Below are 55,194 nucleotides of genomic sequence, written 5' to 3'. Positions count from 1 at the left end.
TTATCCAGCGCAGTCAAAACATGGGCTTGTTTGGCCTTGTTGACTAAAGCGACTAAGTTTGGGAATTCTAAAGTCACTGAGCCTGCTGCTTCCAACCAAATCAGTTTCGCTTGCTTTGAGGGTTGGAAGCTATCAATATCTATTGCATTGTAAATTTTCACGTTAATACCATAACGTGTTTCTAGATTGCGCAAATGTTCCATATTTGGACCGTAGATGTTGTCTGCAACCCAAACCTCATCTCCATGGGCTAAAAAGCAAGCGTTCACGAGGTTAATGGCAGACAAGCCACTCGGTGCAAGTAAACAAAAACTTCCACCTTCAATCTGCGCGATGTTGTCCCCTAAAGTAAAGGTGGTAGGCGTGCCATGCGTACCATAACTATAGTCATAAGCATCACTCCAGTGGCGATTAAACAGTGTATCAGTGTTCTGAAAAATAATGGTCGATGCACGAAACAGGGGAGGTTGAATAGTAAAAATAGACTGAGGGGCTTTTCGTGGTGCATGAATCAGTGCAGTTTGTGGATTATTTTTCAAAGTTTTGCTCTAGGTTGTATCAAAATTAGCTTTAGCTTAAGAGAAACAGACCCATTAGGCTATATAAATGCCCAAATGTATAAAAAGGGTTGTGCTTTTAAAAGTTGGCTTCATTTTTGCTAAACCTCTAGCAGAGCAATAACAATAGGTTCGAGCGGATGAAGTCGCATTTAAAAGTACATTATTTTCAGCATATTGCTGGTGAAGGATTTGGTAGTTGTTATCAATTTTTAAAACGGCACAATGCTAAAATTAGTGCAACGGAATTTTTTGCTTTACCTATCGATCGTTCACTGGAAATAGAAGCATTGCCTCAAGTGGAGGATGTGGATTTACTCATCATTATGGGAGGGGTAATGAGCGTAAATGATGAAGTCAATTTCCCTTGGTTAAAAATAGAAAAACGCTGGTTACGAAGATATTTGTCTATGGGGAAGCCTGCGATAGGGCTATGTTTAGGTGGGCAGTTGATTGCCAATGCTCTAGGTGCTGCTGTGAGTCGAAGTGACAAACAGGAGTTGGGTTGGACGGGGGTGCGTAAAGTGAATCATGTGCCTGCTGAGTGTTTTGAATTGCCAGCAGAATTTAATGTGATGCAATGGCATAATGAAACTTTTGAAATTCCAAAAGGTGCGATTCATTTGGCAGAAAATGAGGTTTGCAGAAACCAGATGTACCAAATTGGTAAAAATGTGTTGGGATTTCAGTTTCACCCTGAAATCACCCCAGAGACATTAAATCTGTTTTTAGAAAATGATGAAGAACTGGATAATTTTTCCGGTCAGCATGTGCAAACCCAACAGCAACTTAAAAAGACAGAAAAAAATAACTTTATTGATGGAAATCAAATATTAAACCAAGCAATAGAGTACGTTTTGGAAAAAACAGGGTGCTGATCTATTTTTAAACAATGTTACAAATTTAGGATTTGAAAAAGATGGGGAAAAGTTGAAAAGAGATTTGCTTAAGCGTTAAACAATCGCTATAATGAGCGACCCTTTAATAAAAGGGGTTAACTGCGAATAAAGCAGTTAATATCGTGACAGTCGTGGCATCGATCATGACCTTAGTGATTTTCACTGCCTTTGACACTTACCACTAGGTGAGATGCGTCAGAGGTGATTCTTTATATATTTGGCTTGGAGTTTACTGGTATGTCTAACCAGAGAATCCGTATCCGTTTGAAGTCTTTTGATCATCGTTTGATTGATCAATCTGCTCAAGAGATCGTAGAAACAGCAAAACGTACTGGCGCACAAGTTTGTGGTCCAATTCCGATGCCTACACGCATCGAGCGTTTTAATGTTCTAACTTCTCCGCACGTTAATAAAGACGCGCGTGATCAGTATGAAATCCGCACTTACAAGCGCTTGATTGATATCGTTCAACCAACAGACAAAACTGTTGATGCATTGATGAAATTGGATCTTGCAGCTGGTGTTGATGTTCAGATCGCATTGGGTTAAGGCTTTCGGGTTAATTAACACTCTAGGTTAATTAAGCCGCTTTTTTAGAGGTTTATGCACATGACTATTGGTTTAGTCGGTCGCAAGTGCGGTATGACACGTGTCTTTACAGACGCTGGTGTTTCTGTGCCTGTTACGGTGATTGAGGTTGATCCTAACCGCATCACTCAAATCAAAACGCTTGAAACTGATGGTTATCAAGCGATTCAAATCACTACTGGTGAGCGTCGCGAATCTCGCGTAACTAACCCTCAGAAAGGACATTTCGCTAAAGCGGGTGTTGCTGCTGGTCGTTTAGTTCAAGAATTCCGCGCTACAGAAGCTGATCTTGAAGGTCGTGAAGTTGGTTCTTCTCTTACCGTTGAATTGTTCACAGTGGGTCAAATTGTTGACGTAACTGGTCAGTCTAAAGGTAAGGGTTTCCAAGGTGGTGTTAAGCGTTGGAATTTCCGTACGCAAGATGCTACACACGGTAACTCACTTTCTCACCGCTCTTTAGGTTCTACTGGTCAAAACCAGACACCTGGTCGCGTGTTCAAAGGCAAGAAAATGGCCGGCCATATGGGCGCTGAACGCGTAACTACACAGGGTCTTGAAATCGTTGCTATCGACGTTGAACGTTCAGTTCTTGTTGTTAAAGGCGCGGTTCCTGGTGCTACCGGTGGTGACGTAACTGTACGTCCTACAATCAAGGCCTGAGGGGAAATATTATGAATTTAAATACTGTTTCCGGCTCTGCTGTTGAGTTGTCTGAAGTTGCTTTCGGGCGTGAGTTTAACGAAGCTCTTGTACACCAAGTTGTTACAGCTTATTTAGCTGGCGGTCGTCAAGGTTCTAAAGCTCAAAAGTCTCGTGGCGATGTATCTGGCGGTGGTAAAAAACCATTCCGTCAAAAAGGTACTGGTCGTGCGCGTGCTGGTTCTATCCGTAGCCCAATTTGGGTTGGTGGTGGTAAAACTTTTGCTGCTCGTCCACAAGATTGGTCTCAAAAAGTTAACCGTAAAATGTACCGCGGTGCTATGCAATGCATCTTAGCTGAACTTGTTCGTCAAGATCGCCTAATCTTAGTTGAAGAGTTTGCTGTTACTGCTCCGAAAACTAAAGAATTGCTTGCTAAGCTTAACGACTTAAATGCAGTTCGCGCATTAATCGTTACGGATTCTGTAGATGAAAATCTATATCTTGCTGCACGTAATATTCCGCATGTAGATGTGGTTGATGCTGCTGCAATTGATCCTGTTAGCTTGATTGCGTTCGACAAAGTTGTTATGTCTGTAGCTGCTGCTAAGAAAATTGAGGTAGAACTCGGATGAACAACGAACGTATCTATCAAGTCCTGCAAGGACCTGTATTCTCAGAAAAAGCTCAAGCTTTAGGTGAGGCTGCTGGTGTTCAAGTTTTTAAAGTTGCACTTGGTGCAAACAAGCTTGAAATCAAAAAAGCAGTTGAGCAACTCTTTGGTGTGGAAGTTGTTAAAGTTAACACGACTATCACTAAAGGTAAGACTAAACGCTTTGGTAAAACATTAGGACGTCGTTCTGATGTTAAAAAAGCATACGTCACCCTGAAAGCTGGCCAAGATGTTGAGATGGCTGACTTGGGCGATACCGCTGAAAGCGCAGCGGAATAAGGACGAAATTTATGCCTATTCAAAAATGTAAGCCAACGTCTCCAGGACGTCGCTTTGTAGAGAAAGTCGTTCACGACCATCTTCATAAAGGCGCACCGTACTCTCCGTTGGTTGAAGCTAAAAAACGTACTGGCGGCCGTAATAATAACGGTCACATTACAACTCGTCACGTTGGTGGTGGTCATAAACAAAACTACCGTCTTGTTGACTTTAAACGTAATAAAGATGGCATTCCAGCTACTGTAGAGCGTATTGAATACGATCCTAACCGTACTGCACACATTGCTTTGGTTTTGTATGCTGATGGTGAACGTCGTTATATCATTGCTGCTAAGGGCTTACGTGCTGGTGATAAAGTACAATCTGGTAACGATGCTCCAATTCGTCCAGGTAACTGCTTACCACTTCGCAATATGCCAATCGGTTCTACGCTTCACAACCTTGAACTTAAAATCGGTAAAGGCGCGCAATTAGCTCGTTCAGCTGGTACTTCAGTTCAATTGTTGGGTCGTGATGGTTCTTACGCTATCGTTCGTCTACGTTCAGGCGAGATGCGTAAAATCCACGTTGAATGTCGTGCTGTGTTAGGTGAAGTATCTAACGCGGAAAGCAACCTTCGCTCGTTGGGTAAAGCTGGTGCTTCGCGCTGGCGTGGTATTCGTCCTACCGTTCGTGGTATGGCGATGAACCCAGTTGACCATCCACATGGTGGTGGTGAAGGGCGTAATAAAGGTATTCAACCTGTAAGCCCATGGGGTCAAAAAGCTAAAGGGTACAAAACACGTACCAATAAGCGTACGACTAAGATGATTATTCGCGACCGTCGCGTCAAGTAAAGGAATCTGACTAATGCCTCGTTCTCTGAAAAAAGGTCCATTCGTCGATGCGCACTTGTTCGCTAAGGTTGAAGCGGCTATCGCGGCTAATAACCGTAAGCCGATCAAAACTTGGTCGCGTCGTTCGATGATTCTCCCAGATTTTGTTGGTTTAACAATTTCTGTTCATAATGGTCGTAACCATGTTCCGGTAATTGTATCTGAACATATGGTTGGTCATAAACTCGGTGAATTCGCGCCAACTCGTACCTATCGTGGTCACGGTGTTGACAAGAAATCTAAACGTTAAGGTGCTATGATGGAAGTTACTGCTAAATTACGCGGTGCCGCTATCTCGGCACAAAAAGCTCGTTTGGTTGCAGACCTGATTCGTGGCAAATCTATTGCCCACGCTTTGAACATTTTAACCTTCAGCAATAAAAAAGCTGCAGTGTTAGTGAAAAAAGCTTTGGAATCTGCGATTGCAAATGCTGAACATAATAACAGTTTAGATGTAGACGACCTTAAAGTTGCTACGATTTACGTTGATGAAGGTGTGAGCCTTAAACGTATTATGCCACGTGCTAAAGGCCGTGCAGATCGTATCACTAAGCGTACTTGTCACATCACCGTTAAGGTAGGGGTTTGATATGGGTCAGAAGGTTCATCCAATCGGTATCCGCCTAGGTGTTGTGAAACGTCATAACGCTAACTGGTATGCGAGTCCGAAACAATACGCTGAATATTTGCTTAAAGATCTTCAAGTTCGTGAGTTTTTGAACAAAAAACTTAAAAACGCGATGATCAGCAAAATTCTTATCGAACGTCCTACAGGTGCTGCTAAAATTACAATTAGCACTGCTCGTCCTGGTATCGTTATCGGTAAAAAAGGCGAAGACATTGAGAAACTACAACGCGAATTAACATCTATTATGGGTGTTCCTGCGCAAGTAAGTATCAACGAAATCGATCGCCCAGATTTAGATGCTCGTTTAGTTGCTGAAGCAATTGCTTCTCAATTAGAGAAACGTGTAATGTTCCGTCGTGCTATGAAGCGTGCGGTACAGAACTCGATGCGTTCTGGTGCTAAAGGTATTAAAGTTGAAGTTTCTGGTCGTCTTGGCGGTGCAGAGATTGCTCGTACTGAGTGGTATCGTGAAGGTCGTGTACCTTTACATACACTTCGTGCAGATATCGACTACTCTGCTGTGCGTGCTGAAACAACTTACGGTACGATTGGCGTTAAAGTTTGGATTTTCCGTGGTGAGATCTTAGGTGGCATGAAACAAGTCATGAACCCTGCTCCTGCTGAAGAACGTCCAGCTAAACGCGGTCGCGGTCGTGGTGAAGGTCAAGAGCGTCGTGGTCGTCGCAATGATCGTTCTGCTGAAAAAGGAGAATAATCCATGTTGCAACCTAAACGTACTAAATTCCGTAAAGTGCAGAAAGGCCGTAACACTGGTCTAGCACATCGCGGTAGCACTGTATCTTTTGGTACTATTGCACTTAAATCTATCGAGCGTGGTCAAATGACTGCTCGTCAAATTGAAGCTGCGCGTCGTACAATTAGTCGTCGTGTAAAACGTGGTGGTAAGATCTTTATCCGTGTTTTTCCAGACAAACCAATTACTGAAAAACCATTAGAAGTTCGTATGGGTAAAGGTAAGGGTTCTGTGGAATACTGGGTTTGTCAAATCAAACCAGGTAAGATCTTGTACGAAATGGATGGTGTAAGCGAAGAATTGGCGCGTGAAGCATTTGCGCTTGCTGCTGCGAAACTTCCGTTTAAAACCACTATCGTGACTCGGACGGTAATGTAATGAAAACTATAGATCTACGTGAAAAATCGGTAGAAGAGTTGACAGCTTTGCTTGATGAGCAACAGCTTAACCAATTCCGTCTTCGTATGGCTAAAGCAACTGGTCAATTGGGTAAATCGCATGAAGTTGCGCTTACTCGTAAAACTATTGCTCGTATTAAGACACTCCTTACCGAAAAACAGGGGAACGGACAATGAGTGAACAAACAGTTCGCACGTTAACCGGTAAAGTCGTAAGCGACAAAATGGACAAGTCTATTGTTGTGCTTATTGAACGCCGCGTTCAACACCCGTTGTATGGCAAATCAATCCGCCGTTCAACTAAATTACACGCTCATGATGAGAACAATGTTGCTAAAACTGGCGACGTAGTGACCATTAAAGAAAGCCGCCCAATTTCTAAAACTAAAGCTTGGACTTTAGTGGAAGTTATTGAAGCTGCTGCTGAGTAATTAGACGTTCTTGTTGCATCATCGGTTAATTTCGAGTACTCTTTGAGCCTTTCGAAATTGTAACCGGTGATGCTCGGTTTTGGAGTAGGGCAATGATTCAAACCGAAAGTATGCTCGACGTAGCAGACAACAGTGGTGCTCGCCGCGTACAATGTATTAAAGTACTTGGTGGTTCACACCGTCGTTATGCTTCTGTTGGCGACATTATTAAAGTTACTGTAAAAGAAGCTATTCCTCGTGGCCGTGTTAAAAAAGGCGACGTAATGAATGCTGTAGTTGTTCGTACAAAATTCGGCATCCGTCGTCCAGACGGTTCAGTGATTCGTTTCGACGATAACGCTGCTGTTATTTTGAATAACAACAAAGCGCCGATTGCAACTCGTATTTTCGGACCAGTGACTCGTGAACTTCGTACTGAACAGTTCATGAAAATTATTTCATTGGCTCCTGAAGTTCTATAAGAGGCACTCATGGCTAAGATTAAGAAAGGCGATCAAATTATTGTGATCGCAGGTAAAGAAAAAGGCAAACAGGGAACTGTTCTGTCTGTTTCAAATGACCGTGTTAAGGTTGAAGGCCTTAACTTGGTGAAGAAGCATCAGAAGCCGAACCGTGCAACGGGTGCTGAAGGCGCTATCGTTACACAGGAAGCTACGCTTCATATCTCTAACGTGGCAATTTTTAATGCTACAACCCAAAAGGCTGACCGTGTTGGTTACCAAGTTGCTGAAGGCGTGAAAACTCGCATCTTCAAGTCAACTGGTGAATCAGTGGCGGTAGCGAAGTAATAGGTTGATATAGGCCATGGCCAGACTTAAAACACGTTACAATGACGAACTTAAAGCTCAGTTACTTGAAACTTTAGGCGTTAAAAATGTGATGGAAATTCCACGCATTACAAAAATTACCATCAACATGGGTGTTGGTGCTGCATCAGCTGACAAGAAATTGTTAGATGGCGCTCTTTCAGATATGCAAGCAATTGCTGGTCAAAAACCAGTTCTTACTCTAGCTCGCAAATCTATCGCTGGTTTTAAAATCCGTGATGGTTGGCCGATTGGTTGTAAAGTTACTTTACGCGGCGAACGTATGTACGAATTCTTAGACCGTTTGATCTCTATCGCGATTCCTCGTATCCGTGACTTCCGTGGTTTTTCTGCGAAATCATTTGATGGGCGTGGTAACTATTCAATGGGTTTAAAGGAACAGATCATGTTCCCTGAAATCGACTTTGATAAGATTGATCGTATTCGTGGTATGGATATTACTGTGACTACGACTGCTCGCACTGATGACGAAGGCCGTGCGCTATTGCGTGCATTCGGCTTCCCGTTCAAATAAGAGGTCGATATGGCTAAGAAAGGTATGATTAATCGCGAATTGAAACGCGAAGCTACTGTTGCTAAATACGCTGCAAAACGTGCTGAATTAAAAGCAACGATTGCAAACGTGAATGCTACAGATGAAGAACGTTTCGAAGCGATGATGAAATTTCAAGCATTACCACGTAATGCGTCTCCAGTACGTCTTCGTAACCGTTGTGGTTTAACTGGTCGTCCTCATGGTTACTTCCGTAAGTTCGGCTTAAGCCGTAACAAATTACGTGAAACAGTAATGCAGGGTGATGTACCGGGCGTTGTTAAGGCAAGCTGGTAAGGAGCGACTAGATGAGTATGCAAGATACCGTTGCCGACATGTTAACCCGTGTTCGTAACGCACAAATGGCGAAGAAACAAACTGTTTCTATGCCTAACTCTAAGTTGAAGGTTGCTATTGCAAATGTTCTTCAACAAGAGGGTTATATCTCTGAAGTAGCGGTTGCTGAAAATGATGGCAAACCTACTTTAACGATTACGTTGAAATATTTTGAAGGCAAACCAGTTATCGAAACTGTGAAACGCGTAAGCCGTCCAGGTCTACGTCAGTATCGCGGTAAAGATGCACTTCCGAGCGTTAAGCAAGGTTTAGGTATTGCAATTGTTTCTACAAGCAAAGGCATCATGACTGATCGCGCAGCACGTTCTGCTGGTATCGGTGGTGAAGTTATTGCTTTTGTTTCTTAATAGGTGATTCCTCATGTCTCGTGTGGCTAAAGCCCCAGTAACTGTACCTAATGGTGTTACAGTTACTCAGAACGGCCGGCAGGTCGAAGTGAAAGGTACAAAGGGTACTTTGTCTTTCACCCTGCATGCGCTGGTCGAGTTAAAACAGGAAGAAGGTACACTTCAGATTGCTCCAGTTAAAGAGTCGAAAGACGCTTGGATGCAAGCTGGTACTGCTCGCGCTGTTCTTAACAACCTTGTAAAAGGTGTTAGTGAAGGCTTCGAACGTAAGTTACAACTAATCGGTGTTGGTTATAAAGCTGCGGTTAAAGGTGATGTTGTTCACCTTAACCTTGGTTATTCACACCCTATCGATTATAAACTTCCTGAAGGTGTAACTGCTGAAACTCCAACTGCTACTGAAATCATTTTGAAATCAGCAAGCAAACATATGTTGGGTCAAGTAGCTGCAGATATCCGTTCATATCGTGAGCCTGAACCTTATAAAGGTAAAGGTGTTCGTTATTCGGATGAAGTTGTTCTTCGTAAAGAAGCTAAGAAGAAATAAGGCGCGAGGTTCTTATGAACGAAAAGAAACAATCCCGTTTGCGTCGTGCGAAAAGCACACGCTTGCACATTCGTGCATTGGGTGCGACTCGCTTGTGTGTAAACCGCACTCCGCGTCACATCTATGCGCAAGTTATTTCAGCCGATGGTGGCAAAGTTTTAGCGCAAGCTTCAACTTTAGATGCTACTTTACGTGCTGGTACAACTGGTAACGTTGAAGCCGCTACTAAAGTAGGTGCTTTAATCGCAGAACGTGCTAAAGCAGCTGGTGTTACTAAAGTTGCATTTGACCGTTCTGGTTTTAAATATCATGGTCGTATCAAAGCCTTGGCTGATGCTGCTCGTGAAAACGGCTTGGAGTTCTAATCATGGCTAAAGTTGAACAAAACGAAGGTCTTGTTGAAAAGCTGGTTGCCGTTGATCGTGTAGCCAAAGTTGTTAAGGGTGGTCGTATCTTCTCTTTCACAGCATTGACTGTGGTAGGTGATGGTAACGGTCGTGTAGGATTTGGTCGTGGTAAAGCACGTGAAGTTCCAGCTGCTATTTCTAAAGCACTTGAAGCTGCACGTCGTAACATGATTACTGTTGATCTTGTTAACGGTACTGTTCAACACCCTATTAATGCTCGTCACGGTGCAAGCCGCGTTTACATGCAACCTGCTTCTGAAGGTACTGGTGTAATTGCTGGTGGTGCTATGCGTGCAGTTTTAGAAGCTGTTGGCGTACATAACGTATTGACAAAATGCTATGGTTCTACGAATGCTGCTAACGTAGTAAACGCAACTTTTAAAGGTTTGCGTGATATGACTTCTCCTGAGAAAGTCGCTGCGAAACGTGGTTTATCTGTAGCACAAATTCAAGGGTAATCAATCATGAAAACGATTAAAGTTACCCAGACTAAATCTGCTTCGCATCGTTTGAAAAATCACAAACTTTGCCTACAAGGTCTAGGTCTGCGTCGTATTGGTCATACAGTAGAAGTTCAAGATACACCTTCTAACCGCGGTATGATTAATAAAGTCTACTATATGGTTAGTGTAGAGGGATAAGCTATGACTCTGCGTTTAAATGAGCTTGCACCAGCTGAAGGTGCAAAACGCAACAATATTCGTGTTGGCCGTGGTATCGGTTCTGGTATCGGTAAAACTGCTGGTCGTGGTCATAAAGGCCAAGGCGCACGTAAAAGTGGTGGTACACGCGCTGGTTTCGAAGGTGGTCAAACTGCGATCTATCGTCGTTTACCTAAGTTCGGTTTTACAAGCCAACTCGCTTTAAAAACTGCTGAAGTACGTTTATCTGAGCTTGCTAAAGTTGAAGGTGATGTTGTTTCACTTGAAACTTTAAAAGCAGCGAATGTTGTACGTAAAGATATGACTCGTGCTCGTATCGTACTTTCTGGTGATATTACTCGTGCATTCACTATTCAAGGTGTTGCATTGACTAAAGGCGCTAAAGCTGCTGTTGAAGCTGCTGGCGGCAAAGTCGAGGAGTAATCGCTAGTGTCTATGTCTCCTAGTTCTTCAGGTCATGTGAACATGATGAAAGGTCAACCGTTTCATGTGAAATATCGTGAAATTATTCGCCGAATGATGTTTCTTATCGGTGCATTAATGGTCTTTCGACTAGGAGCACATATTCCAGTACCAGGCATTAATAGTGCTGCACTTGAAAATCTGTTTAATGCAAATCAAGGTACGATCCTTGGTTTGTTTAACATGTTTTCAGGTGGTGCATTAGAGCGGATGTCAATTCTTGCTTTAGGGATCATGCCATACATTTCTGCCTCAATTATTGTGCAGTTAATGTCTACGGTTGTTCCTTCGCTGGAAGCTTTAAAGAAAGAAGGCGAACAAGGTAAGCGTAAGATTAATCAATACACACGACAAGGAACACTGTTTCTTGCACTTGTGCAGTCGGTAGGGATGTGTGCTGGTCTTATTAGTCAAGGTATTACTTTGACAGAGGGTCTAGCTTTTTATATCCCTGCAGTTACTTCACTGGTTGCAGGTACCATGTTCTTGATGTGGTTAGGTGAGCAAATTACTGAACGCGGAGTAGGGAATGGTATATCCATGATCATCTTTGCAGGTATTGTTGCTGGATTGCCAAATTTAATTATGCAATCTTTCTCATCGGTAGATAATGGTCAAACAAGTCTCATTGGCTTGGTTATTTTTGGTCTGTTATCTATAGGTGTTTTAGCAGCTATTGTGTTTATTGAAAAAGCACAACGTCGTATACCAGTCAATTATGCTCAAAAACAACAGGGTCGTCGTGTATTTACTGCACAGCAGACACATTTGCCATTAAAAATTAATATGGCGGGTGTGATCCCAGCAATTTTTGCAAGTTCATTGCTTTTGTTCCCTGCGAGCTTAGGGCAATGGGTGGGGAGTGCTGATCCTAGTGCAAATATTATCAAACGTAGCCTACAAGATTTGGCACTCGTATTGTCGCCTGGACAGCCGTTGTATTTGGTGCTCTTTGGTGCGTTAATTATCTTTTTCTGTTACTTCTATACTGCGCTAGTTTTTAGCCCAAAAGAAGTTTCAGAGAACTTGAAACGCAGCGGAGCTTATGTGCCTGGTATTCGTCCAGGTGAGCAAACTGCTCGTTACTTAGATCATATTCTCAATCGTTTGACCTTTATTGGCGCGATTTATATCACAGTGATTTGTTTAATGCCGATGGTATTACAGAGCTCATTTGGTATCCCATTCTCTTTGGGTGGTACCTCTTTGCTCATCGTTGTGGTGGTCGTGATGGACTTTATGGCTCAGCTTCAAGCACATCTCACCTCGCACCAGTATGATAATCAAACGTTAATGAGAAAAACGACTGCTCATCCTAAGGGATAAGCGCACTTGAGGTTTCATCATGAAAGTACAAGCTTCTGTAAAAAAAATTTGTGGTAGCTGTAAAGTTATCCGTCGTAATGGGGTTATCCGCGTGATTTGTAGCGCTGAACCTCGTCATAAGCAGCGTCAAGGTTAATCTAATCAAGACCTGTTGATTTCTGTAGGTGAATTAGGTTAATATCCGCCCCTCAAGGTTTTTGTCGGGCGGTTGATTATCTCTACTGCCTTTTTGGAGAAAGTGAATGGCTCGTATTGCCGGTGTAAACATTCCGGATAACAAGCATGCTGTTATCTCCCTCACGTATATCTTTGGTATCGGTCGCCATACTGCTAAGAATATCTTAGCTGCTGTTGGTATCGCTACGACTACTAAGATCCGTGAATTGGATGATGCTCAACTTGATGCGATTCGTGCAGAAATTACCAAGGTTCCGACCGAAGGTGATTTACGTCGCGAAATTTCCATGAACATTAAACGTTTAATGGATTTAGGCTGCTACCGCGGTCTTCGTCATCGTCGCAGCTTGCCTGTCCGTGGACAACGCACCAAAACTAACGCACGTACCCGTAAAGGTCCGCGCAAACCTATTAAGAAATAAGATTTCTGGAAGCTAAAAGATGGCTAAAGATACTCGCGCACGCAAGAAGGTCACTCGTACCGTCTCTGAAGGTGTTGCACACATTCACGCTTCTTTTAATAACACCATTGTTACTATTACCGATCGTCAAGGTAATGCACTGGCTTGGGCTACCTCTGGTGGACAAGGCTTCCGTGGATCACGTAAATCAACTCCGTTTGCTGCTCAGGTAGCTGCTGAAGTTGCTGGTAAAGCAGCTTTAGACTACGGTTTGAAAAACTTGGACGTCCTTGTAAAAGGTCCTGGTCCTGGTCGTGAATCTGCGGTTCGTGCTTTAGGTGCAGTGGGTTATAAAATTAACAGCATTACCGATGTGACGCCAATCCCGCACAACGGTTGCCGTCCACCTAAAAAACGTCGCGTCTAAGGAGAAACATTCATGGCTCGTTATATTGGTCCAAAATGCAAACTCTCTCGCCGCGAAGGGACAGACCTGCAACTTAAATCAGGCGTTAAACCGTTTGACGTTAAGACTAAAAAACATGCGAAAGCTCCTGGCCAACATGGCGGAGCTCGTGGTAGTAAACAATCTGAGTACTCACTACAATTACGTGAAAAACAAAAAGTACGTCGTATGTACGGTGTGTTAGAGCGTCAATTTAGTAACTACTATAAAGAAGCTGCTCGTGTTAAAGGCGCAACAGGTGAAAACTTGTTGAAATTGCTTGAAAGCCGTCTTGATAACGTAGTTTATCGCATGGGTTTTGGTTCTACACGTGCAGAAGCTCGTCAGCTTGTATCTCACCGCAGCATTACTTTGAATGGTCGTCGTGTTAACATTGCGTCTATCCAAGTTAAAGCGGGTGATGTAATTGCGGTTCACGAAGGTGCTAAACAACAATTGCGTATTAAAGGCGCAATTGAATTGGCTACTCAACGTGGCATGCCTTCTTGGATGGAAATTGACCATTCTAAATTGGAAGGCACGTTTAAAGCTGCACCGGATCGTTCTGATTTACCTGCTGAAATCAACGAAAGCTTGATTGTAGAATTGTATTCTAAATAATCCTTGAGGTAGCAATAATGACGCGTACTGCAAATGAGTTTCTAACTCCGCAAGCGATCAAGGTCGAAGCGGCTAGCGGGACCTCGGCAAAAGTGATTCTAGAACCGTTAGAGCGTGGCTTTGGTCATACTCTGGGTAATGCTTTACGTCGTATCCTTCTTTCTTCTTTACCTGGCGCTGCTGTGGTTGAAGTTGAAATAGAAGGGGTCGAGCACGAGTACAGTACCTTAGAAGGCTTGCAGCAGGACATCGTCGAGCTCTTGCTGAACCTAAAAGGATTGTCGATTAAGCTGTTCGATCAAAACGAAGCATATTTAACATTAGAAAAACAAGGTCCTGGCGATGTAACTGCTGCTGATCTTCGTTTACCTCATAATGTTGAAGTGGTAAACCCTGAGCATTTGATTGGCACGTTAAGTGCTTCAGGCTCATTAAAAATGCGCCTGAAAGTTTCTCAAGGCCGTGGTTATGAGACATCTGACTCACGTTTCCCAGAAGGCGAAACTCGCCCAGTGGGTCGTTTACAGTTAGATGCTTCTTATAGCCCGATCAAACGTGTTTCTTACACCGTTGAAAATGCGCGTGTTGAACAACGTACTGACCTTGATAAATTGATCATTGATCTTGAAACCAATGGTACAGTTGATCCAGAAGAAGCGATCCGCAAAGCGGCAACAATCTTGCAACAACAAATTGCAATTTTTGTTGATCTTCAGAAAGATCAAGCTCCTGTTGCTCAAGAACCTCGCGAAGAAGTGGATCCAATCTTGCTTCGTCCAGTAGATGATCTAGAGCTTACTGTTCGTTCTGCTAACTGTTTGAAAGCAGAAAATATTTACTACATCGGTGACTTGGTTCAACGTACTGAAGTTGAGTTGTTAAAAACTCCTAACTTAGGTAAAAAATCGTTAACTGAAATCAAAGATGTTCTGGCTTCAAAAGGCTTACAACTCGGCATGCGTTTAGAGAACTGGCCACCAGCTAGTTTACGTATGGACGATCGTTTTGCCTATCGTAGCCGTTAATTAAGTAGGACTATCACCATGCGTCATCGTAATAGTGGTGTGAAATTAGGCCGTACAAGCAGTCATCGTAAAGCGATGTTCCAAAACATGGCTAACTCTTTGTTTGAGCACGAGTTGATTAAAACAACTGTGCCTAAAGCGAAAGAGTTACGTCGTGTAGCTGAGCCTTTAATCACTTTAGCTAAAAACGATACTGTTGCAAACCGTCGTTTGGCGTTTGCTCGTACTCGTTCAGCAGTAACTGTTGGTAAATTATTTACCGTTCTTGGCCCTCGTTACAAAGAACGTAACGGCGGTTATCTACGTGTTCTTAAAGCGGGCTTCCGTGCAGGTGATGCTGCGCCGATGGCTTACGTTGAGCTAGTAGATCGCGAAGTTAAATAATTTCGCCAGAAGAACTTCAGTTGTTCGAAAAAAGACCAGTGTTTAACTGGTCTTTTTTTATGCCTGATTGTTAGACAATTTATCATTTTGTCCTGAACTGATATGTTTTCTGTCCGAATTGTTTAAACTTGACATTGAGTATTGTCAAATTTATGGTTTAATAAAATAAAGTTTAAATAAGGCTATAAAAAGAACATGGAAAAGCATATTGATATTTTGATTGTTGGTGCTGGTATTTCAGGTATTGGGCTTGCTGCTCATCTTTCGAAGCATTGCCCACAACGTCAATTTGATATTATTGAACGTCGCGAAAGTTTTGGTGGTACTTGGGATTTCTTTAAATACCCGGGCATTCGTTCTGATTCGGATATGTCGACTTTTGGTTTTAATTTTAAACCTTGGCAAAAAGCCAATGTACTTGCTGATGGTGCTTCAATTAAAGGTTATCTTTCAGAAGTATTGGATGAATATAAACTAAAAGATAAAATCCATTTTCAACACCGTGTACTTGCGGCAAATTATGATTCAACGCAAAAAAAATGGATTGTTGAAATTGAAGATTTAAATCAGAAAAAACACACTTGGATTGCAAATTTTGTCTTAGGTTGTACTGGATATTATAATTATGATCAGGGTTTTCAACCCAACTTTCCAAATCAAGAGGCTTTTAAAGGGCAATTGATTCATCCACAATTTTGGCCTGATCATTTAGAGTATGCTGGCAAAAAAGTGGTGATTATTGGTAGTGGTGCGACGGCGATTACTTTGGTTCCAGCCTTGGCGAAGGGTGGTGCAGAACATGTCACTATGCTGCAACGTTCACCGACCTATATTGCTTCAGTACCATCTATCGATTTTGTTTATGACAAGATGCGTAAGGTATTGCCTGAAGATCTGGCTTATAAACTCACGCGCGCACGCAATATTGGTATGCAACGTGGTATTTATGCACTTGCACAGAAACAACCTAAGTTATTACGTAAACTTCTGCTTAAATCAATTGAGATGCAGCTGAAGGGTAAGGTGGATATGAAACACTTTACACCATCTTATAATCCATGGGATCAACGTTTGTGTGTTGTACCTGATGGTGATTTATTCAAGATATTACGTTCAGGTAAGGCGAGTGTAGAAACAGATCAGATTGAGAAGTTTACCGAAAAGGGTATTCAACTTAAATCAGGTCAACATTTGGATGCAGATATTATTGTTTCTGCCACTGGCTTAGAAATTCAAATTTTGGGTGGAATTAAAGCAACGCTAGATGGTAAACCGATGGATACTTCTAAGCATATGTTGTATCAAGGGGTTATGGTGAGTGATGTGCCGAATATGGCGATGATTATTGGTTATATCAACGCCTCTTGGACGCTTAAAGTTGATATCGCTGCTGAATATATTTGTCGTCTGATCAATCATATGGATAAGAAAGGATACGATGAAGTCATTGCTCAAGGCGATGCGACAGAGTTAATGGAAGATACTGTGATGGGAAGCTTATCTTCAGGTTATATCGCACGTGCAGTGGACGTCATGCCAAAACAAGGTAAGCATGCACCTTGGAATGTAACCAATAATTATCTAGCAGATCGTAAAATACTCAAAAATGCGAGGTTTGATGATGGTGTGCTTAAATTTGAAAAACGTGCAGCGCAAGTTTCTCCTAAGCCTAAATTGGTCTCTTAATTAAAAGCGTAAATAAAAAAGGAGCTTAAGCTCCTTTTTTTATGACACATGTTTAAAGGGAGCGAGAAATTAACTCTTTCATAATTTCGTTGGTTCCTGCATAGATACGATTTGCACGGTTATCGATATAAGCACGGGCAATTGGATATTCCATCATATAGCCATAACCACCATGTAATTGCAGGCATTCATCGACCACTTTAGAAAACATCTCAGAAATTTTATATTTCGCAGCAGCAGCTGCATCAATGCCAAGTTTATTTTCTAACTGTAATTCCATACAGCGGTCTAAATAGGCACGACAAAAATCTATTTCGGTTCGTAATTCAGCCAGTTTAAAGCGAGTATTTTGAAAAGCACTAATGGGCTTACCAAAGGCTTTACGGTCTTTAGTATATTGCACAGTATGAGCAAATGCGGCTTCAGCCCCTGCTTGACAGATAATGGCCACTAACATACGTTCCCAAGCTAATTCTTTCATCAGCATCATAAAACCCATGCCTTCCATGCCGAGTAGATTTTCTTTAGGCACGCGGACATTGTCAAAGAATAGTTCACAGGTATCTTGTCCTTTCATGCCAATTTTATTCAGTGGTTTCCCTTTGCTGAAACCTGCTTGATTGGCGTCTACGATCAGTAAAGATAAATTGGCAGATCCTTTATCAGCACTACCAGTTTTACAGACTACAATGACCATATCGCATAAGTAGCCATTGGTAATAAAAATTTTAGAGCCATTAATGACGTATTCATCACCCTCTAACACGGCAGTTGTGCGGACTGCTTGCAGGTCTGAACCTGTACCAGGTTCAGTCATTGCTATCGCTGTTACGATTTCACCAGAGGCCATTTTCGGTAGCCAATACTTTTTTTGTTCTTCATTGCCAAAGTTATTTAAATAATTGGCGACAATATCTGAGTGTAGCGAAAAGCCTGTTGATGAATCCATCGCGTAAGCTTGTTCTTCAATCAAAATCATACTGTAAAGTCGGTCAACGCCTGAACCTCCATATGCTTCAGGCATGGTTGCACAGAGCAATCCCATGTCACCTGCTTTAATCCATAAATCACGATCAACATGTTGTTGTTGTTCATATTTTTCAATATTAGGAACCACTTCTTTTTCATAAAATTTGCGCACGGTTTCACGGAATGCTTCATGCTCTGCTGTGAATAAATGACGTGGTAACATATTGGTTATTGGTCGAATCGCACCTGATTGCATTTTTATTGTATCCATCTACACGGTTATTGTTATAGAGAAAATAGAAGATAGCTGTTCAGGTGGCAATGTGTTGAATGCTCAAATATTTGAATAAGATGATGAATTTGGTCAATTGGTGTAAATGGCTCGAAACATGCAGTACTGATAGGGTAAACTAGCAAAAATTTGTACAGCACTGGGGGAAGATTATGAGTGAAGAAATGAGCTTGGAAGAACGTAAAGTCATTTATCGTGCTCGTCGTGGTTTAAAAGAAATTGATGTCTATTTCGACCCATACGTCAAAAAATATTATTTACAGGCAGATGCAGCAGAAAAAGCAACTTTTGCTGAGTTAGTCGAACAAGAAGATCCTGATTTACTGGATTGGTTTATGGAAGTGTCGGAACCGCCACGTCCTGAAATGAAAGCGCTGATTGTGAAATTGAAACATTACGTTCATGGCTAATCGATCTTTTCAGCTGAGACGCAGCCGCTTAGCCTTTGTATTTCAGCTGATTATTTTTACCCTTATAATTGTGCTTTTGCAGCAACTTTTGCCAGCATGGCTATGGGTAATTTGTATTTTATTGGCTGTCATTGGCTATGCTTATGGTTTAAAAGCCCCAGAGCCGATTTGTTTTGAACATTTAGATGCACGAGAATGGTCGCTTGCAAGTGCAAGGTCTGAGTACGTTAAACGTGTTTCGGTGAGTCATATCATTGATCATCAGCTATATATTGTGGTTTATTTTCAGCATTTTCGAGCAAAACCGCTATTGATTTGGATGGATCAACTACCGCGACAACAGTGGAAAGCCTTAAAAAAATTGGCGAAATTGATTTAATTGTTAGACAATTTTAGCTTGATAAAAACACATTAAAATATTAATAATCAATCATATAAATATTAAAAATAATCTATGTTAGACAGTTTTGCTATAAAAATAGCCATTATTTCAATTGTTAGACAATTTTTCAGCTTAATTTTTAACACTAAATGTAGATTAAATAGACCAACAGCAAATGAGGAAATCATTATGGTGATTCCAACTTGGATGTTTCTAGTGATAGCGATTGTTTTGGCAATTTTTATTGGACGACTTGGAACAGTGCTGAAGGATCAGTTGACAAAACATGAAAGCCAATAGGCTTTTACCCCTTAATAAGTAGCATGTGTCGAACCGTCGCAATGCTACTTTTTTTTGCCCAAATTTTTTAATTTCATTGAATCGAGTCAATTTTTTGAGTTTCATTTCGTGGCAAAGTATCACATCTAATTAGAGTAAATGCTCTTTTATTCAGATTTCGCATCTGATATGTTTGTTATATGGACATAAACACAATTATAGAGGACAGGAAAATGTCGAAAGTCCAAAAAATATGCCAAGGTATGGCCGTTATTGCAGTCGCAAGTTCTTTATTATCAGGTTGTTCTCAAGTGGTTAAAACAGGGGCGAATGTCGCACTTGGTTTTAGTGAAAAGCATATTATACCGCCTATTTTAGCGATGGATGATGCGGATATGGCATGTAATTCAGGCAATGCTTTGACCCCAGCAATTATGTCAACCAAAGATATGGGGGCAGATCCAACACGTATTGCGGTACTTTTATATGCTTCATCTGGGATCTGTGCTGAAAATCAGGCACTTGAATCTGAGTTACGCTATTTACGTGCGTCAAAAGCAGGTCAAGTCACAGAGGCGCAAGATGCCCGTATAGAACAAAAACGCTGGGCTGCAATTGCTGCACAGCGTCAATATGCCGGTTATCGACTTTTTGAAAATCGTTGGGAAGCGAAATATAACAAAAAATTGGGTGAAGCATGCCCGAAAATGAAAAGTGATTTGGATCAAACTGTTTATTTGATGGGAATGGTGAGTGGTTTACAAGCCATGACCAATGATATTAATTCAGGTGGTGCAGTCAATGTTCCCAAAGATATTGCGGCAGTGGTTGAACGTGGTATGGCATGTTTAGACAATGCAAAATTTTGGGGTGCACCCAATGCCACGCGTGCTGTGATTTGGACTTTGTTGCCAGGTGCTGGTGATGGTAAACCTGATCCTTACCAAACCTTAAAAGAGTCAGTTCAACTGGGCGAACAAAAAGGGGTACGTTTATCACATGCTTTGTATGCTGTGGCTGCTCAAGCCAGTGGTGATGATGCCAAAATACGTGATGCATTAAAAATCTTTGCCGTTTCACGTTCAGAAGAAAAACCAGTCAACCCACAGTTTAAGCTAGTGGATAGCATGGCGAAAAATATGGTACAGGCTATTTCTGACCGTTATTGGACTGAACACACTGGCATTCGTACGGGGGATGAGGGTATGCAGCGTTTCTGGGATGAAAAAGACAATACTGCAGAATTAGATGAATTATTTAGCGAAAATGAGAGTGCTCAATCCTAAATTTGATCTAATAAAAATAGGGTATTAAATGGCTTGAATGAATCGTTTCAATTTCTGATTGAAGCATTTTTAAGTAGGGGGCATGTCAATGAAAGACCCATTTCTTATGCGGAAGATTGTTTTTATTGCAATTGTGGTGTCATTTTCGGCATGCCTTCAAGTTTTTTCAGATGCATTTATTTACTGGCAAGCAGACTTACTGCAACAGTTCTGGCGTTTGTGGACAGCGCATTGGGTTCATGTGGGGTGGATTCATTATCTGTTGAATATGCTGGCTTTTGCATGTTTACCTTTTATTTTTCCACAGGTGAAAGTTGGGCATTTTGTTGCTTTACTTCTGTTACTACCCCTTTTGATTAGTCTTAGTTTCTATTATTTCTTTCCGAATATTGAAGCTTATGCCGGCTTGTCTGGGGTTTTGCACGGTGCTTATGTCGCGGTTGCGAGCGTGCATTTATTATATAAAAAAGAACGTAATTTCGCGACATTGGTCTTGTTTCTTATTCTTATCAAATTGATTTGGGAAAATACCATTGGCAGTGTCGGGACAGCGGAACTGATTGGCAGTCCTGTATTGGTTGAAGCACATTTATTGGGTGTTATTTGGGGTGTAATTATCGCAATCTTTTATATTTTATGGCGTTATTTTTCTAGATGGCAAGCAGATTGACATTTAAAACATAAAAGAAAATGCATATTGTCATTTTTATTTCGACTAATTTGATGCAAATTCGTACCCAACAATAAATAGATTGGGTAGAGAAAGGATATTTTCTATTCAAAAGGACATTGGCATTGCTGAACCGATTGTGATGGCCAAAATAAAAAATAGGAATACACATGCAAAATGATGAAAACAACAGATCAGGATTGGGTCTGTTACGTTATATATGGACAGAGTGGGTTTCGACGTTTGTCATTCTGATGTTACTTTTATTGACGCTCATCATTGGTACGGGTGAGATGATTCATGGTCAATTGTTACGTGTGGGAGAACGTTTGTATGGCAATGAACAAATTGGCATGCAATATTCTTTTTTACGTGCAGAACCAACGACGCCGGGTTGTGATCGTCATCCAGATATAGATGCTCAAGTACAGCAGCAAATGAAAGCCAATGCGAATGATGAGTTTGCTGATATTTTTGGTACCACATCGGCAGCAGATGTTCGTACTTCAGTATTGGCAGGTCAGCAACAGTGCGAAGAAAAGTATCTGTTTTATGACAAAGCAATAAAATATATGGATGATCATTCAAGTTTACGAAGTTACCGGACGCTTGAAACTTCATTCTTTGGTATTTTTAAATTTGGCACAGAAAACCGCGTTATCATTTTATTGTTGATGGTGGTGGTGGCTGCAATTACAGCTTCGGTGAAGTTTCATCATATTGGTTTACGTGCTCCGACCACCAAGCTGGATTATCGCGTATATGCGCTATTTATGGTGCTAGGCAATGGTTTGCTTACTGCATCTGTATTGAGTCAATACCATTCGATTGTCAATTCAGGGGTGACTTCGACCTATGAAACTTTGGTGGTTTATTGGTTGTGGATTTTTCTATTTGTGACCTTGACTTTAATTAGTTTATTTCAGTTCTTTAAACCGCCTGCTGTCAAACAGGAAGATAAAGGCAATTTGGGCTTAGCACTACTGAGTGTGCCTTTATATGCCTACATGGCATTGGTCACAGGGATTGCCTTTACCTTTGTTATGGATTACCCAATGGGGCAAGGGATTTATCTTGGAATTTTGGTTGAATTCTCAGGTATTTTCTTAAATCTTGCGTTGTTTATCTGGGCTGGGATGTTATTGACCCAAACCCGTGTCATGGATTTATTCCTTGGTATTTTACGTCCTTGGAACCTTGCACCAGAAACCCTGACTTGGCTGATTTTAATTGCCGCCGCTATTCCAACAGCATATACCGGTGCTTCAGGGATTTTTGTAGTCGCGGCTGGTGCAGTTATTTATAAGGAAGTTTGGAACTCGGGTTCTCGTCGTCAATATGCCTTAGCAGTGTCAGCAATGTCTGGCTCATTGGGTGTGGTGATTCGACCATGTTTGTTGGTGATTCTGATTTCAATGCTAGATAGTCGTCATGTGACTTCTGATGAGCTTTTTGATCATGGTATCTATGTCTTTTGGTTGACCGCATTTATCTTCCTTGGGATATCGTTATATCTTGCAGAAACGCGTTTCCGGGTGAATTCCCCGAAAGTTGCCGTACCAGGTATGTTAAAAGCGATTATTCCAGTTATTCCTTATATCGTGATTACGATTGTTGTGATTTCTTTCTATAAATATGGTCTAGATACCAAGATGGATGAATTCACTGCACCAGTGATTCTACCGATTATTTTACTTGCTTATATGATGTTTGATAAATGGTGGGGCGATCGTTTTGCCACTCCACCAGATAGACATGCAGCTTTAACCTTGGAACATGAAAAACAGTCAACCTTTATGCGGGAACATACTGCGCATGCAGGAGAAAAATCACGAGGGTTTGGTCAGTCACTGTGGTTTGCTTCGGCAGAAACGGTTGGGCATATTGGTGCATTAATTATCTTAATGGCATTGTCAGCAAGCGTGGGTGGTTTGATTGAACGTAGTGAAGTAGTTGAATTGCTACCAACACATTTAGGAAATATCTACATTTCACTCGCATTTATTGCCTTGTTATTGGCGATTATTGGGATGACGACCGATCCATTTGGGGCGGTGATTCTAGTTGCAGCAACCATTGCGCCAGTGGCGTATGAAAACGGGATTCATCCGATTCATTTCTGGATGATTGTATTGGTTGCCTTTGAATTAGGTTATGTCACACCACCAGTCGCTTTGAATCACCTGCTCACGAGGATGTCTGTTGGGGATGAAGAGGTGAGGGCTGCGGATGCTGAAGCTAAAGTAAAATATACCAAGTTCTACTATCGCTACGAGCGTTGGCTATTACCGATTATGGTGTTGTTCCCATCGTTACTAATCGTTGCGTATGCACCGTATATTTTCAAAATGTTTGGTTGGTATCACTAATTTTAACAGCATGATAAAAAGCACCTTCGGGTGCTTTTTTGATTGCACATCTCATTGATTGGGTTTTGATGACTGGGCTGAACGTTTTGGTACAAATTTATAAAGCTGGGACATTGTCGACTAATATTGGTCAGTCATCCTACAAAATCAGAAAACTGAGTTTCGCCACATGAATATGAATGTCACAGCCAAAACATCAGAATTAAACCAATAACTGCATGCCAAATCTATATTCAAATTTTTTCAGTTTTAAAAAATTATACTGTTATGAATATGGAAGGTCGGAAAATAAACAGGCTGACAAAATTTCAGGAAAAGGGCAAAGCCACTTAGTAGAGCATAATTTACGATAGGAAAGTAATGAATCGATAGGGATTAACTTTATTACAGCATATTGCGATGTTAACAAAGTTTAATGTTGTTTTATGATTCTTCATATATCAGCTGATCTGTAAGTGTAGATCAGCTGATATATATGGATGAGTCTTTGAAAACAGGTCAAGTCATGCTTCAATATTAGTTTGATTGTGCCAGCTGAGCTTCAAGCAATTTAATTTGTTCTTCTTTTAGTGCAATTAAGTCATCAGCATCTGTATGCTGTGTTTTAAGCATCGTTTCTTGATCATTCAATTGGGTTTGAATATCGGCAAGTTTAGCTACTTCTTCTTTCGCTAATGCTTCATTTTTTGGAACGGGTGCGGTTAGAATTTCTTCATCAACCAATTGAATGGTTTGTTCCTCTGTTGCAGTCGGTTTGACTTCAGCAGAAGCAGCAGGTTTTGCTGGCGTTTGTAAGCTGCTTGCTTCATGTTCAGGAAGTGCTTCGTTCGAGGTTGAAAAAAACCATTGATATGCAAAAACCAGTACAATGATTGCAACTAAGCCCCCAGTAATGCCCAATAAAAGTATTGGGCTATTTTTTTGATCTAACGTCATTTACGAACCTTTATGATTTTGGTTGACGAGGTTTGAATTGAATGACACCGATTTCATCCGCGACTTCCGGCTCTTGTGGTTCGTCGACCTGCGTCGGTCGATTTTCGCTATAACCACACTCGATACATTCAATCCATTCATCGTCGCCAGAGCTAAGCATGACTACTCGATCTAACGCTTCACATTTAGGACATTTAGCACCTGCGATGAAACGACGTTTAATAGTCATCTGACTTACCTTCTGATCAATCTATGATGCTTAGTTTAATGGTTTTTAGAGGTATTCGTCCAACCTTGATGGCGTAATAAAGCATCTATTTTTGGTTCGCGTCCGCGGAAATTGATAAACGCATCAAGTGCTGTATCTTTTCCGCCAACTGCTAGAATAAATTGCCGAAACTCTTTTCCAGTCTGTGTATTAAAAACCCCTTCTTTTTCGAAACGATCAAAGGCATCACTGGCTAAAACCTCGGCCCATTTATACGAGTAATAACCTGCGGCATAGCCACCCGCAAAAATATGACTAAAACTATGCTGAAAACGGTTATAGCTTATTGTCGGTGTAACGGCATATTTTTGGCGAATATCATCTAGTACAGCTTGGACTTGTACGGCATTTAAAGCAGGATTGTGCTTGTGAATAGACAAATCAAATAAGGCAAATTCAATTTGACGGAGTGTTTGCATACCTGATTGGAAGAAACGTGCATCGAGCAAAGCTTTGAGTAAATCTTGCGGTAAATGTTGTTTGCTTTCGATGTGTTCACTGAGTAAATCTAGACTTTCATGGTCCCAAGTCCAAAATTCCATAAATTGACTTGGTAGCTCCACTGCATCCCAGTCGACACCGTGAGTACCAGCCACCGCAATATGATCCACTTCGGTCAACATATGATGCAAGCCATGACCAAATTCATGGAATAAGGTATTTACTTCATCGTGGGTGAGTAGAGCAGGTTGATCACCCACAGCAGGCGTGAAGTTACAGACCATATAGCAAATGGGTTTTTGTATGCCATTTGCAGTTTGCATACGTGAACGGAAGCCGCTCATCCATGCACCACCACGTTTGCCACTGCGTGCATAGAGGTCAAAGTAAAAACCACCGACTACAGTGCCTTGATCTTCCAGTTCAAAGTAATGCACATCGGGATGCCAAACAGGAGCTTCACGCTGCACGATATTGATACCGTATAAACGATTTACAATACTGAATAAACCTTGCAGAATTTTTGGTGCAGGAAAATAGGGTTTTAATGATTCCTGAGATAAATTAAATTGTTGAACCTTCAGTTTTTCAGAATAGTAACCTGTATCCCAAGGTTGTAAATCGAGAATGACATCTTGTTGTGCAATGGCTTTGAGTTCGGCAATTTCTCTTTCCGCAGGCGCACGGGCATGTTCTGCGAGTTCAACCAAGAATTGATCGACTGTTGTAACATTGGGTGCCATTTTGCTGGCCAGTGATAGCTCGGCATAGTTGTTGAAACCCAGAAGCTGTGCCATTTCCTGACGTAGGCTTAGGATTTCTTCCATAACTTGGGTGTTGTCAAATTCAGTTTGTTCAGATTGATCTGATGCACGTGTGGTGTAGGCTTTATACAGCTCTTCACGCAAGGTACGGTCAGCGGCATAGGTCATAATGGCAAGATAAGAGGGAATATCTAAAGTGGCCACGGCTTGGTCAAGTTCACGTTGCTGACCATATTGTTTAAGTAAGTCGATGCTGCTTTGTGGTAAACCCTTGAGTTGATCTTCATTCAGTGGTTTGAAATAAGCTTGTGTTGCATCAAGGACATGGTTAGAAAAATCAGATGAAAGTTGAGACAAGCGTGCAGAAATCGCTGCAAAACGTTTTTTCGCTTCACCTTCTAAAGCAACGCCTGACAGTTTGAAGTCACGGAGTGCCAGTTTAATTGCACTTTGCTGTGCAGCGGGCAGAGTATTAAACAGTGAGGCATCATGCACCTGTTGATAGCTTTGATACAACGCTGTGTGTTGACCAAGCGTTGTATAGTATTCGCTTAGGTTGGGTAAAAGTGACTGATAGAGTCCGCGGGTTTCTGCATTGTTCATGACTGCATTAAGGTGTGAAAGTATCCCCCAAGCTTCACTCATGTTATTTTCAAGAGTATCCACTTGTTCGAGTACCGCCAGTTGTGCCTGAGCACTTTCAGGGACTTCAGTTAAATCTGTTAAAAACTTTAGTCCTTGTTGAATAGCTTGTTCAATCTGTTGTTTTAAATCGGCAAGTTGAATTTGATCAAATTGTGGAACTGGCAAAGTCGCCTTTTCTAAAGTCATTTCTATACGCCATTTCATTTATAAACTTAGTAGTAGATGTAGGGCTTGTGAGTAGGGAAATCAAGGTTTCTTTTGAGATTTGTTATTTTAAAATAAATTTGATTAGTGTTTAAAAGAAGTTGATTAATGAATTGCACTTAGTTTTGTAAGACAAAGATCGTTTGGAAAACCTAATAATATAAGTCTAATAAATTGGAATGATATTGGATGAGTCATCTTTAGGTTCAAGGTTATTGAGTTCGCGTGCTTCGAGTAAGTGAGCAATAAAAAAGAGAGCCGAAGCTCTCTTTTATTTCAGAATTAATCCTGCTTTATTTTAGCATTGGATTTTTTCTTTTTGGGTTTCGCTTTTTTCTTCACTTTATCTTTGCTTTTTGCATCAGACTTTGCCGAAGGTTTTTTGTCGGACTTTTTCGCAACAGACGGTGATTTGGTTTTTGGCTTTTTCTTACGAATCGGCTGTTCACCATCTTCACTCACTACGGCTTTAGCGCGTGGCGTGAAAACTTCTTCTTTAGATTCACGAGCAGGTTTAGCCGCAACACGAGGAGCACGACTACGAATCGCGCGACCAGCATGGGACATTTGTTGCAATAATTCAAAGTCAATCTTACGATCATCTAAGTTCACTGCTGCAACTTTAATTTTAACTTCATCGCCAAGACTAAAGCTTTGACCACGCCCACGCCCAACTAAGCTTTGACTGGCTTGATCATACACAAAGAAGTCATCGCCTAATTGGCTGACGTGAATCATGCCATCGACATATAAATCTTTGAGTGTCACGAACAAACCAAATTCGGCTACGGCACTAATGATACCAATGAATTCTTCACCTAAATGTTGCTGCATATAGTGACATTTTAACCATGTCGTTACAGAGCGAGATGCTTCATCGGCACGACGTTCAGTCTGTGAGAAATGCTCGCCAGCATCATCTAAAGCTGCTCCTGAAAGCGGAGATGGCTTTTGTTTTAAATGGGCTTTGATGGCACGGTGCAACAACAAGTCTGGGTAACGGCGAATTGGTGAAGTGAAATGTGTATAGGCATCATAGGCCAAACCAAAATGTCCAGCGTTGTTTGCGCCGTAATAGGCTTGCATCATAGAACGTAATAACACGGCATGAATACTTGGCGCATCAATACGCTCTTTGGTTGCTTCAATAACAGCTTGATAATCTTTTTGTGTTGGTTGTTCAGGGAAGGGTAAACCCAGTAACTTCACATACTCGCGAACTTTCTGAATACGTGAAAATTCAGGTGGCTCATGCACACGGTATAACATTGGAATGTCATGTTCTAAGGCATATTCTGCTGCTGCAACATTGGCAAGCAACATACATTCTTCAATCAGTTTATGCGCTTCATTGCGTGAACGTGGCAAAATTTCTTTAATGCCGCCAAGCTCATCAAAGGTCATATAGGTTTCGACGGTTTCAAATTCCATCGCATGACGTTCAGCACGTAAACCTTTGAGCACTTGATAAAGCTGGAACAAGGTATTAATGGATTTACGCACATCGCGATCTTCAGGTATCGCGTTGCTGTCACCATCAAAATATTGTGCAACTTGAGTATAGGTTAAACGTGCTTTTGAATGCATGACCGATGGATAGAACTGAAAGCCCGTCACTTTACCTGCACGAGATAAATTCAGATCACACACCATACAGAGTCGATCGAGGTGTGGATTGAGTGAGCACAAACCATTGGATAATGCTTCAGGCAACATAGGTAACACAAAGTGTGGGAAATACACTGAGGTTCCACGTTCTCTTGCTTCAGCATCAAGAGGTTTGTCAGGACGCACATAATGACTCACGTCAGCAATCGCAACCACGACACGATAACCACCGCCTGGACGTTTTTCTGCATAAACTGCATCGTCAAAGTCACGTGCATCTTCACCATCAATGGTGACCAGTGCTAAATCACGTAAATCGATGCGACCTTCACGGTCTTGTGCATTGGGCTCTTTAAAGTGTTCTGCATCGCGGATCACTTCTTCTGGAAATTCATACGGCAAACCAAACTCTAAAATAGTTTGCGGAATAATAATTTCAGTGTCAGCTTTGTCCGCCATAGATTGCACAATGTGCCCAGTCGGTAATTCTTCACGCGTCGGGTAGTCATCAATTGCGACACGAACAGAATCGCCGACTTTAACTTGAGCATGTTCAATCAGTTCTTTTTCTAAGGTAATTGGTTGGTGTGCATTTGGATTTGCAGGTTGAATAAAGTATTCACCATCATAAATCGCCACTTTACCAATAATCTGTTTAACACGATGTTGCACGACTTCAGTAATAAAGCCCCAAGGTTTACCTTTGCGATCCACGGAGGTTTGGCGCACTTTCACGCGGTCACCATTAAAGACCAAACGCAGTTCACGTTCAGGCAATACAATATCATCATGATTGGCAATGTTGACTGAGCCTAAACCTTTTGAATTGATATATACCGTGCCTTCATGCGTTGGTTGGTTGGTTGCGAGCTGGAATTTAAATCCATCTTTCATCAACTGACCATCGCGCACCATTGCACTTAAACGATGACTCAGTGCTTCTATACTTCGTTCATCGGCAATATTGAACTGTTCCACTAAATCTGAATGAGACTGTGGTGCTTGTAATTTTTCAATCGTTTCTGAAATTAGAATACGGCTTGGAATAGGATTGTCATAACGCTCAGCTTCAGCTTTAGCTTCAGGATCGACCCAATTTTTCATAATGTCTTTGGCTTCATGTCAGAAGATAGGATTAGCATAAGTCATGCAGCGTGATACTGCACGTAAATGATTGCAATATTGTGTTTTCAGATCAGATTTTACCGTGCCGCCAAATATTTCACACGCACCGCGACTAAAAAACTGCGCAAAAGGGCAGTAAAAAGGGCTGAATTGATTAAAAAATAGATGATTGATTAAAAAAACAAGAATTTTTTGAAATGTGACTTGAAGAAGTAGGGTTTAGTTTGTATTATGGCGGCTCGTTACGGTGAGGTGGCCGAGTGGCTGAAGGTACTCCCCTGCTAAGGGAGCGTGGGTCTTAAAGCCCACCGAGGGTTCGAATCCCTCCCTCACCGCCACGAATAACTTGAAATGCGCTCATAGCTCAGCTGGATAGAGCACTTGGCTACGAACTAAGGGGTCGGGAGTTCGAATCTCTCTGAGCGCACCAATCAAGTTAAACGTAAACGTAAATGTAACGACGTCGAAAGACAACTCAAGTACGCGCTCATAGCTCAGCTGGATAGAGCACTTGGCTACGAACTAAGGGGTCGGGAGTTCGAATCTCTCTGAGCGCACCAACTTGAACACATCGAGAGATGTAAAATTGGAAGAAACCGCACATGTTGCGGTTTTTTTGTGTCTGAAATTTAGTGTTTCTTTCTACAAGGTTTAGACGGAGAGAATGGCATCAATCAACGAATAGCGTATTTAATAAATACTGAATAGGGTTTTTGTTTAAAAAATAGCTGAACAATTGAATTTTGCCCAATAACTGTTCGCTTGGTGAGGTATTTGTTAAAAAGCACTTAACAGATAAATAAAAATGCGTATAATGCAGCACATCAAGACGTCGCGCTCATAGCTCAGCTGGATAGAGCACTTGGCTACGAACTAAGGGGTCGGGAGTTCGAATCTCTCTGAGCGCACCAACTTGATCAAGACTGAAAAATCGCACATGTTGCGGTTTTTTTGTGTCTGTCATATGGCTCAGAATTCAATTTAAGCTATCTCAAGATTCCTTGTTTTCAATCAGCATAATCTTCTCGCTATTTCCCAGCATATCTCATGATTCATTCCAAAGTGTGTCTACAACGCTGCCTTGAAAACTTTGCATCCAGTATGAAGAACGTGACAAATTTGGTGTAATATCTAGCGCAATTGTTGTAATAATTTGATGATGAATGATGTCAGAGACCAAGCCTGCTGTATCGGTACGTTATTTTTTAAACCTAGAAGAATCACAAGATGGTTTTGCCCTTGCAACCTTTGGTAAAAAGCAAATTACACGTTTTATTACCCCATTGGTGAGTGTCGGGATTATCATTTGGGGCTTTATGCTCGGTTTTACCAGTGTTGGACGCTACTATGTTGCGCTAGGGATATTCTTTCTGGTGATGCAACTGGTGATGCGTTACTGGTTTCTACCGATGATGTTTAAACGTCAATTTGTAAAATATCAATTTGGTAAAAGTGAGCAGGGCATCGAATTGTTTCAGGATCATGCTGAAATTTATGCCAATGGTCGCAAGCAAGTTTTCAACTACAATGAAGTGCAAAACTTTGCTATAGGTAAGTTGACCTATATGATTGAATTGAAAAATCGCACGGTGGTTATCGTACCAAAACGTGCTTTTGAGCAGGCTACTGATCAAACCATATTTGAAAATACATTTAAAAAATAAATTTTAAAACAGTGTCATAGAGAAATAAAAGGGAAGATCATGAGTACACGTCCATCTAAAATTGTCTGTGTCGGTCGTAGCTATGCAGACCATGCTAAAGAGTTAGGCAATGCGATTCCTGATTATCCAGTGCTCTTTATGAAGCCACCGAGTAGTCTGTCAAGTTTAGCGAATGGCATTAGTTGGAATCCTGTATGGGGTAATTGCCATTATGAATGTGAATTGACATTACGGATTGATAAAACCTTAACGGCAGAAACGGATCCAGCCAAAGCTTTAGCAGCGGTGGGTGCAGTCACTTTGGGTTTGGACTTAACTTTACGTGATTTACAAGATGACTTGAAAAAGAAAGGTCAGCCTTGGGAGCGTGCCAAAGCTTTTGATGGTTCATGTATTTTGGCAGATTGGGTGGACGTTACTGAAGTTAAAAACTGGAATAATGTACATTATACTTTGCATGTCAATGATGAACTGCGTCAGGCAGGAGATACCTCTTTCCTTATTTTTGATATAGCCACTTTGCTTGTTGATATTAGTAAAGTTTTTACCCTAGAGCCGGGTGATGTGGTGATGACAGGTACGCCAGCAGGTGTTGCTGCGTTAAAGGCAGGTGATCAGCTGAGCATGACTTTACAGGGTCAAACACAAGATTTTGTTTGGAAAACTTTTGTAAAATAGTTTTCAACTTAAGCTGAGTGAAAAATAAGCAATAGGCTTGGTTGTAGAATCGAGCCTATTTTTTTATGCAAATTTTAACGAGAAAGCTGGATTGAGCGATCATTAAATATTTTAGTCAGTTCCTGTACGAATGCTGAGTTGTTGTGCTTCTTGATCATTGAGATGAACGGTATTTAGTGAGAGCGGTTGTATAATCTGTACAGGCGTAAATCGAATTTGTAGATAAGAGGGATGACCATTTCGATCTGCTGCAAGTTGAGTATTTATTTTTTCAATTTCAGCAGAGGTTGGAGCTATATCACCACGAATACTGGCGCGGACCAAAGTGAAATTTTCATGTGGATCAAATTGAACGGTATCGATCACATTGTTATTTACATTTAAATTTTGACTGATTTGTTGCTTGATTTGAGTCTCGTAGAGTTGTTTATGAATTGATTGCAGAAGATTGAAGGTCAAGTAAATTGCTAGAATAATCAGGATAATCAAACTAATACTATTACGTTTAATGAATTCCCAAATACTGTTTATTTCTTCATCTGAACCACGTCTAAAACCAGTAATCCATAAAACTAAAGACGAACTCACTTGAATGGCAACCATATTGGTAAAGGCCAGTAAAAAAGCATTGGCTGAATTTTGAAATTGACCATGTGCCAATAAAAGACCACTCGCAACTAAAGGAGGAACTAATGCTGTCGCCACCGCAACACCAACCACTGCAACAGATAAACGAGGAGAAACAGCAGCAAAAGCACCTGCTGCACCACCCGCCAAGGCAATCATTAAGTCAATGGTCGTCGGTTTTGTACGTGCTAGAATTTCATTGGTGATGGGTAGATCAGAATGAATAAATCCCATGATGATCCCAATGCTATAAATCATTATGACCCCTAAAGATAAGGTGCTTAATGATGTTCGTAATAAGACCCAGCGCGCATCAATGAAAGCCAATGCGATCCCTGAAATAGGGCCTAACATCATGGCAACGAGCATCGCACCAATAACCACAGCAGTAGAATCAGCCAATAAACCATATCCAGCAATAATTGCTGCTAATGCATTCATGGTAAAGAAAGTTTTACTGGGAAGTGCATCTGCCTGAATATTTAAGCGAACTTGTTTATGGTCAATTTTTTTTGAATTTTCGCGTAAAGCCTGTTTATATCTGAGTTTTTCTTTTAACAGCTCATATTTGTTTTGATCAGGGTTATGCTCATCAATAATAATGGTTGGAATATCTTGGTCTTTTTTTTGCATCATTTTCTCAATGAAATGAATTCTTGTGCGCATGATAGCAAATTTTACTTATACAATTTCTGAAACCGATTGGGTGCATATTGCATGCGATGCTGAAACATATGAATAAATACTGAGGCTTTGTCACTATTCATTTAAAGATATCCCTCACATTTTTGGTTATAACACACCAAAGTTCGCTCTGTCATATTTATCCTTGGACATGCCTTTACTAGCTAATATGCGATGATTATGATTTTTATTGTGCTTAAGCAAGTTAAATAAAGCCCACCCAGCCAACGCTTGTTTTACCAATTGGGTAGTTTTGTGTTTTTATTTCCCGTGGCTTTTATATTGGGGCAAGCAGAAATCTATTAGAGTTGTATTACCATTAGCAGTTTGGTTTTGCATAGCTTAATTATGTTCTTTATGCGTTTGATATTATGGTTGTATTTGTTAGCTAATCATCTAGGTGTATTTTATTTTTGCTCCATGTTGGCTATGCTTTTTGGGGTTTTATGCTTAAATAAAACCATTGAACTTAATTTTGTTTTTGGGACAATATTGGTGATGATGGGAGATTGGTGGTGAGTGTGCAGGATTGGATTAAAAGAAAATTACACTATGTTTAAGTCTATGAATTTAGCCACATTAATAGGTTTGTCTTCTATTTTAATTTGGGCAAGCTTGGTGGCTGTCGTTAAACTGATTACCGAATCTTTAACGCCTATTTCGGCTATTGCACTGATTTATAGTTTTAGTGCACTGTGTATTTTAGTGCTAAATGGATTGCCTCGTTTTCAACAGCTGTCTAAAGCTTATTTGTGGGGCTGTGGTACGTTATTTGTTAATTATGAAATTTTATTTTTGCTTTCGATTGCCTTGTCACATAATCATGATCAAGTGCTCATTATTGCGATGATTAATTATTTGTGGCCGCCATTAACCATTGTATTTTCAATACTGGCAAAGCAGCTGCATTATCGTTGCTCTGTTATTTGGGGATTTATACTTTCTGTTTTTGGACTCTTGTTGGTGGTCAATCCAGATATTTTAAATTTACCTCAATTTATGCATGTTTTGCAGCAGAATCCAATCGCCTATTTTTTTGCATTTTTAGGGGCTTTATTGTGGCCGTGTTATAGCGTGTTCACTAAAAAATATGCCCAAGGACAAAATGCTGTACCGTTATTTTTTATGGTGACTGCGCTGGCTTTGTGGGGAATTCATTTTACACTCAATGAGCCTTTTATTTTTCCACAATTTAATATGTGGTTAGCCATTGCTGTTACAGGTGGTTTGGTGGGGATTGCTTATAGTAATTGGAATCAAAGTTTGCAGTTTGGTAATATTAAGCTGCTCATTCTTGCCACTTACTTTATTCCAGTTTTATCCTCTTTAATATCGATGCTGATTTTGGATGCACGACCACAAATGAGCTTTTGGATCGGAACGCTTTTCGTGACTTTGGGCGCAATCATTTGTTGGAAAAGCACCTCAGAAACGCAATCATGATGACTATCTTTTATCCCATATAGCCCTTGCTCTATTTTGAGGGAAGATAGCGATCGTCATCATGATTGCATGAGATATTTTTGCTTAATCCATCAACAAGATAATTTCGCCTTATTTTTCTTCCAAAATTTTAGACAGTGGAATCGCCAATTTTGCTGAAAGATAATCATCGGCTTCAATCAGTGCAGGTCCCAGTTTTTGCATCCACTCATCATCGGGATGAATATTGCCCACGTCTTGACGCCGTGGTAATGGATAAGGCAACTGTGTATAGAAACTCCAGAAATCCACTTGTGTTAAATTACGTACCAGAACAAATTCATTATTATCGGTACGTTTGACCAAGTTCTGTTGTTCTAACATCAAGACATAAGTAGGCCAGCGTCCAATTTCCTCACGTCCTAAGACTTCCAGCGCTTCTTCATCGGATACACTCTCACCCACTTGTTGCTTTTTATAAAACAGTTCTAGCAAGTCCAAAAGCATAATCACAGGATGGCGTTTTTGTTCTTTGCCTGAATAAAAAGCCGTGAGGGCATAACTAATTTCGACACCCAATAACACGATATTCCATGATAAAAAAATCCATAACAGGAAAATAGGAACTGCGGCAAATGCACCATAAATAATTTCATAACTGGTGAAATGGGACATGGCAAAGCCGAATAGATGCTTTAATAATTCAAACACCACCGCACTAAAAGTACCTGCAATGAACGCAGCTTTAATCGGAACGCTACGGTTTGGAATGGTCCAATTTAAAATGAAAAAACCCAATATGGTCAGTGCAAAAGAAAGACACCAAAAGATTAATGCACCATTGACCTCATAACCGGCAAAATTGTTGCTGAGTACATTGAGCGATGCTACGGCAGATGAAATTACAAATGCACTGCCGAGTAAAATTGGCCCAAGTGAAATAATGGTCCAATAACGCATGAAGCCAATAATACCACCACGCGTTTCTCGAACACGCCAAATACGGTTAAACACCGTTTCGATACTGGTCAACATCATCACTGTGGTAACAAACAGAAATAAAATACCAATGACCGTCAGATTGCTGGATTTTTCAGTAAAGGCATTAAAAGCCTTGTCAAAAGCAATGGTGGTTTTGGGTAAGAAATTACTATAAATCAGTTGTTGTAATTGTTGTCTGGCTGGCTCAAGTGCTTTAATGGAAGAAATGATGACCAAAAAAACAGTCAGCATGGGCACGACAGCAAAGAGGGTGGTATAGGTTAAAGACCCTGCTTGTTCACGGCAACGATCTGCTTCAAAACGTCGTATGACAAATAAAACAAACTGAAACCATGTCTTGTCATAAAAGTGGAGTTTTTTTAAATACTTTTCTAACATAAGTATAAAGTCTCAATTTTTTAATCATCTTTATGAATTTTCATGACTAAGCTTAACCAAAAAATGGGAAAAATACCGTATAGTTTTCTTTTTTAGCTTCGTTTATCAAAATTATGCAGCCTTACATCCTTGTTTTATATTACAGCAAATATGGTTCAACGAAAGACATGGCACATTTAATTGCCAATGGCGTTGAAGCGACAGGTATGGCGGTAAAAATTCGGACTGTGCCAAATTTATCGACTGTGGTGCAAGAGGTAGAACCGAGTATTCCTGCGGATGGTGATATTTATTGTACTTTGGATGATTTGGCGCATTGTTCAGGCTTGGCTTTAGGTTCGCCGACGCGGTTTGGCAATATGGCCAGTGAAATGAAGTATTTTTGGGATCAGACCACCAGTCTTTGGTTAAATGGGGCATTGCATCATAAACCTGCTTGTGTATTTACCTCATCGGGTTCTATGCATGGTGGGCAGGAAAGCACCTTATTGACCATGCTTCCACCGCTATTTCATCATGGCATGATGATTATGGGTTTAGCCAATGCCAATCCTGCTTTATCCAATACTAAATCTGGCGGTACGCCGTATGGCGCAAGCCATGTCAGTGGCCCACGTCATGACTTGGGTTTAAGCCAAGATGAAAAAACCCTCTGTGTTGAGCAGGGTAAATGTTTGGGTAATGTAGTGAAGAAGTTACAAGCAAGTGCATAATCTAGGCTTAGAAAGTGAATTTAATCAGTACACGTTCTATATTTCTGATTTTTGAAGTATTTCCAGAAAAGTCCAAAGTGTATTGAAAATGAATCGCTTTGGACTTCTGAATATGAAAATAAACCTTTGCGGCTTATACTTTTTCTTTAAAGCGATAATTGCATTTTAAGCATTTGTAATCTAAGAACACATTTTTATCAATAATTACACCTGCTTTTTTGCCAAAAATATTACCTAAAACACCACCTGTAATACCGACTGCAATTGCACCAACAAAAGTCCCGACCGTTCCACCAAAAATGACACCCAATGGGCCAGCGACAGCTCCGATGGCTGCTCCAGTTGAGGCGCCCGTTGCAGCACCACCGACTGTTCCTGCTGTTGCACCAGCAGAAGTCATCAGAATGCCACTAATGGTTCTTAATTTCTTTTCATGATCACGTTTTTCAACGTCAGTAGAGCCACATTTAGGACATAGCATAGATTTTCCCATCAACGATTTATCTTTTCTTTATCTTGTGATGAAGTGCTTAAAATACGCCACAAAGATAATTAATCATTACAACTAAGGCTCACAGTATGTATTTTTAACGGATACTGTCAGGAATGTTTCATAGCAACTTGATTCTAGCTGAATCACAGCATTGAAGTTTATCTGAGTTGTAAATACACAGGCTTAAATTGGGGGTAGGGAGAAAAGATATTTACGCTTTATTTTATATTAAGCTGTACGTATAGGATGTGATTGCTAAGTGATTCTAATGAAAATTGTGAAATAGCGATCAATAAATAGGTGTGGAACAAGACTATTCACATAAAAAGCCCAATTCGTGAGGACTAGGCTTTTGTGAAAAATTTAAGCGAATGATTTATATGGGAATAAAAATAGAATTTCGTATAAGGTGTATTATGTTAATTTTAGAGAATCTTTATAATTTTGCTATTTCATTCTCAATAATTTTCATCTTCATTTTGTATGAAAATACTTTAAAAATTAGTCCATTTACAAATGTGCTGATTGTTATCGTAAAGAAAACTGAAACGGTTAAATCAATTAAGTAATATTCACTTTTAATCAAAATAGGTTGGTAAATTGCAACTGCTAAGATAGCAATCCAGTGGCTCATACAATAAAAACACTGAAATAAATACCCGATCATATGTCCGCATTTATTAGCAAAATTACGTACAGGTACGAATAATTCCGTAAGTGTAATCGTCGTTGAAATACTCGCAGATGCAACAGCAATTACAAAACAAACCCAAATATCTTGAATAAATTCCATGATAAAACCAATATGTATCTTTTAAAGTTACATATTAAAGCATTAAAATATATATTTTAAAATTAATTTAGTCAGATAGACGGACAATTTAGATTTTTGGCTTCATTTTTAAAATGAAGTAACAGCTCCGATAACTTTATAGCTTTAAGCTTATCAATAAGTTGTTGTTCGATGTCTCTTAAAATACTATCAAGTACTTGGTTTACAGCTACTTCAACGGCACAATTCTCATGTTCTATATCTGTATTGATAGTAAAAAACTCTGTTTGACCAACAGCCATTAAAACATCATATAGAGTGATATTTTCGAGTTCATTGTTTAAAATCCAACCACCATTCGAACCATTCAATGATTTCACATATCCCTCTTTCTTTAGCCCTGCCATTGTTCTACGGACTACAACAGGATTAGTTTCTATCATTTGAGCAATTACTTCAGATGAAAGAGGCTTGTTAGCATATGCCATATGTAGAAGGACATGTAACATTCTGGAAAGGCGACTGTCTTTTCTCACTATTAAACACTTATTTATTAATTTAATAATTATTATAGCTCTAGTTAAGATTTAAAAATCTTGAACTAGAAATAAATCACACTCCTATGTAACATAATGGTGCTTATACGAAATTCAGTTGTAAGCCCCAAATAGAAATGCCCAGTTTCTCCAAAATAAAAAAAGAGCGCTTAAGCGCTCTTTTCAAATTTAATTCAAAACTCAGTCACGAACAAATTCAACAGTACCGTTGCTTAAAGATTTTACACGAGCCAAAGACTCAACACGGTAGCCTTTCTCAATCAGTAGGTCACGACCTGGTTGGAAAGATTTTTCAATCACAATACCGACACCGACAACTTCAGCATTGGCTTGGTGAATAAGGTCAATTAAACCTAAAGCTGCTTGCCCATTTGCCAAGAAGTCATCAATGACTAGCGCTTTGTCATTAGCATTAATGTGCTTGTTTGAAATCGCAATTGTGCTTTCAGTTTGCTTAGTGAAAGAGAAAACTTTAGAGCGGTATAAATCATCTTTTAAGGTCAAAGATTGATATTTACGAGCGAAAATGACGGGCACGCCAAGTTCTAAACCTGCCATGATTGCAGGTGCAATACCAGATGCCTCAATGGTAATGATTTTAGTGATACCTGCATCTTTAAAACGAGCAGCAAATTCTTTACCAATTTGTTGCATGAGTACAGGGTCAATTTGATGATTCAAGAAAGCATCAACTTTCAGAACTTGATCAGATAGAACGATACCTTCATTTAAGATTTTCTGTTCTAGTGCGTGCACGGGAGAATCCTCTAAGGGCGGATGCTTTTTCAAGCAAAGGCGTATTTTAAAAAGGCTCTGAAAAAATGCAAGCGAAATTGATCAAATTGATTAATTCGTGGAGCCTTTATACCCAGTTAAGAGCAAACCATACGATGTTTTGCCATCTTGGTGGGAAACTTTTACAGGTGCATAGTCAAGTTTAGGCGCTAACCAAAAAATAGTATCGCGGTTTGGCTTATCGTGTTTCATCACAACTTTAATGGTATCGAACGTTCCATAAGAGGTTTTTACTTTTTCTGAACCCTGTTTTATAAATTTACGTGCTTCAATTTCTTTAGCATCAACAATGGCATAACTAGATTTTAAACCTGAGGCTTTTAGGTCTTCACGCAGTTGTAATTCTGCATTGAGCTCATCCAGAACACCGGCTTTCCATGCAAAAGAGCGTGCTTTATCATCTTTTTGGGTGGAAATGGTTTTAGTGCTTGGGTTGAATTTTATGCTCATGGTGTTGTTATGTACTAAAATTTTACTACTGCGACTAAAGCTATCCGAGACGATCTGGTTACCATTAAGGCTAAAACGGCTGGTTTCAGTGGCAGATGCCATACTACCTGCTTTTGCAGTAAAAACATAAATCCAGTTATTGCCCGACTTGGTTAAATTACGTGTTGCCGACCCCATATTTTTGCCATTATAGCTAAATTGATAACTTGCTTGGAATGGACTCATGGCAAATGCTTGGTTTGAGAAACCAGCAAACAATAGTGTAGCGCTTACACCAGATGCCATCGCAATTGTTTTCCATACATTGTGAGCCATAAGTACAGTCTTCCTATGAAGTTTGAATAAAGTGCAGTTTTTTGCTTGGTTTCTATTATGCACTTTGATTATGAAGATAAAATTCTAAATTCCGTACAATCTGTATCTTTATGTAGTTTTTCTAGGGCTAAAAATACAGATTTTAATTTGGAAAAAAAGTTCAGTTTATTTTTGCTTAATTGGGCTAACTTTGGCTTCAACGAGATCATCATCTATGTCCCAATCATCTACCGGTTCTTCCGACATTTTTCTAAATAAAGCAGTCAAATTGACATTGCCAATAATCACCAATTCAGCTTCACGTAAAACGGCATGGTTAATATGAACTTTGGCTAAAGTGTCGATAATGGAGCGGTTTTTGCCTAACCAGCGATTTAAGTCCAAATACAGTAAATCATCTTTTACTTTAATCACCTTTAATTTTTCAAGAATCATGCCTAAAGGGTCTTTATTTAAGACTTTTTGGTAGAAAAATAAAGCAAAGTTTACTGCAATTTTTTGTAATATATTTTTAAATTTCGCTTCAATTACTGTTGTGTCACTGATTTGTTCAAAAACAATAAGCTGGATATCTTTGTTCATTTCCATCTGAATTAATTTTAAATCGACAGAAAGGGTAATGTATAAACCCTTAACATCGAGTGTGGCATATAAACGCAGCCAGTCATCATGTAAGTCTGCATGCAGGTCTTTGAGCATAGAGACATTGTCGGTGACAAAACGCTGGAAAGTGGCATTGAGAAAAACTTGGGATAATGGGAAATCACGCTCATCTTCAATAAATCCCTCTGCCTTTTGGTACACTTGACGTATACGTTTAGAGATATTGGATATTAGCGTTTGCATATAGAGCATCCTAGCAAGTTAATCTTCTTGGACTTCGATAGGTTTGGTCGAAAGTATTAAAAATACAAGTATTTCATCTTGCAGTTTAGCAAAATTAATTGCACCATTTTCATGATTTTAATTGTATACAGCTTGCTTGTTGACTGAATTCTCGTTTTTGATTCAAAAGTGGAAGCTGTTTTTATTTTATGCTGTTTTATGCAGTTTGGGGAACCAGACATTTTGTTGGTTTAATGTGATGCTTAAGAAAATCAGTTTTACACCTTTAATATATGCATGGTGGAAAGATCCTATTTTTAGCGGCGCAGTTATTTTAGCTGCCGTGCTGCATTTAATTATTTTGACCTTACAATTTGCCATGCCAGAAGAAAGTGATGCGGCAGTCAAAGAAATTGCGGTGACTTTACGTCCGAGTCAGGACAAAGTTGAAAATGCTGATTTTCTTGCGCAGGCAGATCAGCAGGGTTCGGGAACATTCCGTGAAGCACATCGAATGTCGAGCGATATTCCAGCACCAATGCTTGAGCAAAGTGCTGGTGAGAAAGAGCTAGAAAGTTTAGAAAAAATACAACAAAAGCGTGAATTAAGCTTTGATGAGAAAGTCTTAATGACCACCTTAAGCTGGAAAAAGGAAGCAGAACAAAATCAACGTAAAAAAGCGATGCAAGAGCTGAATAGTCAGTTCCAAGCCAAAGCAGCAATGGTGGCAAGTTTAGAAGCGCAATACTTACAACGACAGCAAAATTTTAGTCGTCAGCAAAAAATTAAAACGGTCGATGGGATTCAAGCTAAACAAGATATTTCAGCAGCATATTTAGAAAAATTTCGCCAAAAAGTTGAATTTTACGGCAACCGTTATTATCCGGATGCTGCAAAAGCACAACAATTAGCAGGGGAAGTACGTTTAATGGTTATTCTCAATAAAAGTGGTGGAATTCGTGCCATTCGTTTAATTGATAGTTCAGGGCATAGCTTACTTGATGAGGCGGCAAAAGCATCGGTGCGTAAAGCCGCACCTTTTGGTGCTTTTGATCAAGGCATGAAAGAGATTTCAGAACTTCGTATCGTGCGAACTTGGCGCTTTGACCCAGCAGAAGCTGAATTTGAAGTGAAATAAGCCGAAGTTAAAACAGATTTCATGTCAATTATTCAGCAAGGTGATAAACACCATCTTGGTGTCCACCGAGCCAAGTCACTGCTAAATCTTTGTCATGAATCTCTAAACGGGTTGGGAATATTTCTAAATTTTTGGCATATTGGGATGCTGCTTTCAAACCAATACAGTTGCCATTTTTCCACCATGTTCCTTCGGCATATTGATCTAATGCACCGACGGCAAGATACCATTTAAATTTGCCATTGGGTTCAAGTAAAAGTTCTGAACCAACCTCCATCACACCTTGTAAATAATAATGTCCTGCCCACGTGCTATCTGTAGATTGAAACTTTACTTCCTTACAGGTGGTTTCATTATTGGCATAGAGCTGAGAACTGAAGGGTAAAGTGGAAATAAAGCAGAGTGCAGTAAGCAGTTTTTTCATGAATGTGCCTCTATATTTTGATGTGTTTTTAAAGGTGTTTTTATTTTCTTAAATTGGTTTTTAAATTAACTCGACCAATCGAAATTGATCGAGCGAAATTGATGGGGTTAGGTGTTTGAAATTACTGTTCTTGGTATGGGTTATCAAAACCGAGTTTTTTCAGGATTTCAATTTCTAAAGCTTCCATTTCCTCGGCATCTTGCTCAGACGTTTCATGGTCATAGCCCATTAAATGTAAAGTGCCATGTACCAACATATGGGTGAAATGCTCGATTGGTGTTTTTTGCTGATCTAGAGCTTCTTGTAAAACCACAGGAATGCAAATCACCAAATCGCCAATTGGGAAGGAATCTAAAATTGCCGCCATTTCATCGGGAAGGTCGCTTGGAAAGGACAACACATTGGTCGGTTTGTCTTTACCACGATATTCCAAATTCAGTTGCTGACTTTCAGCATTATCGACACAAGCAATGCCAATTTCGCAGTTACTTTGTGTGGCAATATGACGTAATGAGGTTTCTACAACTTTTTTGAGGTAAGCACGTTTCAGCACCAATTCAGGGGCTTGAAAATTTTGCTGTAGAGAGAGGCTAAGTTTCAAAATGAATCCTTAATTCATCGAATATTTGAGTCAGTCTTGAGCATCAGCAGCTGCATTGTTTTCAGCAATAAGCGCTTCTTGAAGTGCTTTACGTTCTGCACGCGCTTCTGCACTTAGACGGTGTTGTTCACTGTCCCATCCTTCATAAGCTTCGACAATTTTTTGTACCAGCTGATGACGTACCACGTCACGAGAATGGAAACGAGTAATATGAATTTCCTTCACGTTTTCGATCACACGTAAAGCGTGAGCTAAACCTGATTGTTGACCACGTGGTAAATCGACTTGCGTGATGTCGCCAGTAATCACGGCACGTGAACCAAAACCTAAACGGGTCAGAAACATTTTCATCTGTTCAGGTGTGGTGTTTTGCGCCTCATCTAAAATAATGAAAGCATGACTGAGGGTACGACCACGCATATAAGCCAGTGGCGCAACTTCAATCACTTGGCGTTCAATCAGTTTGGCGACTTTTTCAAAACCCAACATTTCGTATAAAGCATCGTAAAGTGGGCGCAAATAGGGATCAATTTTCTGACTTAAATCACCCGGTAAAAAGCCGAGTTTTTCACCTGCTTCAACGGCGGGGCGAACCAGCAGGATACGCTGAATTTCATTACGTTCCAGCATGTCTACAGCAGCGGCAACAGCAAGGTAGGTTTTACCTGTCCCTGCAGGGCCTATACCAAAAGAGATATCACTTTGCAAAATACGTTGTACATAACGTTTTTGGTTTGCACCACGTGGGTTAATCCGACCTTTACGGGTTTGTAACCAAATCTCGTCTAGACCTGCATGTTGCTGATCAGGATCGATGGCTAACTCACGATCAGTCTGACTGCCTTGAATCATCAAATGAATGACATCTGCACTGATTTGTTGAGAAACTTCGGCTTCTTCATGTAAGCGCTGCAATAAAACCTCAGCTCGCTCAACCACATCAATATCACCATCGATAAAAAAACTATCACCACGATGAGAAATTTTTACATCTAAACGTTGTTCGATTTGTTTCAGATGAGCGTTATAAGCACCTAGCATACTTTGTAAACGATCTACTGAAATACCCGGAAAAGCCACTGTACGTCGAATCGATGCAGTCAAGAGATATCCTTTTGGAAAGTTAAATCTATCCGCTTACATTACGCCACGTCAGGTTCAAGATTCAAGAGTTCACCGTAAACAAAATTCAAAGTTTTAATTTCGGTAATTTCGATTTCTGCAAAGCGACCGACCCATGCTGCATCACCAATAAATGAGACATAACGTGTGTTGTCAGCAGTCCCCACCAAAAGGTTTGGATCTTTATCAGAAACATTTTCAATCAGGACACGTTGAATGGTGCCAAGCATCGCATCTGTTTTATCAATGCTTGAACGCTTAATCCATTTTTGAACTTTGCCAAGGCGTTCTTTTTTCACATCTTCAGGCGTGCTGTCTGGTAAGTCAGATGCAGGTGTACCTGGACGTTTTGAATAAATAAAACTATAAGAATGATCGAAATCTAAGTCTTTAATGAATTGATAAGTCTCTTCAAAGTGCGCATCGGTTTCACCTGGGAAGCCAATAATGAAATCTGAAGATAAATGCATGTCTGGGCGAACTTGACGCAGCTTGGCAATTTTATCGATATAAACATCAATGGTGTGATTACGCTTCATGGCTTGCAGAACATCGTTTGAGCCACTTTGTACTGGCAAATGCAGATGTGAAACCATTTGCGGAAGATCACGATAACATTGAATCAGGTCATCGTTAAATTCAAGCGGATGTGAAGTGGTATAGCGTAAACGCCCAATACCCGGAATTTCAGCCACTAAACGTAGTAAATCTGCAAAGGTACAGATATTGCCTTCGAAGGTTTCACCACGGTAGCCATTGACGTTTTGACCTAAAAGCGAAATTTCACGCACGCCTTTTTCAGCCACACCGGCAATTTCAGCCAGTACATCATCCAAAGGACGCGAAACTTCTTCACCACGTGTATAAGGCACCACGCAGAAAGAACAGTATTTTGAACAGCCTTCCATAATCGAAACAAATGCTTTATGACCTTCAACTCGTGGTTCAGGTAAAAAGTCGAATTTTTCGATGTCGGGGAAAGAAATATCCACCAGTTTGATTTTATCTTTCTTTGGTTTTTCAGCTTGTTCGCTATGTTGATCTAACATTTGCGGTAAACGATGCAAGGTTTGTGGGCCAAAAACCATGTCGACATAAGGCGCACGTTTCTGAATATTGTCACCTTCTTGCGAAGCCACACAACCACCGACCCCAATCACCAAATCAGGATTTTTGTCTTTCAGTTTGCGCCAGCGACCCAGCTCAGAAAATACTTTTTCTTGGGCTTTTTCACGAATTGAGCAGGTATTCATCAGTAGAATATCGGCTTCTTTCGGATCTTTGGTCAGCACATAACCGTGTGAGTCGCCTAGAAGGTCTGCCATACGATGACTGTCATACTCATTCATCTGACACCCTTGCGTTTCGATATACAGCTTTTTCACTGATCCGTCGGCTGGGGTGTGCTGTGGCTGGGTAACAGTGTTTTCTGAAGCAGCTTGGGCACTATTTGGAATGAAGGTTTGAACCGTCATGTAGGCTCCTAAAAGATAAATCGAAGAAATCGCAATTTAATCGTCTCATTTCAATTGAGGGTGAGGCGTTTAGCGAGTTGCCTTTTTCCATTTTTTTTCAACACATGTTTGAAACTTAGTCTGGAAAATGAGGGGGACTGGCTAAAATAATTAAAAATTGCGATTTGAATAGAAGAAAGGCGCATATTTTAGCAGGAATTAAATATAAACTTATAGTGATAAATAAGCAGACAAGACAATTGATTTATGAGGCAAAAATGATTGAAAATTAATATTGTCTAATCATAAGGTTACACAACAGAACAGTAGAGTAGTTTAATAATAATTACACTATTTAAAAATGATTAGGTGCGATCAAGGCAACACTAAATGACGGAAGGCAAGCATATGTTCAATCAGTTAATCAATAAAAAACATTATAAAATGCTTGCTGTCGGTTTGGCATCAGTAGGATATGTGTCGGTGACGCATGCAGCAGATGAGCAATTTAATGATGCTTTACGAGCAGCTAACGCTGAAAATATCGAATTGCTACAACAATATCAAGCTTCTATGCAAAATGATACTTTGGGTTATTATCCCGAGTATTGGTCTCTGAATAGCAATTTAGCGCTCCAACCTGCGAGCAATATTATTAATTTTGTCCAGCGTTATCCGCAATCAGCGATGGCTGAAAAATTAGCAGCGGACTATATTGAAGAAAAAGTGAAACAAGCAGATTTTGCCACAGCACAGCCTGTTTTGCAGTATGTGGCCAATGCGGATCAGGCAGAAAGCTGTGCTATGGCTCAGGTACGCGCAAAATCGGGTGATTCTCTGGTTTTTGCTGAATATAAGGATGTTTGGCTAAACACAAATTCACAGCCTGAACCTTGTACAGGTTTAGGGCGCATGATGTTATCTAGCCCTTTAATGACCGAGCAAGACCGGCAGCAACGCCTATGGGGTCAGCTCCGAGCAGGGCAGTCTGGTCAGGCTTTGGCGACGGCACAAACCTTGGGAATGGGCTTATCGTTATCCCAACTTAATCAAATTCAAGCCAATCCGTTAAATTATTTATGGTCTGCACCTAAAGTATCCAATGCTGATCATGCTTATTTAGTCTTTGCGCTGGGGCGTTTAGCTGACAGTGATTTAAATTCGGCAATATCATCGGTGCAACGTGTGGCACAAGGTGCTCCTGTACCAGTGCAAAAAGCCTTATATCGTGCTGTGGGGTATATTGGCGGCACTACGGTAATGAAAAATAACTTCAATCGTGAAGTGCTGAATTATTTAGATGCCAGTTATGGATTGCCATTTAGTGCAGAAGAAGCTGAAATTTATGCCCGTCAAGCCATTCGTTTCAGTAGTTGGGAAAGTTTAATTCGTGCCATTGATGCGATGAGTGTGTCACAAAAACAAGAAGATCGTTGGCAATATTGGTTGGCACGTGCTTCTGAACAGCGCGGAGATGCGAGTTCTAAACGAACTGCACAAGAAATTTTTAAAAAATTGGCACACGGTGATGATTATCATAATTTATTGGCCAAAGATCATTTGGGACAGAGTTACAATAACATTCCAAATAATGCACAACCCTCAAATAGTGATATACAGCGCTTAAGCCAAAATATTCATTTCAGTCGCGCCTTTGCTTTACGCCGTGTTAATGCACCCGACAATTATATTAATCGTGAATGGAATTGGGCAGTACGTCAGGCTTATTTAAAACATGATGATGGTTTACTTCTGGCGGCAGCAAAAAGTGCCACAGATATGGGATGGTACGACCGTGCCATTTATGCGGCAGATCGTACCGAAAATAAACATAATTATAGCTATCGTTATGCCATGCCGCATCAAAGTTATGTGGTTAGCCACAGTCGTAATGCGGGGATCGATCCTGCATGGGCGTATGGTTTGATGCGTCAAGAAAGTCGTTTTGTATCAAATGCACGCTCACATGTGGGAGCGGGTGGTCTGATGCAAATTATGCCAGATACTGCAAAACTCGTGGCACGCCAAATGGGTGAAACCTATAACCCAGCGGCACTAACTGATATGAATACCAATATCCGCTACGGCACCTTTTATTTGTCAATGATTCAGAGTCAACTCAGTAATAGCCCTGTTTTAGCCACCGCAGGTTATAACGCAGGGCCAAACCGAGCGCGTCGTTGGCAACCCGATGTACAACCTATTGCAGCAGATCAATACACTGAAACGATTCCCTTAACAGAGACTCGTGATTATGTGAAACATGTCATGACCAACGCAACGCATTATGGAGTGTTGCTTGGGCAGGGTGCACAATCGATTGAAAAACGCATGAATATCATTCCATTGAAAAATAACCCTTAATCATTTTAATTTTGTTGATAGGTCTGACTTGTTAATGATATTTTTCCAGTATGCAGCAGTTTTAAAAAGGTTGGTACTGTTCGTATTGAGCAGTGCTGGGCTAGGGGTGTTTGCATCTCATGTTTTTGCAGCGCCTGTGCAAGGTTATGTGATGCTGGTACAAATGACACCTGCTGTGTGTTTGTTGGACACTCAAAAATCAAAAAAACGAAAATGTTTAGAAGGCTATTCGCTGAATATTGCTGGTTTGTTTCCTGAAACATCAGAGTCAGAGTGTAAAACGACATCTTCTGCTGCTTTGTCTCCATTGCAAGCGAAAGTTGTGGCACGTGTCATGCCCGATGAAAATGCGCGCGTTCAGCTTTGGCATACGATAGGGGGGTGTATCCCCATGAATGCCAGTCAGTATTTTCGTACTATCATTAATTATGCTGAACGGCTCAAAATCCCTACTGAATTGACCAGCCCTGAAACGCGCTCAATGCATACCGCGAATCTTCGCTTGCAGTTTTTACGTTTAAATCCTACTTTGCCAGTCAATGCGATTAAATTTAATTGCTCAGTTTCACATGGAACACCTATTCTGACTGAGGTAGAACTGTGTTACAAAAATAATGGTCAGTACAAACAATGTCCAGCGACCGTTGAAACGAATTGTCCTGCGTCATTCATAATAAAAAGTTCTTACTAAGCATTTTTTCGCAATTTTATTCATATTTCCCATTATACTTTTGTTGAAATCCATTCTCTTTTACATGCAACTGCCAAAAGATTGGAGTACAATATTTCGCGTTTATGATGATTAGATTAAATGGACTAACTATTTAATCGCATTGAATATCCTCTATTGGAGATAATTAGATGAAGCAAGCAGTTCGTGTTGCCGTTACTGGCGCTGCAGGTCAAATTGGTTACAGCCTATTATTCCGTATCGCAAGCGGCGAAATGTTAGGTAAAGATCAACCAGTTATTTTGCAATTGCTCGAAGTTCCTTTTGAGAAACCTCAAGCTGCGCTTAAAGGCGTAATGATGGAACTTGAAGACTGCGCATTCCCTCTTTTAGAAGGTATGATCGGTACTGATAATCCAGATGTTGCATTCAAGGATGCTGACTACTGCTTACTTGTAGGTTCTCGTCCACGTGGTCCTGGTATGGAACGTGCTGAGCTTTTACAAGAAAATGCTAAGATCTTTACTGTTCAAGGTAAATCAATTAACGACCACGCAAGCCGTGACGTTAAAGTTCTTGTTGTAGGTAACCCTGCGAACACGAATGCTTACATTGCTATGAAATCTGCTCCAGATCTAAATCCAGGTCAATTCACTGCTATGTTACGTCTTGACCACAACCGTGCGCTTAGCCAAGTTGCGGCTAAAACGGGTAAAGCTGTTAAAGACATCAAAAATCTTACAGTTTGGGGCAACCACTCTCCAACAATGTATGCTGACTACCGTTTCGCGACGATCAATGGCGAAAGCGTAAAAGACATGATCAACGACCAAGAATGGAATGCAAACGTATTCCTTCCTACCGTTGGTAAGCGTGGCGCTGCAATCATTGAAGCGCGTGGTTTATCTTCTGCTGCTTCTGCTGCAAATGCTGCAATCGACCATATGCGCGATTGGGCTCTTGGCACAAATGGCGAATGGGTAACGATGGGTATTCCTTCTGACGGTTCTTATGGTATTCCAAAAGACGTTATGTACGGTGTTCCTGTAACGTGTGCAAACGGTCAATACAGCCGTGTTGAAGGCTTAGAAATTGATGCATTCAGCCGTGAACGTATGGATGTGACGCTTGAAGAGTTAGAAGGCGAACGTGCTGCAATTGCTCACTTGTTCAACTAATTGATGTCTGCTTAGGCAGACTTAAAATTAGAAAAAGCACTCCATTCGGGGTGCTTTTTTTATGCCTGAAAATTTAATTTGAACAAAAAATAACATGCTGTGATGCAGTGACAACTGAATTTGCAGAGCTTTCGGTCTAATTTATAAGAAGGTAAACAGGACTTGAGGAGAACCCCTATGTTTGATCAACAGCCAACATTAGAACTTTTTTTTGAACAATTGGGGCTTGACGCGACTCCAGAAGCAATCGATCAGTTTATAGAAACACATCAATTGACTATGGATATTCCTTTGCATAAAGCCTCATTTTGGACACCGTCACAGCATGATTTCATTATCAGCCATTGGAAAAAAGATGATGATTGGGCAATGGTGGTTGATATTTTAAATGAGCAATTACATGTCGAACACCAGCTTTTAGGCTCATGCGAACTGTAAACACAAATTGAAACAACAAACCTAGTTTTATGACTAGGTTTTTTTATCAATATCTTATAAGTTAATTGAATAACAAATGACAGATTAGTTGATAAGGAGGGCGAGATGCTCAATCAAAATACACCATCCTTAGAATTATTGTTTTCACAATTGGGGTTGGCGAATAGCCTAGCAGCCATTGAGCTGTATGTACGTACACATCAATTACCCGCACATCAAAATTTACACGATGCCCCTTTTTGGAATCGGTCACAGCGTGATTTTCTGATTAGTCATTTGGTTCAGGATGATGACTGGGCGATGTGGATTGATGAGTTAAATCAGCAATTACACTTGGATGCATATAAATTGCAGACGGCATAGACTTATATATGCAAACCTATTCTTTCTTCTGGCTTGATATTGAGTGTCTTAATAAGAGATTATCGTTATTCAATAAGTAGTTATTAAATACAATGTATAAAAAACTCCTAATTTAAGGAGTTTTTTATTTCTGAATTTAGTGTAATTTACTTTGAGTTAGCTTCATAAACCAAAGTTCTTCGCGTATGGCTTTAAACGAAGGGTGTTGCTGTAATAACGCTAAATCAAAGTCATCTGTTTTGCGATATTTACTCAGCCAGTGACGTGTCAGCGCAGTTTCATTTTTAGAAATGGATGCATAGGCAAGGAAAAAATAGACATCACTATGCTCATGTTGGCTCAGCGGTTTTAAAATTTGCTGCGTGATTAACGCAAAGCGCTGTTCCTTGGTGATTTCAAAATACAACATATAGGCTTTTGCGAGATGCAAGGACAGATTTAAATACAAAGACATCGGCATTTCTTCATGTTCAATCCGTGCTTGTTCGAGCAGCACCACGGCTTCTTGCAAGAAATGAATCTGCTCTTGGCGCAAATTACTAAAAATCACCAGTTGTAAACGTAAGTCTGCACGTTCTAAAGCGAGGGCAGCTGTATTGTTTTCCAAATACAATTGGTCTGTCTCACCGATACGCTGGATAACTTGTTTTGTATTTTCAAACATTAGCCCATACCTCTTTAATCAATGCTCAGTATATCGGGGCAATACAGCGAATTTAAAGGCAAATCTAGCATCCTGTTTTGCTTATGATCAATATTTAGAATAAGTTTTGACCGCTACGTAACCATGCGGTAATGGATAAACGTTGATGTTTAGCTTGAATCACTTCATGTAATAAGTCACTTTGAAACATCGCAATACGGTTTGGTTTAGGCTGAATGGTATGCCATTGCTCATTTTTATCCTGTAGATGTAACTCTCCACCCCAGTCACCTTGCCAATCTTCATGTAGATAATAAACCGTAGAAATGACCCGATCATTTTTCTTTTGTGGATTGTCGCGGTGCAAAGCATAATATTCTCCTGCGTTATAGCAGGCAAAATGTGCTTCGACTTCTTTGATGCCTAAATAAAAATTTCGATTGAATAGTTGAGCTATTTTTTCTAATGTTTCAATGTGTTGTTGGGCTATTACGAATTCATCGTTAATCCAGAGAATATGATCACTACGGATTTTACTGACAACCCCACTTTGAATAGCAGCATCACGAAAAAGCTTGAGGTTAGCTGTGCATTCTTCAACTAAAGCATGGACATAGTTTTCAGGGTAAGCATTGTCAATAATGGTAAAACCATGTTGATCTAAATCTTCAATAATTTGATCAACATTCCAAGACTTTGGGAGCTGAATAGTATCCATACACATATACTCAAAAATGATATAGAAAAGGGTGGCGTATTCTAGAGCAAGATATCCTGCGGAACGAAACATTTTTTCATGCTAAAATGTCTGTTGATTATAGGAATTAAAGAAACATGAATTACCGTCACCATTTCCATGCAGGCAACTTTGCCGATGTCATGAAGCATGTGTTATTACTGCAACTTTTAACACGTTTAAATGCCAAAGATAAACCTTATCGCTATATCGATACGCATGGTGGTGCGGGTAAATATGATTTATCGACCTCTGCTGCGCAAAAGTCGGGTGAGTTTTTAACGGGTATTCATCGCTTAGTCAAACTTGATGATTCAATTACCCGTAATGCACCTGAAGCGGTTAAGCAATATCTTAAAATTGTTGAAGATATGCGTGCCGGTTCGGGTCAAGGTGCTTATCCTGGTTCACCGTGGTTTGCGCTAGAAGGTATGCGTGATATTGATAAAGCCACTATTTTTGAAATGCAAAAAGAAGTTTTTCAAGAATTGTATTTCAATATTCGTGACCGCCGTGCAGGCTTGCATGAACGTGATGCTTATGAAGGCTTATTAGGTGTTATTCCGCCAAAAGAAAAGCGCGGTTTAGTCATGATTGATCCACCTTACGAGTTGGAACGTAAAGATTTCCCTCAATTAGTCGAGTTGTTGTCGATTGCGCACAAAAAATGGCCGACAGGTGTTTTTGCTGTATGGTATCCAATTAAAGATCGCGCCATGATTGATCGTTTTGAAAAGAAAATGATGAAAACAGGTATTCGTCGTCAATTGGTGTGTGAAATTTGTGTATGGCCAGATGATACGCCAGTGGGCTTAAATGGTTGTGCTTTGCTGGTGATTAATCCACCTTGGAAGTTCTCACAAGATGCTGATGAGGCATTGCAATGGTTATTCCCACATCTACGTATGAGTGAAAATGGCGGACATGCTGCTGTACGTTGGTTGGTTGGCGAATAAGATAGACGTTTAAGAGAGATAGGTTACAGTTAGGATCGATAAGAATGACAAGTATAAACAAACCTGAAAGTGAATCTTCTACCCGTGATGAACATGCATTTGATGGCATCACTTTTGAAGTGGAAGAAGAAGAGCATACCCAAGAGGGACAAAAGGTGAAACGTCGTGGAATCTATCTGTGGCCGAATCTTATTACTACGGCAGCATTGCTGTCGGGCTTTTACTCCATAATCGCGAGTATGAATGGTGATTTTACCCATGCCATTTATGCTATTTTTCTGGCAGCATTACTCGACGGTTTGGATGGTCGTGTTGCTCGAGCGATTGGTGCGCAAAGTGCTTTTGGCGAACAATATGACTCGTTGTCCGACTTACTGGCATTTGGTGTGGCACCCGCTATTTTAATGTATAGCTGGAGTTTGCATGATTTAGGTCGTATCGGTTTGGCATGTTGTTTTGTGTATACCGCTTGTGCTGCATTTCGTTTAGCGCGTTTTAATGTACAAATAGGCGTGGTCGATAAACGTTATTTTATTGGTGTGGCTAGTCCGTTGGCTGCCATTTTAATGATCACCATGGTTTGGGTGGGACGCGACTTCCCTGATATTTTTGATTTACGTGAAGTCAGTGTACAAATTACCAATGCAGTACTTATTGTTGCCGTTGGTTTGTTAATGATTTCCAATATTAAATATTATTCATTTAAAACATTGGATCGTAAACGTGTGCCTTTCGCAGTGTTACCTATCGCCGTGTTTATCTTTGCCGCGATAACATATAATATTCCAGTTGGTATTTTGGTAATTTCGATTATCTATGCACTGTCTGGCTTTGTGACCACATTTATGGCCAGAAAAAATACCACAACATAAAAATGAGATAGTGATACTGAAAATAAAAAGGAGCATGATATGCAGTTGTTTCACGATTTATTGGATCAGTCTAAACAACTCAATCAAGCTCCGTTTCAGGCGCAGTTAGCCTATCATGCGCAAAAAGGTCGATATAAAACGATTCATCAAGGGTTGATTATTCCGAATCTCCCGGCACCTTTGCATTACTTAAATTTTCTGAGCATTATTGGTCAGCCCAATGCCCCGATGCTTCGCAATGAAAGTGCGATTTATTCCACTGCTTTAGATACTGCGACCATTATCACCAGTGTTAGTCCGCATATGGTTGGGCAGTTGAATTCTTATTCAATTAAACAAGAATGTCATTTTCAAAAAGAATACTTCCAATTTGCAGATCGGGAAATGATTTCAGGAAATTTCCCTCATTTCCGTATTCAGCGTAAAGATAAAGAGCTGAGTTTTGATTTATCCATTACCACCAGTAATATTATTTCTTATTTTACCAAGCTACGTATGGGCTTGGCGGATCATTGGTCTTTATTATGTCAATGTGAAGGCGAGATCATTTATAAAGAGCGAAAATTTGAAATTCAGCAAATGGGCTGTTTTGAATATGCACGCTCAATTAACTTTTCATATTTGCCTTTGGCATTTTTTACTTATCAAGTGATTAATCTAAAAAATAATCGTCAGTTGTTATTGGCGCAAGTTCGAGACTCTTTTAACGGCATTTTACAGTCTCGTTTATATTTACGAGATGGCAAGATGGGCATTGCACAAATGTTTGATGAAAATGTCCGCTTTAAAGTACATCGTGTTTATCCAAAGGTGAGAACACCGAATGGACAAATTATGTATCTACCCCGTGAATTTGAATGGGGGTATCAAGGTAAAGATGGCACATGTATTTCTGTACAAGCACAAAGTCGTGGCGATTTTAAATTTGGTTTAGCTGCTGGTTATGTTGGGAGCTTTAAATATCAACTTAAAATTAATCATCATGAAGAAATAGGCGAAAGTGGCTACTGTGAATATATCGATTGTCGCTCATTAACATGGCAAGAAAAAAATAAACAAGAAAAAATGCACGATGAATTTGCCAATTCTGTACCTTTTGCATGCAAAAAATAAGAAAAATGTCATATTTTGTAGAATAAACAAGCAGACGATAAGAAAGTTTTGAAAAAGGGGTTGCGTGGGGATTTTTTTCGCCTATAATGCGTATCCATCGGCGGTGATGTTAAATAAAACCTCTGGTAAATCAATAAGTTGATTGGGTTGTTAAGATTTCGAATGAGATTTT

67 protein-coding genes, 4 tRNA genes and 1 pseudogene (1 of these 72 only partly in view) are annotated in these 55,194 nt (G+C 40.3%); 52 read left to right on the top strand and 20 right to left on the bottom strand.

What is annotated here, in order from left to right:
* Window positions 1-539: the start of a PLP-dependent transferase gene (locus B9T25_RS11990; protein WP_086188647.1), read on the bottom strand. It extends 664 nt beyond the left edge of the window; 539 of the gene's 1,203 nt are visible here — the first part of the coding sequence; it begins with the start codon at window positions 537-539; its stop codon lies beyond the left edge, outside the window.
* A gap of 158 nt (window positions 540-697) precedes the next feature.
* Here B9T25_RS11990 and B9T25_RS11985 point away from each other — a divergent pair, with 158 nt between their 5' ends.
* The 30 genes and pseudogenes from B9T25_RS11985 to B9T25_RS11840 all read left to right on the top strand — a co-directional run bounded on the left by B9T25_RS11985 (window position 698) and on the right by B9T25_RS11840 (window position 16,927).
* Window positions 698-1,435, top strand: coding sequence for a type 1 glutamine amidotransferase (locus B9T25_RS11985; RefSeq protein ID WP_086188646.1), 738 nt, complete (start codon window positions 698-700; stop codon window positions 1,433-1,435).
* A gap of 258 nt (window positions 1,436-1,693) precedes the next feature.
* Window positions 1,694-2,005 (top strand): 30S ribosomal protein S10, encoded by a 312-nt coding sequence (rpsJ, locus tag B9T25_RS11980; RefSeq protein ID WP_000070912.1) that lies wholly within the window; start codon window positions 1,694-1,696, stop codon window positions 2,003-2,005.
* A 60-nt stretch (window positions 2,006-2,065) separates the two neighbouring features.
* The gene (gene rplC, locus B9T25_RS11975) at window positions 2,066-2,704 is read left to right on the top strand and encodes a 50S ribosomal protein L3 (protein ID WP_086188645.1); all 639 of its coding nucleotides are present in this window, start codon (window positions 2,066-2,068) and stop codon (window positions 2,702-2,704) included.
* 11 nt (window positions 2,705-2,715) lie between these two features.
* Window positions 2,716-3,318: a 50S ribosomal protein L4 gene (rplD, locus tag B9T25_RS11970; RefSeq protein WP_086188644.1), complete on the top strand. Its 603-nt coding sequence runs from the start codon at window positions 2,716-2,718 to the stop codon at window positions 3,316-3,318.
* Complete coding sequence (gene rplW / locus B9T25_RS11965; RefSeq protein ID WP_004650487.1) at window positions 3,315-3,635, top strand: 50S ribosomal protein L23; 321 nt, start codon at window positions 3,315-3,317, stop codon at window positions 3,633-3,635. Before rplD ends, rplW begins: the two co-directional genes overlap by 4 nt.
* Window positions 3,636-3,646: 11 nt before the next feature.
* Window positions 3,647-4,471 carry a 50S ribosomal protein L2 gene (gene rplB / locus B9T25_RS11960; protein WP_086188643.1) on the top strand — a complete coding sequence of 275 codons (825 nt, stop codon included), beginning with the start codon at window positions 3,647-3,649 and terminating at the stop codon, window positions 4,469-4,471.
* 13 nt (window positions 4,472-4,484) lie between these two features.
* Window positions 4,485-4,760, top strand: a complete 276-nt coding sequence (rpsS, locus tag B9T25_RS11955; RefSeq protein ID WP_004281508.1) for a 30S ribosomal protein S19 — start codon at window positions 4,485-4,487, stop codon at window positions 4,758-4,760.
* A 9-nt stretch (window positions 4,761-4,769) separates the two neighbouring features.
* On the top strand, window positions 4,770-5,099 hold the full coding sequence (gene rplV, locus B9T25_RS11950) for a 50S ribosomal protein L22 (protein WP_086188642.1): 330 nt from the start codon (window positions 4,770-4,772) through the stop codon (window positions 5,097-5,099).
* A gap of 1 nt (window position 5,100) precedes the next feature.
* Window positions 5,101-5,917, top strand: a pseudogene (gene rpsC / locus B9T25_RS11945) (30S ribosomal protein S3).
* On the top strand, window positions 5,857-6,270 hold the full coding sequence (rplP, locus tag B9T25_RS11940) for a 50S ribosomal protein L16 (RefSeq protein WP_086188640.1): 414 nt from the start codon (window positions 5,857-5,859) through the stop codon (window positions 6,268-6,270). The pseudogene rpsC and the gene rplP overlap by 61 nt, the downstream one beginning before the upstream one ends.
* Window positions 6,270-6,467 carry a 50S ribosomal protein L29 gene (gene rpmC / locus B9T25_RS11935; RefSeq protein ID WP_086188639.1) on the top strand — a complete coding sequence of 66 codons (198 nt, stop codon included), beginning with the start codon at window positions 6,270-6,272 and terminating at the stop codon, window positions 6,465-6,467. The genes rplP and rpmC overlap by 1 nt, the downstream gene beginning before the upstream one ends.
* A complete protein-coding gene (gene rpsQ, locus B9T25_RS11930; protein ID WP_086188638.1) occupies window positions 6,464-6,721 on the top strand; it encodes a 30S ribosomal protein S17 in 258 nt (85 codons plus the stop codon). Before rpmC ends, rpsQ begins: the two co-directional genes overlap by 4 nt.
* Before the next feature lie 92 nt (window positions 6,722-6,813).
* The gene (rplN, locus tag B9T25_RS11925; protein WP_004725701.1) at window positions 6,814-7,182 is read left to right on the top strand and encodes a 50S ribosomal protein L14; all 369 of its coding nucleotides are present in this window, start codon (window positions 6,814-6,816) and stop codon (window positions 7,180-7,182) included.
* A gap of 9 nt (window positions 7,183-7,191) precedes the next feature.
* A complete protein-coding gene (rplX, locus tag B9T25_RS11920; RefSeq protein ID WP_086188637.1) occupies window positions 7,192-7,509 on the top strand; it encodes a 50S ribosomal protein L24 in 318 nt (105 codons plus the stop codon).
* A gap of 16 nt (window positions 7,510-7,525) precedes the next feature.
* Window positions 7,526-8,062 (top strand): 50S ribosomal protein L5, encoded by a 537-nt coding sequence (gene rplE / locus B9T25_RS11915; RefSeq protein WP_086188636.1) that lies wholly within the window; start codon window positions 7,526-7,528, stop codon window positions 8,060-8,062.
* Between the two features lie 9 nt (window positions 8,063-8,071).
* Window positions 8,072-8,377, top strand: a complete 306-nt coding sequence (gene rpsN, locus B9T25_RS11910; protein ID WP_086188635.1) for a 30S ribosomal protein S14 — start codon at window positions 8,072-8,074, stop codon at window positions 8,375-8,377.
* Between the two features lie 11 nt (window positions 8,378-8,388).
* Window positions 8,389-8,784: a 30S ribosomal protein S8 gene (gene rpsH, locus B9T25_RS11905; RefSeq protein WP_086188634.1), complete on the top strand. Its 396-nt coding sequence runs from the start codon at window positions 8,389-8,391 to the stop codon at window positions 8,782-8,784.
* Window positions 8,785-8,797: 13 nt separating this feature from the next.
* Window positions 8,798-9,331 carry a 50S ribosomal protein L6 gene (gene rplF, locus B9T25_RS11900; protein ID WP_086188633.1) on the top strand — a complete coding sequence of 178 codons (534 nt, stop codon included), beginning with the start codon at window positions 8,798-8,800 and terminating at the stop codon, window positions 9,329-9,331.
* Window positions 9,332-9,345: 14 nt separating this feature from the next.
* Complete coding sequence (gene rplR, locus B9T25_RS11895; RefSeq protein WP_004650473.1) at window positions 9,346-9,696, top strand: 50S ribosomal protein L18; 351 nt, start codon at window positions 9,346-9,348, stop codon at window positions 9,694-9,696.
* Between the two features lie 2 nt (window positions 9,697-9,698).
* On the top strand, window positions 9,699-10,196 hold the full coding sequence (rpsE, locus tag B9T25_RS11890; RefSeq protein ID WP_067726635.1) for a 30S ribosomal protein S5: 498 nt from the start codon (window positions 9,699-9,701) through the stop codon (window positions 10,194-10,196).
* A 6-nt stretch (window positions 10,197-10,202) separates the two neighbouring features.
* Window positions 10,203-10,379, top strand: coding sequence for a 50S ribosomal protein L30 (gene rpmD / locus B9T25_RS11885; RefSeq protein ID WP_086188632.1), 177 nt, complete (start codon window positions 10,203-10,205; stop codon window positions 10,377-10,379).
* 3 nt (window positions 10,380-10,382) lie between these two features.
* A complete protein-coding gene (rplO, locus tag B9T25_RS11880) occupies window positions 10,383-10,823 on the top strand; it encodes a 50S ribosomal protein L15 (RefSeq protein ID WP_086188631.1) in 441 nt (146 codons plus the stop codon).
* Between the two features lie 45 nt (window positions 10,824-10,868).
* On the top strand, window positions 10,869-12,188 hold the full coding sequence (gene secY / locus B9T25_RS11875; RefSeq protein WP_171260850.1) for a preprotein translocase subunit SecY: 1,320 nt from the start codon (window positions 10,869-10,871) through the stop codon (window positions 12,186-12,188).
* A 19-nt stretch (window positions 12,189-12,207) separates the two neighbouring features.
* Window positions 12,208-12,324: a 50S ribosomal protein L36 gene (gene rpmJ, locus B9T25_RS11870; RefSeq protein ID WP_000867907.1), complete on the top strand. Its 117-nt coding sequence runs from the start codon at window positions 12,208-12,210 to the stop codon at window positions 12,322-12,324.
* 106 nt (window positions 12,325-12,430) lie between these two features.
* A complete protein-coding gene (gene rpsM / locus B9T25_RS11865) occupies window positions 12,431-12,787 on the top strand; it encodes a 30S ribosomal protein S13 (RefSeq protein WP_004650467.1) in 357 nt (118 codons plus the stop codon).
* 19 nt (window positions 12,788-12,806) lie between these two features.
* Window positions 12,807-13,193 (top strand): 30S ribosomal protein S11, encoded by a 387-nt coding sequence (gene rpsK, locus B9T25_RS11860; protein ID WP_004281491.1) that lies wholly within the window; start codon window positions 12,807-12,809, stop codon window positions 13,191-13,193.
* 12 nt (window positions 13,194-13,205) lie between these two features.
* Entirely contained in the window at window positions 13,206-13,832 is a 627-nt protein-coding gene (gene rpsD, locus B9T25_RS11855; protein ID WP_086188630.1) for a 30S ribosomal protein S4, read from the top strand.
* A gap of 17 nt (window positions 13,833-13,849) precedes the next feature.
* A complete protein-coding gene (locus B9T25_RS11850; protein WP_004650465.1) occupies window positions 13,850-14,857 on the top strand; it encodes a DNA-directed RNA polymerase subunit alpha in 1,008 nt (335 codons plus the stop codon).
* An 18-nt stretch (window positions 14,858-14,875) separates the two neighbouring features.
* A complete protein-coding gene (rplQ, locus tag B9T25_RS11845) occupies window positions 14,876-15,241 on the top strand; it encodes a 50S ribosomal protein L17 (protein ID WP_004650463.1) in 366 nt (121 codons plus the stop codon).
* Window positions 15,242-15,436: 195 nt separating this feature from the next.
* Window positions 15,437-16,927, top strand: coding sequence for a flavin-containing monooxygenase (locus B9T25_RS11840; RefSeq protein WP_086188629.1), 1,491 nt, complete (start codon window positions 15,437-15,439; stop codon window positions 16,925-16,927).
* Window positions 16,928-16,979: 52 nt separating this feature from the next.
* On the opposite strand, the gene B9T25_RS11835 is transcribed toward B9T25_RS11840, so the two are convergent.
* The gene (locus B9T25_RS11835) at window positions 16,980-18,152 is read right to left on the bottom strand and encodes an acyl-CoA dehydrogenase family protein (RefSeq protein WP_086188628.1); all 1,173 of its coding nucleotides are present in this window, start codon (window positions 18,150-18,152) and stop codon (window positions 16,980-16,982) included.
* Window positions 18,153-18,340: 188 nt separating this feature from the next.
* On the opposite strand from B9T25_RS11835, the gene B9T25_RS11830 reads away from it, so the two are divergent.
* The 5 genes from B9T25_RS11830 to B9T25_RS11810 all read left to right on the top strand — a co-directional run bounded on the left by B9T25_RS11830 (window position 18,341) and on the right by B9T25_RS11810 (window position 23,584).
* Entirely contained in the window at window positions 18,341-18,598 is a 258-nt protein-coding gene (locus B9T25_RS11830) for a succinate dehydrogenase assembly factor 2 (RefSeq protein WP_086188627.1), read from the top strand.
* Window positions 18,591-18,977, top strand: a complete 387-nt coding sequence (locus B9T25_RS11825) for a hypothetical protein (protein ID WP_086188626.1) — start codon at window positions 18,591-18,593, stop codon at window positions 18,975-18,977. The genes B9T25_RS11830 and B9T25_RS11825 overlap by 8 nt, the downstream gene beginning before the upstream one ends.
* 515 nt (window positions 18,978-19,492) lie before the next feature.
* Complete coding sequence (locus B9T25_RS11820; RefSeq protein WP_086188625.1) at window positions 19,493-20,545, top strand: hypothetical protein; 1,053 nt, start codon at window positions 19,493-19,495, stop codon at window positions 20,543-20,545.
* Between the two features lie 88 nt (window positions 20,546-20,633).
* On the top strand, window positions 20,634-21,215 hold the full coding sequence (gene rrtA / locus B9T25_RS11815) for a rhombosortase (RefSeq protein WP_086188624.1): 582 nt from the start codon (window positions 20,634-20,636) through the stop codon (window positions 21,213-21,215).
* Between the two features lie 170 nt (window positions 21,216-21,385).
* The gene (locus B9T25_RS11810) at window positions 21,386-23,584 is read left to right on the top strand and encodes a TRAP transporter large permease subunit (RefSeq protein ID WP_086188623.1); all 2,199 of its coding nucleotides are present in this window, start codon (window positions 21,386-21,388) and stop codon (window positions 23,582-23,584) included.
* Window positions 23,585-24,100: 516 nt separating this feature from the next.
* Here the strand turns inward: B9T25_RS11810 and B9T25_RS11805 are convergent.
* The 4 genes from B9T25_RS11805 to rnr all read right to left on the bottom strand — a co-directional run bounded on the left by B9T25_RS11805 (window position 24,101) and on the right by rnr (window position 29,557).
* Window positions 24,101-24,520, bottom strand: a complete 420-nt coding sequence (locus B9T25_RS11805; RefSeq protein WP_086188622.1) for a hypothetical protein — start codon at window positions 24,518-24,520, stop codon at window positions 24,101-24,103.
* Window positions 24,521-24,530: 10 nt separating this feature from the next.
* Window positions 24,531-24,743, bottom strand: a complete 213-nt coding sequence (locus B9T25_RS11800; protein WP_171262782.1) for a YheV family putative zinc ribbon protein — start codon at window positions 24,741-24,743, stop codon at window positions 24,531-24,533.
* A 41-nt stretch (window positions 24,744-24,784) separates the two neighbouring features.
* Window positions 24,785-26,842, bottom strand: a complete 2,058-nt coding sequence (locus tag B9T25_RS11795; protein WP_171262777.1) for a M3 family metallopeptidase — start codon at window positions 26,840-26,842, stop codon at window positions 24,785-24,787.
* A gap of 282 nt (window positions 26,843-27,124) precedes the next feature.
* Window positions 27,125-29,557 (bottom strand): ribonuclease R, encoded by a 2,433-nt coding sequence (gene rnr / locus B9T25_RS11790; RefSeq protein ID WP_213032996.1) that lies wholly within the window; start codon window positions 29,555-29,557, stop codon window positions 27,125-27,127.
* Window positions 29,558-29,821: 264 nt separating this feature from the next.
* Between rnr and B9T25_RS11785 the strand changes: the two genes are divergently transcribed.
* The 6 genes from B9T25_RS11785 (at window position 29,822) to B9T25_RS11760 (ending at window position 31,917) form a co-directional block, all read left to right on the top strand.
* Window positions 29,822-29,913: transfer RNA gene (locus B9T25_RS11785), tRNA-Ser, on the top strand.
* 15 nt (window positions 29,914-29,928) lie between these two features.
* Window positions 29,929-30,005: transfer RNA gene (locus B9T25_RS11780), tRNA-Arg, on the top strand.
* A 53-nt stretch (window positions 30,006-30,058) separates the two neighbouring features.
* Window positions 30,059-30,135, top strand: a tRNA-Arg gene (locus B9T25_RS11775).
* Between the two features lie 274 nt (window positions 30,136-30,409).
* A tRNA-Arg gene (locus B9T25_RS11770) sits at window positions 30,410-30,486 on the top strand.
* Between the two features lie 255 nt (window positions 30,487-30,741).
* Complete coding sequence (locus B9T25_RS11765) at window positions 30,742-31,239, top strand: YcxB family protein (protein WP_086188618.1); 498 nt, start codon at window positions 30,742-30,744, stop codon at window positions 31,237-31,239.
* 39 nt (window positions 31,240-31,278) lie between these two features.
* Window positions 31,279-31,917, top strand: a complete 639-nt coding sequence (locus tag B9T25_RS11760) for a fumarylacetoacetate hydrolase family protein (protein WP_086188617.1) — start codon at window positions 31,279-31,281, stop codon at window positions 31,915-31,917.
* Between the two features lie 111 nt (window positions 31,918-32,028).
* Here the strand turns inward: B9T25_RS11760 and B9T25_RS11755 are convergent, their stop codons facing one another.
* Window positions 32,029-33,177: a DUF389 domain-containing protein gene (locus tag B9T25_RS11755; protein ID WP_086188616.1), complete on the bottom strand. Its 1,149-nt coding sequence runs from the start codon at window positions 33,175-33,177 to the stop codon at window positions 32,029-32,031.
* 603 nt (window positions 33,178-33,780) lie between these two features.
* Between B9T25_RS11755 and yddG the strand changes: the two genes are divergently transcribed.
* Window positions 33,781-34,671, top strand: coding sequence for an aromatic amino acid DMT transporter YddG (gene yddG, locus B9T25_RS11750; protein WP_086188615.1), 891 nt, complete (start codon window positions 33,781-33,783; stop codon window positions 34,669-34,671).
* A 111-nt stretch (window positions 34,672-34,782) separates the two neighbouring features.
* Here the strand turns inward: yddG and B9T25_RS11745 are convergent, their stop codons facing one another.
* The gene (locus tag B9T25_RS11745; RefSeq protein ID WP_086188614.1) at window positions 34,783-36,030 is read right to left on the bottom strand and encodes a YihY family inner membrane protein; all 1,248 of its coding nucleotides are present in this window, start codon (window positions 36,028-36,030) and stop codon (window positions 34,783-34,785) included.
* A 113-nt stretch (window positions 36,031-36,143) separates the two neighbouring features.
* On the opposite strand from B9T25_RS11745, the gene wrbA reads away from it, so the two are divergent.
* A complete protein-coding gene (wrbA, locus tag B9T25_RS11740) occupies window positions 36,144-36,743 on the top strand; it encodes an NAD(P)H:quinone oxidoreductase (RefSeq protein WP_086188613.1) in 600 nt (199 codons plus the stop codon).
* 133 nt (window positions 36,744-36,876) lie between these two features.
* Here wrbA and B9T25_RS11735 read toward each other — a convergent pair whose 3' ends face one another.
* From B9T25_RS11735 to B9T25_RS11710, 6 genes are all read right to left on the bottom strand, one after another.
* Window positions 36,877-37,236: a hypothetical protein gene (locus B9T25_RS11735; RefSeq protein WP_086188612.1), complete on the bottom strand. Its 360-nt coding sequence runs from the start codon at window positions 37,234-37,236 to the stop codon at window positions 36,877-36,879.
* Window positions 37,237-37,672: 436 nt separating this feature from the next.
* A complete protein-coding gene (locus tag B9T25_RS11730) occupies window positions 37,673-38,029 on the bottom strand; it encodes a DUF1360 domain-containing protein (RefSeq protein WP_086188611.1) in 357 nt (118 codons plus the stop codon).
* A 71-nt stretch (window positions 38,030-38,100) separates the two neighbouring features.
* On the bottom strand, window positions 38,101-38,544 hold the full coding sequence (locus B9T25_RS11725) for an RrF2 family transcriptional regulator (protein WP_086188610.1): 444 nt from the start codon (window positions 38,542-38,544) through the stop codon (window positions 38,101-38,103).
* Window positions 38,545-38,745: 201 nt separating this feature from the next.
* The gene (locus B9T25_RS11720) at window positions 38,746-39,321 is read right to left on the bottom strand and encodes a xanthine phosphoribosyltransferase (protein ID WP_086188609.1); all 576 of its coding nucleotides are present in this window, start codon (window positions 39,319-39,321) and stop codon (window positions 38,746-38,748) included.
* Window positions 39,322-39,411: 90 nt separating this feature from the next.
* Window positions 39,412-40,125, bottom strand: a complete 714-nt coding sequence (locus B9T25_RS11715; protein ID WP_086188608.1) for a DUF3108 domain-containing protein — start codon at window positions 40,123-40,125, stop codon at window positions 39,412-39,414.
* A 165-nt stretch (window positions 40,126-40,290) separates the two neighbouring features.
* The gene (locus B9T25_RS11710; protein WP_086188607.1) at window positions 40,291-40,971 is read right to left on the bottom strand and encodes a hypothetical protein; all 681 of its coding nucleotides are present in this window, start codon (window positions 40,969-40,971) and stop codon (window positions 40,291-40,293) included.
* 238 nt (window positions 40,972-41,209) lie between these two features.
* Between B9T25_RS11710 and B9T25_RS11705 the strand changes: the two genes are divergently transcribed.
* Window positions 41,210-42,088 (top strand): energy transducer TonB, encoded by an 879-nt coding sequence (locus B9T25_RS11705; RefSeq protein ID WP_086188606.1) that lies wholly within the window; start codon window positions 41,210-41,212, stop codon window positions 42,086-42,088.
* 28 nt (window positions 42,089-42,116) lie between these two features.
* Here the strand turns inward: B9T25_RS11705 and B9T25_RS11700 are convergent, their stop codons facing one another.
* The 4 genes from B9T25_RS11700 to miaB form a co-directional block, all read right to left on the bottom strand.
* A complete protein-coding gene (locus B9T25_RS11700; RefSeq protein ID WP_086188605.1) occupies window positions 42,117-42,512 on the bottom strand; it encodes a hypothetical protein in 396 nt (131 codons plus the stop codon).
* Window positions 42,513-42,633: 121 nt separating this feature from the next.
* The gene (gene ybeY, locus B9T25_RS11695) at window positions 42,634-43,113 is read right to left on the bottom strand and encodes an rRNA maturation RNase YbeY (protein WP_086188604.1); all 480 of its coding nucleotides are present in this window, start codon (window positions 43,111-43,113) and stop codon (window positions 42,634-42,636) included.
* 30 nt (window positions 43,114-43,143) lie between these two features.
* Window positions 43,144-44,217 (bottom strand): PhoH family protein, encoded by a 1,074-nt coding sequence (locus B9T25_RS11690; RefSeq protein WP_086188603.1) that lies wholly within the window; start codon window positions 44,215-44,217, stop codon window positions 43,144-43,146.
* A gap of 38 nt (window positions 44,218-44,255) precedes the next feature.
* Window positions 44,256-45,710: a tRNA (N6-isopentenyl adenosine(37)-C2)-methylthiotransferase MiaB gene (gene miaB, locus B9T25_RS11685; RefSeq protein WP_086188602.1), complete on the bottom strand. Its 1,455-nt coding sequence runs from the start codon at window positions 45,708-45,710 to the stop codon at window positions 44,256-44,258.
* A 423-nt stretch (window positions 45,711-46,133) separates the two neighbouring features.
* On the opposite strand from miaB, the gene B9T25_RS11680 reads away from it, so the two are divergent.
* From B9T25_RS11680 to B9T25_RS11660, 5 genes are all read left to right on the top strand, one after another.
* Complete coding sequence (locus B9T25_RS11680; protein WP_171262780.1) at window positions 46,134-48,053, top strand: lytic transglycosylase domain-containing protein; 1,920 nt, start codon at window positions 46,134-46,136, stop codon at window positions 48,051-48,053.
* 34 nt (window positions 48,054-48,087) lie between these two features.
* Entirely contained in the window at window positions 48,088-48,744 is a 657-nt protein-coding gene (locus B9T25_RS11675; protein WP_086188600.1) for a ribonuclease I, read from the top strand.
* 170 nt (window positions 48,745-48,914) lie between these two features.
* Window positions 48,915-49,901, top strand: a complete 987-nt coding sequence (locus B9T25_RS11670; RefSeq protein ID WP_086188599.1) for a malate dehydrogenase — start codon at window positions 48,915-48,917, stop codon at window positions 49,899-49,901.
* Between the two features lie 177 nt (window positions 49,902-50,078).
* Window positions 50,079-50,339 (top strand): DUF2789 family protein, encoded by a 261-nt coding sequence (locus B9T25_RS11665; RefSeq protein WP_086188598.1) that lies wholly within the window; start codon window positions 50,079-50,081, stop codon window positions 50,337-50,339.
* Between the two features lie 105 nt (window positions 50,340-50,444).
* A complete protein-coding gene (locus B9T25_RS11660; RefSeq protein WP_086188597.1) occupies window positions 50,445-50,702 on the top strand; it encodes a DUF2789 family protein in 258 nt (85 codons plus the stop codon).
* A 136-nt stretch (window positions 50,703-50,838) separates the two neighbouring features.
* On the opposite strand, the gene B9T25_RS11655 is transcribed toward B9T25_RS11660, so the two are convergent.
* Both B9T25_RS11655 and B9T25_RS11650 read right to left on the bottom strand, forming a co-directional pair.
* Entirely contained in the window at window positions 50,839-51,366 is a 528-nt protein-coding gene (locus tag B9T25_RS11655) for a hypothetical protein (protein WP_086188596.1), read from the bottom strand.
* 94 nt (window positions 51,367-51,460) lie between these two features.
* Window positions 51,461-52,063, bottom strand: a complete 603-nt coding sequence (locus tag B9T25_RS11650) for a 2OG-Fe(II) oxygenase (RefSeq protein WP_086188595.1) — start codon at window positions 52,061-52,063, stop codon at window positions 51,461-51,463.
* A 116-nt stretch (window positions 52,064-52,179) separates the two neighbouring features.
* Here B9T25_RS11650 and B9T25_RS11645 point away from each other — a divergent pair, with 116 nt between their 5' ends.
* Genes B9T25_RS11645 through B9T25_RS11635 form a run of 3 tightly spaced genes read left to right on the top strand, consistent with a single transcriptional unit; the run spans window position 52,180 to window position 55,022 of the window.
* Window positions 52,180-53,037 carry a 23S rRNA (adenine(2030)-N(6))-methyltransferase RlmJ gene (locus B9T25_RS11645; RefSeq protein WP_086188594.1) on the top strand — a complete coding sequence of 286 codons (858 nt, stop codon included), beginning with the start codon at window positions 52,180-52,182 and terminating at the stop codon, window positions 53,035-53,037.
* Window positions 53,038-53,081: 44 nt separating this feature from the next.
* Window positions 53,082-53,909 (top strand): CDP-diacylglycerol--serine O-phosphatidyltransferase, encoded by an 828-nt coding sequence (gene pssA / locus B9T25_RS11640; RefSeq protein WP_086188593.1) that lies wholly within the window; start codon window positions 53,082-53,084, stop codon window positions 53,907-53,909.
* 39 nt (window positions 53,910-53,948) lie between these two features.
* Window positions 53,949-55,022: a DUF6670 family protein gene (locus B9T25_RS11635; RefSeq protein ID WP_086188592.1), complete on the top strand. Its 1,074-nt coding sequence runs from the start codon at window positions 53,949-53,951 to the stop codon at window positions 55,020-55,022.
* Window positions 55,023-55,194 lie beyond the last annotated feature (172 nt).

This window comes from Acinetobacter sp. ANC 4470 (genome assembly GCF_002135335.1).
In the GTDB taxonomy this organism is placed as follows: domain Bacteria; phylum Pseudomonadota; class Gammaproteobacteria; order Pseudomonadales; family Moraxellaceae; genus Acinetobacter.
Note: the sequence above shows the minus strand (reverse complement) of the source record. Positions and strands in the feature narration are given on the sequence as shown.

Bases quoted from the DNA above. Each gene is read 5' to 3' on its own strand.
- B9T25_RS11985 (WP_086188646.1), top strand. From the start codon at position 698: ATGAAGTCGCATTTAAAAGTACATTATTTTCAGCATATTGCTGGTGAA.
- rpsJ (WP_000070912.1), top strand. From the start codon at position 1,694: ATGTCTAACCAGAGAATCCGTATCCGTTTGAAGTCTTTTGATCATCGT.
- rplC (WP_086188645.1), top strand. From the start codon at position 2,066: ATGACTATTGGTTTAGTCGGTCGCAAGTGCGGTATGACACGTGTCTTT.
- rplD (WP_086188644.1), top strand. From the start codon at position 2,716: ATGAATTTAAATACTGTTTCCGGCTCTGCTGTTGAGTTGTCTGAAGTT.
- rplW (WP_004650487.1), top strand. From the start codon at position 3,315: ATGAACAACGAACGTATCTATCAAGTCCTGCAAGGACCTGTATTCTCA.
- rplB (WP_086188643.1), top strand. From the start codon at position 3,647: ATGCCTATTCAAAAATGTAAGCCAACGTCTCCAGGACGTCGCTTTGTA.
- rpsS (WP_004281508.1), top strand. From the start codon at position 4,485: ATGCCTCGTTCTCTGAAAAAAGGTCCATTCGTCGATGCGCACTTGTTC.
- rplV (WP_086188642.1), top strand. From the start codon at position 4,770: ATGGAAGTTACTGCTAAATTACGCGGTGCCGCTATCTCGGCACAAAAA.
- rplP (WP_086188640.1), top strand. From the start codon at position 5,857: ATGTTGCAACCTAAACGTACTAAATTCCGTAAAGTGCAGAAAGGCCGT.
- rpmC (WP_086188639.1), top strand. From the start codon at position 6,270: ATGAAAACTATAGATCTACGTGAAAAATCGGTAGAAGAGTTGACAGCT.
- rpsQ (WP_086188638.1), top strand. From the start codon at position 6,464: ATGAGTGAACAAACAGTTCGCACGTTAACCGGTAAAGTCGTAAGCGAC.
- rplN (WP_004725701.1), top strand. From the start codon at position 6,814: ATGATTCAAACCGAAAGTATGCTCGACGTAGCAGACAACAGTGGTGCT.
- rplX (WP_086188637.1), top strand. From the start codon at position 7,192: ATGGCTAAGATTAAGAAAGGCGATCAAATTATTGTGATCGCAGGTAAA.
- rplE (WP_086188636.1), top strand. From the start codon at position 7,526: ATGGCCAGACTTAAAACACGTTACAATGACGAACTTAAAGCTCAGTTA.
- rpsN (WP_086188635.1), top strand. From the start codon at position 8,072: ATGGCTAAGAAAGGTATGATTAATCGCGAATTGAAACGCGAAGCTACT.
- rpsH (WP_086188634.1), top strand. From the start codon at position 8,389: ATGAGTATGCAAGATACCGTTGCCGACATGTTAACCCGTGTTCGTAAC.
- rplF (WP_086188633.1), top strand. From the start codon at position 8,798: ATGTCTCGTGTGGCTAAAGCCCCAGTAACTGTACCTAATGGTGTTACA.
- rplR (WP_004650473.1), top strand. From the start codon at position 9,346: ATGAACGAAAAGAAACAATCCCGTTTGCGTCGTGCGAAAAGCACACGC.
- rpsE (WP_067726635.1), top strand. From the start codon at position 9,699: ATGGCTAAAGTTGAACAAAACGAAGGTCTTGTTGAAAAGCTGGTTGCC.
- rpmD (WP_086188632.1), top strand. From the start codon at position 10,203: ATGAAAACGATTAAAGTTACCCAGACTAAATCTGCTTCGCATCGTTTG.
- rplO (WP_086188631.1), top strand. From the start codon at position 10,383: ATGACTCTGCGTTTAAATGAGCTTGCACCAGCTGAAGGTGCAAAACGC.
- secY (WP_171260850.1), top strand. From the start codon at position 10,869: ATGAAAGGTCAACCGTTTCATGTGAAATATCGTGAAATTATTCGCCGA.
- rpmJ (WP_000867907.1), top strand. From the start codon at position 12,208: ATGAAAGTACAAGCTTCTGTAAAAAAAATTTGTGGTAGCTGTAAAGTT.
- rpsM (WP_004650467.1), top strand. From the start codon at position 12,431: ATGGCTCGTATTGCCGGTGTAAACATTCCGGATAACAAGCATGCTGTT.
- rpsK (WP_004281491.1), top strand. From the start codon at position 12,807: ATGGCTAAAGATACTCGCGCACGCAAGAAGGTCACTCGTACCGTCTCT.
- rpsD (WP_086188630.1), top strand. From the start codon at position 13,206: ATGGCTCGTTATATTGGTCCAAAATGCAAACTCTCTCGCCGCGAAGGG.
- B9T25_RS11850 (WP_004650465.1), top strand. From the start codon at position 13,850: ATGACGCGTACTGCAAATGAGTTTCTAACTCCGCAAGCGATCAAGGTC.
- rplQ (WP_004650463.1), top strand. From the start codon at position 14,876: ATGCGTCATCGTAATAGTGGTGTGAAATTAGGCCGTACAAGCAGTCAT.
- B9T25_RS11840 (WP_086188629.1), top strand. From the start codon at position 15,437: ATGGAAAAGCATATTGATATTTTGATTGTTGGTGCTGGTATTTCAGGT.
- B9T25_RS11835 (WP_086188628.1), bottom strand. From the start codon at position 18,152: ATGCAATCAGGTGCGATTCGACCAATAACCAATATGTTACCACGTCAT.
- B9T25_RS11830 (WP_086188627.1), top strand. From the start codon at position 18,341: ATGAGTGAAGAAATGAGCTTGGAAGAACGTAAAGTCATTTATCGTGCT.
- B9T25_RS11825 (WP_086188626.1), top strand. From the start codon at position 18,591: ATGGCTAATCGATCTTTTCAGCTGAGACGCAGCCGCTTAGCCTTTGTA.
- B9T25_RS11820 (WP_086188625.1), top strand. From the start codon at position 19,493: ATGTCGAAAGTCCAAAAAATATGCCAAGGTATGGCCGTTATTGCAGTC.
- rrtA (WP_086188624.1), top strand. From the start codon at position 20,634: ATGAAAGACCCATTTCTTATGCGGAAGATTGTTTTTATTGCAATTGTG.
- B9T25_RS11810 (WP_086188623.1), top strand. From the start codon at position 21,386: ATGCAAAATGATGAAAACAACAGATCAGGATTGGGTCTGTTACGTTAT.
- B9T25_RS11805 (WP_086188622.1), bottom strand. From the start codon at position 24,520: ATGACGTTAGATCAAAAAAATAGCCCAATACTTTTATTGGGCATTACT.
- B9T25_RS11795 (WP_171262777.1), bottom strand. From the start codon at position 26,842: ATGAAATGGCGTATAGAAATGACTTTAGAAAAGGCGACTTTGCCAGTT.
- B9T25_RS11765 (WP_086188618.1), top strand. From the start codon at position 30,742: ATGTCAGAGACCAAGCCTGCTGTATCGGTACGTTATTTTTTAAACCTA.
- B9T25_RS11760 (WP_086188617.1), top strand. From the start codon at position 31,279: ATGAGTACACGTCCATCTAAAATTGTCTGTGTCGGTCGTAGCTATGCA.
- B9T25_RS11755 (WP_086188616.1), bottom strand. From the start codon at position 33,177: ATGCAAAAAAAAGACCAAGATATTCCAACCATTATTATTGATGAGCAT.
- yddG (WP_086188615.1), top strand. From the start codon at position 33,781: ATGTTTAAGTCTATGAATTTAGCCACATTAATAGGTTTGTCTTCTATT.
- B9T25_RS11745 (WP_086188614.1), bottom strand. From the start codon at position 36,030: ATGTTAGAAAAGTATTTAAAAAAACTCCACTTTTATGACAAGACATGG.
- wrbA (WP_086188613.1), top strand. From the start codon at position 36,144: ATGCAGCCTTACATCCTTGTTTTATATTACAGCAAATATGGTTCAACG.
- B9T25_RS11735 (WP_086188612.1), bottom strand. From the start codon at position 37,236: ATGGGAAAATCTATGCTATGTCCTAAATGTGGCTCTACTGACGTTGAA.
- B9T25_RS11730 (WP_086188611.1), bottom strand. From the start codon at position 38,029: ATGGAATTTATTCAAGATATTTGGGTTTGTTTTGTAATTGCTGTTGCA.
- B9T25_RS11715 (WP_086188608.1), bottom strand. From the start codon at position 40,125: ATGGCTCACAATGTATGGAAAACAATTGCGATGGCATCTGGTGTAAGC.
- B9T25_RS11710 (WP_086188607.1), bottom strand. From the start codon at position 40,971: ATGCAAACGCTAATATCCAATATCTCTAAACGTATACGTCAAGTGTAC.
- B9T25_RS11705 (WP_086188606.1), top strand. From the start codon at position 41,210: ATGCTTAAGAAAATCAGTTTTACACCTTTAATATATGCATGGTGGAAA.
- B9T25_RS11700 (WP_086188605.1), bottom strand. From the start codon at position 42,512: ATGAAAAAACTGCTTACTGCACTCTGCTTTATTTCCACTTTACCCTTC.
- miaB (WP_086188602.1), bottom strand. From the start codon at position 45,710: ATGACGGTTCAAACCTTCATTCCAAATAGTGCCCAAGCTGCTTCAGAA.
- B9T25_RS11680 (WP_171262780.1), top strand. From the start codon at position 46,134: ATGCTTGCTGTCGGTTTGGCATCAGTAGGATATGTGTCGGTGACGCAT.
- B9T25_RS11675 (WP_086188600.1), top strand. From the start codon at position 48,088: ATGATATTTTTCCAGTATGCAGCAGTTTTAAAAAGGTTGGTACTGTTC.
- B9T25_RS11670 (WP_086188599.1), top strand. From the start codon at position 48,915: ATGAAGCAAGCAGTTCGTGTTGCCGTTACTGGCGCTGCAGGTCAAATT.
- B9T25_RS11665 (WP_086188598.1), top strand. From the start codon at position 50,079: ATGTTTGATCAACAGCCAACATTAGAACTTTTTTTTGAACAATTGGGG.
- B9T25_RS11660 (WP_086188597.1), top strand. From the start codon at position 50,445: ATGCTCAATCAAAATACACCATCCTTAGAATTATTGTTTTCACAATTG.
- B9T25_RS11655 (WP_086188596.1), bottom strand. From the start codon at position 51,366: ATGTTTGAAAATACAAAACAAGTTATCCAGCGTATCGGTGAGACAGAC.
- B9T25_RS11650 (WP_086188595.1), bottom strand. From the start codon at position 52,063: ATGGATACTATTCAGCTCCCAAAGTCTTGGAATGTTGATCAAATTATT.
- B9T25_RS11645 (WP_086188594.1), top strand. From the start codon at position 52,180: ATGAATTACCGTCACCATTTCCATGCAGGCAACTTTGCCGATGTCATG.
- pssA (WP_086188593.1), top strand. From the start codon at position 53,082: ATGACAAGTATAAACAAACCTGAAAGTGAATCTTCTACCCGTGATGAA.
- B9T25_RS11635 (WP_086188592.1), top strand. From the start codon at position 53,949: ATGCAGTTGTTTCACGATTTATTGGATCAGTCTAAACAACTCAATCAA.